The following is a 57671-nucleotide window of genomic DNA, read 5'->3' on the forward strand; positions in this document are numbered from 1 at the left end:
GCTTGGCACCGATTTCCTGAATCGGCTTCTTGTTCGCCTCACGCGCGATTTCGATGTCAGATTTATAGCTCATTGGGCAGGGTCCCTGATTGAATGCCGTGCAAATACGGCGCGGCGCGCCGATGCTGAGCAACCCATACCGTTGTGTACAAATCCAGTGGCTATGGATTCCGACATATTCATGCCGCGAAACGGCGTTAGATCGACTTCACCGTTTCTAATCGGAAACCCTGGCCACCTATGGCGCCCAAATCGGTTGATCGGGAACAAGCAGTTTCATCCGCTCGCCAATGCGTAACTCACCGGGCCGCTCGACCCATGCAGTCACCCCGCGACGCCCTTTCGCAGCAGGCTTGAACCCTGCCCCGTGGCCGGCGTGCTCCGCTTCAATCTCACGCCCCGGCAAGATACAAGGCGCGTTCTCCATATCGACTGTGAGCGTTACATTACCGTCGCCCTTTAATCGGGACGAAGGTGGAATATGCGAAAAGTCAGGGATCCCCTGTAGAACAATCGAAGCGCCGAGATAAGACGGATCCAACTGATCAAGGCTCATCTCGGCGGCGATCTCGTCCAGTTCTTCAACAGACAAAATCGAGAGCTGACGCACATTTCGGATTTCAGTCCCTTTTGGGTAAAGGTTCCCAACCCGGACACAGGATGCGCGATTGAGCCCTTCATGGCGCTCACCCTGAACACCCTCAAATTCAAGCCTCAGCGCTTCGACCGCCTGTGCACGCAATGATGCCCCTGCAGGGACATACCCCAACCAGATCACCTCGGCTGAATACTCTGTTTCGCGCAAAAACGGCATGGGCTATCCTTCTCTATCGTGCCACGCGCGCATAATGCGCATGCATGCAGCGATGGAAAGAAAAAACCCGGAGGCAGGCTCCGGGTTTTCTGATTATGCCGTTGGTTCAGGCTCCATCCCACCTTCGGGTGGGGATTTCTTGGCCTTGGTCTTGGGAATCGCCGTAACGCTCGGCGCGCTGCCCTCATCCGGCTTATCGCCCTCGTCGTCGCTTTCGCTGGGCGGCTCGCCATTCATGACGCGCTTGATCTCGTCCCCGGTTAGGGTTTCGTATTCCAGCAGACCCTGGGCCAGACGCTCCCACGCCTCGTTCTTGTCGGTCAGGATTTTGTAAGCGTGCTCATATCCCTGCTGGATCAGACGCTTCACTTCTTCCTCGATCAGCTCTTTGGTATGCGCGGACACCGAGAATCCGGCTGTATTGCCCGAGTACCCCTCATGCGCTTCGGCATAGTCAATATTGCCGACCTTGTCGGACATACCCCAACGCATCACCATCGCGCGCGCCAATTGGCTGGCCTGCATGATGTCACCGGCGGGGCCGTTCGACACATGATCCTCACCATATTTGATCACCTCGGCGGCCTTGCCTGCCATGGTCATGGCCAACTTTTGCTCACACTCATCCCGGTGATAGTTCAGACGGTCCATCTCGGGCAGTGACACCACCATACCCAGCGCACCACCGCGCGGAATGATCGTCGCCTTGTAGACTGGATCGCACAAGGGCAGTTCCAGACCAACAACCGCGTGACCGGCTTCGTGATACGCGGTCTTTTCCTTTTGGTCCTGGGTCAGCACCATCGAGCGGCGCTCGGCCCCCATCATCACCTTGTCTTTGGCGTTCTCAAAATCTTCCATAGTGACAAAGCGACGGCCCACACGAGCAGCCATCAACGCGGCCTCGTTCACAAGGTTTGCCAGATCGGCACCGGAAAAGCCCGGAGTACCCCGCGCGATGATCCGCAGATCGACATCGGGGCCCAGAGGTGTCTTACGCGCATGTACGCCCAAGATCTTCTCACGGCCTTTGATGTCAGGATTGCCGACGGTCACGTTGCGGTCAAACCGGCCCGGACGCAGCAAGGCAGGGTCCAATACGTCTTTGCGGTTGGTGGCCGCCAGAATGATCACACCTTCATTGGCCTCGAACCCGTCCATTTCGACCAGCAACTGGTTAAGGGTCTGCTCGCGTTCATCGTTACCACCGCCGTAACCCGCGCCGCGATGGCGGCCCACGGCGTCGATCTCGTCGATGAACACGATACACGGCGCGTTCTTCTTGGCCTGCTCGAACATGTCGCGCACACGGGATGCACCGACACCCACGAACATTTCAACAAAGTCAGAGCCTGAGATGGTGAAGAACGGCACCCCCGCCTCTCCCGCAATCGCACGGGCAAGAAGCGTTTTACCGGTGCCCGGAGGGCCGACCAGAAGCGCGCCTTTCGGGATCTTGCCGCCGAGGCGCGAGAATTTCTGCGGGTTGCGCAGGAATTCAACGATCTCTTCCAGCTCTTCCTTGGCCTCATCGATGCCCGCCACGTCATCAAACGTCACGCGGCCATGCTTTTCGGTCAGCATCTTGGCCTTGGACTTGCCAAAACCCATCGCACCGCCTTTGCCGCCGCCCTGCATCCGGTTCATGAAATAGACCCAAACCCCGATCAGCAGCAGGAAGGGCAGCAGAGTGATCAGGAAAGATTGAAAGCCAGACTGCTGCTGTTTCTCAGCGCGCACAGGAATGTTCTCGTCGATCAGCAGCTTTGTGACCTCGGCATCGCCAGGTTTGATCGTCACATAGGTTCCGCCGGTTTCGGTGGTATAGCGAATCTGTTCGCCATCCAGTGTCACATTCTTGACTTCACCGTTCTGCACGGCGCTGACAAAGTCGGAATAGGTTCGTTCATTGCTCTGAAGCGTTCCGCCCGGTCCACTGAACAAATTGAACAGTGCAAGGATCAGCAAGAACAGAACGACCCAGAAGGCGATATTGCGAGCGTTGCCCAAGGAAATTCTCCCAAAAGATTTCGGCAAATAGCAATTTGCCGGGTTGCTTCTTAAAATAGAGAGGATTGGCGCAGGTTCAATGCGATAAAAACGACGCGTGAAACTCGGGCCATTCCGGTGCCCGTTCTGCGGTCCAGCCATTGGGAAAGCCTGCCAAAGGCGCCGCCTGGAGTTCATCGCCGCGCCAGACCGCTGGTGAGGATTGTAGTGCAAGGCGCGGACGCCCCTTTGCGCGCCAATCTGGAACCAAGGCAAGCCCGACCTCACCCAGCGCGCGGATTTCAAATCCGTCGGTCCCCGGCCCAGCTAAAATCCAACGCGCATCCCAGCGCGCGGCGGGGGGCGCTCTCAGGCTGGCAATGGCCTGAAACTCTCTGCAAATCCAAGTGTTCGCGGCTTGAGGCACCAGCAGACACCCGCTTAGCGATCCAGCTTCCCCATTGTCCAGCGCTTCTACGGCTTGGTTCAAAGCAGACTGACGTGGTGGATATCCGGGCCCTGAGATCCAGCTGAGGATACCAACAAGTAGCCGGCGTTTGATCTCGGCTGGCAAGGTTTGATACGCGGCCCGATCCACACAAACATCCCCGTCGACCACAACCGCGGCCTTGCGGGCGGATTCCTGCGTAAACAGGTCCAGCGCCTCACGCGCTTGGGTAAGGTTGCTGGCGACACGCGACAAGGTTTCCGGCGTTATCCCCAGCGGAGATAGGTCAGCAAGTGCCTTTCGGGCTTTGATCCGGTCAAACCTTTTGTCCTGATTCGATGGATCCTCGATCCACTTCAGCCCCTTATCCGATAGATAGTCGCGCAAGCTATGGCGGGTGGTCCCAAGCATCGGGCGCAGAATGGTTACACCCTCTCGGACATGCGCAACTGGCATGGCTGCAAGGCCTGTAACCCCAGCGGAGCGGGCCAGCCGCATCAGCACGGTTTCTGCCTGATCATCCGCAGTATGACCCAAAGCAATCGCAGGGATATTATTGGCATGCGCCCATTGAGCCAGCAATGCATACCGTGCCTGCCGCGCCTGATCCTGCAGATTACCTGAGCCGTCCCAGCCTTGCCACTTAAGGGTATCGTGTTTCAGCCCCAGGTCAGCCGCCTGCCGCGCTACAATTTGGGCCTCTTCGGCCGCTTCTGGTCGCAAGCCGTGGTCAACCGTGGCTACATATAGTTCAGTCCCTTCATGCGCAGTGATTTCAGCGAGAAGGTGCATCAGCGCCACCGAGTCGCCACCGCCCGAGACGGCGATACCCAGTCGTTGCGGCAGCCGTTCAGGCAGCCGGGCGCGAATATCGGATTTCAGGCTGGTCGGGGTCCGGCTCAAGAACACCCCAGTGAGGCCATTTCCTGTGTGGCATTTGACGCGGGACCAGAGGACGGGAACCGAACGCCAACCTCACTGAGGGTGATACAGGCCTGATCGGTTTGACCCAGACGGCCCAGCGCCGCGCCGAGCTCATACAACGCCTCGGGGGCAACCGCCCCTTCGGAATCGCCGGTGAAGCTGGCCAGAAAGGCGCGTGCCGCTTCGCGCGTGTCACCCAGACCTTCCAGTGCCTGCCCACGTTTCAAATGCGCCTCGGGCGCCAAAGGGCTGCCGGGATAGGATGTATCGAACTGCGCAAACTTGGTCGCGGCGGTCTGGAAATCACCATCGGCCAGCGCTTGCGACGCATCGTTAAAATCCGCCTGCTCGCCAACGGCCAGTTCCGCCTGCTCGGTCGCAGGAGGTGTGGCCGGTGTTATGACCGCTGCGCCCGAACCTGTGTCCTCTCCACCCAGTGTACTGGTTGGTTCGCCAGAAATTTCACAATTGGTCTCCAACTCACAAAGGCGGAATTCAAGATCCCCGATCCGGTTGGTCCCATCGGTCACAATGTTCTGCACCCGCTGGTTCAATTGCTCGGTCTGACGCGTCAGACGTTGTAGCTCGGCCTCAATCGCGTCGACGCGTTCAAGCACAGAACTGCCGGACAGGTTCGGCGCCGGAGAGCCGGTGGTCGAAAACTCGCGCTTCAGGCGCTGTATCTCCACATGCAGCACCGTCAGTTCCTGCCGGATATCCGCCAGTGTCTGCTGATCCTGCGCTTGCGCCACGCCCGCCGTTGCGACAACTGCGGCCAAAACCCATCCTGCAAGTCTCATCGTCTTACCCCAAGGTTGAACCGGTCAGCACTGTTACCGCGCGGCGGTTCTTGGAATAGCATTCCTCGGTGCTGCAAATTTCAATCGGGCGCTCTTTGCCATAGCTTACAGTGGTCAGTCGGTTGCCCGCCACACCCCGCGAAATCAGGAACTCACGCGCGGCATTGGCGCGGCGAGCACCCAGCGCAAGGTTATACTCGCGCGTGCCTTGCTCATCGGCATGGCCTTCGATTGTGGCTACATAGTCAGGGTTCGCCATCAACCACTCGGCCTGCCCCTGCAGCACCGTTTGAGCCTGCGGCGAGAGGGTCGACTGATCCACCGCGAACAAGACGCGATCCCCAACCGTTTGCTGGAAATACGCAGGTGAGCGCGGATCACTGGGTGACCCCGCAACAATCGAACCGCTGCCACCAGGACCGCCACCGCCCAAAGCCGAAGGATCATTGTTTGCGCAGGCTGCAACCACGCTCAGCGCGCCCAGTGCCAGGATTTTGCCCAATATGTTCATCTCAAGTGCCTCGTTGTTTTGTTCGTTGCTGCCTGTCTACCACAGGGGCGGTTTCTTGTGAACGTTCCCGCACATCTGCAGCGATCAATTCTGTAACGGACCCCATGACGGGTCGCTGCCACCGTCCGGTGTGCGCACCGGGCGCAGGTTCCGCCCCGAGATATCTACCGAATAAAGCGTCGCCCGACCGCTTGCGCCCTGTGTCTCACGAGTGAACATGATGACCCGCCCGTTCGGGGACCATGTTGGCCCTTCGTCCAGGAAGGACGATGTGAGCAGGCGTTCTTCGTCCCCATTGGTGCGCATCACACCGATATGGAAACGGCCTTTGTTTTGCTTGGTGAACGCGATCAAATCTCCGCGCGGCGACCAGACGGGTGTGCCATAACGACCTTGTCCAAAGCTGATCCGCGTTGCCTCGCCCCCATTTGCGGGCATGACATAGAGTTGTGGCGTACCCGAACGGTCGCTTTCAAAAACGATCTGGCTGCCATCCGGCGAATAGCTGGGCGCGGTTTCAATCGCGGGCGTATTGGTGAGCCGCGTACTTTGTCCCGAGGCCAGATCCATCTTCCAAAGGTCGGTGTTGCCGCCCTGGATCAGCGAATAGACAATAGACCTTCCATCCGGCGAGAAGCGGGGCGAGAAACTCATGGTGCCACCCTGCGTATTCAATTCCTGACGCCGCACGCTGCCGACATCCAGCACGTAGATACGCGGGCTGCCCGTTTCATAGCTGGTATACAGAAGCCGGTCCCCGGTGGGCGAAAAGCGCGGGGCCAGAACGATCGCGGAACTGTCTGTCAGGTACTGAACATTTGCTCCGTCATAATCCATAATCGCCAACCGTTTGAGACGTTGGTTCTTGGGGCCGCTTTCCGAGACAAACGCCAAGCGGCTGTCAAAATAGCCCCCCTCACCCGTGATCCGGCTATAGACCTGATCGGCAACCTTATGCGCCATGCGCCGCCACCCATCGGTGGTTCCGGCCAGCTGCAGCCCGTTGCCCAGTTCTTGACCTGAGAACACATCCCAGACCCGGAACCTGACCGTCAGCCGCTTGCCCGAGACATTGACCGCGCCGGTTATCAGTGCCTGCGCATTGATCGCTTTCCAATCGGCAAATTGCACTGGTGCATCAAAGCTGCTGACGCGGCTGATGAATGCGTCCGAGGAGATTTCGCGGAACAGCCCCGTTCCAGTCAGATCCGCCGCGACAACGCGGGAAAGATCGGCGGCATATTGTGTCGCGGATGGTCCATCCGGCACAAAATTCGGAACCGCAAAGGGCATCGGCTCGATGATCCCTTCGTCGATTTCCAGGCGCAGCGGGCCGCTCTGCGCGTATACCGGGGCCGACATCAGGGTCAGACCAAGGACGAGGCTGGTCAGAAGTTTCATCATTTGATCCGCATCCTCTCGGGATTGAATGTAATCTCAATATCCTGCCACTGATCGTATTTGTCAGCAGGCAGATCGTACCCACGCGCGCCACAGCGCAAAATTGCCCGTCGTGCGGCCTGATAGGCCTGATTTTCAGCACCTGCTGACCCGCCAGAGCTATCCAGCAAGCGAACGCTTCCACCTACAACCGTTCCATCACGATTGAGTGAAAACCCGACCACAACAACAACGTTCAACGCATCGGTCGACAACGAGCCGACATTCCAGCATTGCGACACCGCCACACGCATCGCATCCTTCTCACCGCTGGTCAGCGGCGGGCCAGAGGGTGCGGCTGGTTCGGACAAAGCCTCGGCAAGGGCATCGTTGATGGCATCATCATTGTTCTGCGCTGGCACTTCGGGGGTTGGTTCCGGGGTTTCCGTCACCTCTGTTTCCGGCGCAGGCGCAGGGCGATTTGGGCGCACACGCGGGCGTGGCGATGTCAGCGGTGCTTGCTCGTCGGTCTCCTCGGCCTCGGTCACGATCTCAGGCGCAGCCTCTTCCGGGGCGGTTTGATCCTGTTGTTCCTGCTGGGTTTCGGCACCTTCGTCCAACGAAACGGGGGGCGTTTCCACCTCATCCGGCTTCGCCTCGGGCGGTGGTGGCGCGACGGGTTCAGGTGCAATCCGCTCGGACGGGCTGGGCGTTGCCTCGGGGCCCGGAGGCGCAACCAAGGCCGTCGTTTCCGGTTCCGTCAGTGTCGGGGGCTCTGGCGGCAATTCGGGCTCTGGCGGCACTTCAACCGTCTCGGGCTGAACCTCGGGCTCCGGTTCAGATGGCGTCACAGGTTCGGGTCGCGGTTGTTCTTCCGGTGCCACCTCGGGCGCTTTGGCTTCAGTCTCGGGCTCGGGCGGCTGTTCCAATCTGTCGGGTGAGGTCGGCACTTCGGGCGCATTTGTCTGCGCTGTCATCGCAACAAATTCCTCAGCCGAAATCACGGACACATCCTGCACAGACATCGGCAACGGCTCGGACCGGAAGGTACCGCCGAACACGGCCCAGCCAATCAGGCTTACATGCGCAATCGCCGAGATTTTGGTGCCGGTATCCACCGCGCGACCCCACCTTTACCCGTCATCCAGCGTCGGCCCGCCGGTATCCGTCACCAGACCCACATTCGAAAAACCGCCCGCATTCAACGCGCCCATCACCTGCATCACCTGCGCATAGGGGATCGCCCCATCCGCCCGCAGAAAGACCCGATCACTGCTGCGTTCTGCCGCGATGGCACGTAGCCGTCCGATCAATTCCTCGCGCTGAATATCGGTGGTCTGAATTTGAATACGGCCATCGGCAGTCAGCGTGACGGTCAGCGGTTCTTCACTATCGCCGGGCAAAGCGCTTGCCGCAGTCTTGGGCAGATCGACAGGCACCCCAACCGTCAAAAGAGGCGCCGCAACCATGAAGATGATCAGCAACACCAGCATAACATCGACAAATGGCGTGACATTGATCTCAGCCATCGGCTGAGCGCGACCGCGCCGCCGTCCGCGTCTGCGCCCGTTGTTGCCAGAGCTCTGCTGAACCGCCGCGCCCATCGCTCAGCCGTCCAACTGACGCGACAGGATGGTGGCGAATTCATCGGCAAAGGCCTCATAGCCACCAACGATCCGGTCACTATCCGCGCTGAGCTTGTTGTAGAAAATCACCGCCGGGATCGCGGCCAACAGGCCCAGGCCTGTCGCCAGCAACGCTTCGGCGATCCCCGGCGCCACAACGGCAAGGTTGGTATTTTGCTGCTCGGCGATCTCGATAAAGGCATTCATGATGCCCCAAACGGTTCCGAAAAGGCCGATAAACGGTGCGGTCGAGCCGACAGTGGCCAGAATGGGCAGACCTTTTTGCAAGGTCTCAGCCTCTTTTGCGATGGCCACATCCATCGACCGATCAATGCGCGCCGTTGCCCCGGCAATCAGCCCGCCATCCGTGCGATGCGATCTGCGCCATTCGATCATTCCGGCGGCAAATATCTTCTCGGAGCTGCCATCAGGCTGCGAGCCGATCTGCTCAAACAACTCATCCAACGGGTTGCCAGACCAGAAATGTTCATCAAACACCTGCGCCTCGCGCCGAGCCGCACGATAATTGATGAGTTTCTGGATGATAATGCCCCAGGACCAGATCGATGCCGCGATCAGCATCAGCATCACCAGTTTGACGATAAAGGTCGCGCGGGCATACAGCCCCCACATGGAGAAATCGATCTCCTGCGCCAGCGCCAGCGTTTCAGCTTCCATGAACCTGCTCTTTGTTTTTGCCTGAATGGCCGTTGATTTGGCCTTGTTTTGACAAACGCTATCGCAGTTGGGGCTGAAAAGCCAACAGAACCACCCCTGGTCCACAAATTGTTACATCAATGCGCGAATCTCTGCCGGAAGGCGGACGGGCCTACCCTGCGCATTCATGCACACTGCGGTCACTTCGGCCTGGAAAATCTCGGTCTCGCCTCGTTTCACCAACTGCGACATGGTCAACCGCACACCAGAGAGCGAAACCATCTCGGTTTCCACGACCAGCTCATCCTCGAACCGCGCTGCGGCCAGATAGTCGGCCTCGACGCGTCGCACGACCCAGACAATACCCTGTTCCCGCATCGCATTCTGGTCATTGCCCAGTTTGCGCACCCAATCGGAACGGGCACGCTCTATATATCGCAGGTAATTTGCGTGATAGACGACACCGCCCATATCGGTGTCTTCGTAGTACACACGAACCGGGTAGGTGTGTTTCATTGCAATGTCTCCAACCGGGCAAACAGACGTAAAGCGTGCGAGGCATCCTGCGCCGCGCCCGGCAAAATCGGGTCATACGCGGCGCGGATCAGTGCCGCGATTTCGGGCCTCAGGATCGTTGTCTCGCCTGCTACGGCCAGTGGAGATTGCGCCCGAAACGCGGTGTCCGACCACAAAAGGATCGTCTGCACTACCTGACTAAGCGCTAGGGTTTCTGCCGGCACCTTGGACAATTCCTTATCCATACGAAGGAAAACAAACGCGGCGCGGATCGCGCCATCCTCTTCGAACCGGAATATCCGATATTGATTGGCCTCTGCGGCTAACAGCCGTTCGACCAATGGTCCGAGGTCAGGGATCAGACGATCCAGATCCGGCACCTCAAGCAGTTCCTGCCAATCGCGAAAAAAGAACACCATGCAATTGGCGCCCAGTTCGGGGTCGGTTTCAGCCATCTTGTGATCGGCCAATGCAACAACCGCCTCAAACGCGCCTTTCACGGTTGCAAGCGTTTCGTCCTCGACCCCGAACACGATGGGCACGATGGGCCGCCCCCAGCGCGCAAACAGAAACTCACCGTTTTCGCGGGTAAACAGCGCTTCGATCTCGTCCAGAGTCACATCCAACCCTTCGTCTTTTGAAAATACTCTCGCTGAAGGCTTAAAATCTCCAGCGCGCGGCTTCAACCAAACAGATCGTTCTGGCCGCGTGGCGGGGCTATTCCCAGATGAGTCCACGCTTTTTGCGCCAACATCCGCCCACGCGGCGTGCGCTGAATAAGACCCTGCTGCAACAGATAGGGCTCGATCACCTCTTCCAGCGAATCCCGGCTTTCCGACAACGCTGCAGAGAGGGTTTCTATACCCACAGGTCCACCAGCATAATTCTCAGCGATCAGCTTCAGGTATCGCCTGTCCGCGCCATCAAGCCCGAGATGATCCACACCCAGCCGTGTCAATGCCCCGTCGGCCAAATCACGCGTGATCCGGCCATCACCTTCGACGATGGCAAAATCCACCACCCGGCGCAGCAACCGCCCGGCGATCCGAGGTGTCCCGCGTGACCGGCGCGCAATCTCGCGCGCGCCATCATCATCCGCCGGCGCACCCAGTTTGCGCGCGTTGCGCCTGACGATCTCGTGCAACTCATCCACCGTGTAGAACTGCAAGCGTGTTGGAATACCAAACCGATCGCGCAGCGGCGTCGTCAGCAAACCCATCCGAGTGGTCGCCCCGACAAGCGTGAACGGCTGCAACTCGATCCGTACTGTACGGGCCGCCGGGCCTTCGCCAATGACCAGATCCAATTCAAAATCCTCCATCGCGGGATAGAGAACCTCTTCGACCGCCGGATTCAGGCGGTGAATCTCATCAATGAACAGCACATCCCGCGATTCCAAATTGGTCAGGATCGCCGCAAGATCACCTGCCTTGGCCAGAACCGGGCCCGACGTCATGCGGAAGTTTACACCCAACTCACGCGCCATGATCTGGGCCAGCGTGGTTTTCCCCAGACCCGGAGGACCATGAAACAGCGTGTGATCCATCGCCTCGCCCCGCTGCTTGGCCGATTGGATGAAGATGCGCAGGTTTGCACGGGCTTCAGCCTGACCGATGAATTCGTCCAAACCCTGCGGGCGCAAAGCGCGGTCATTATCCTCGGGCAAAGGATCGGGGCGCAAGGTGGGATCAGCGTCTACCATTCATTCATCCCTTTGGCGCCAACAGTTTCAGAGCAGCACGGATCAGTTCAGCTTCACCCGCTTCCGGCAGGCTTGCCGCCGCTTCGGCCACAGCCGAGGCGGCCTCAGACGGGCCATACCCCAGATTTGACAAGGCAGACAACGCGCCCGCCGATGCCGCCGCCGATCCCGACGCTGGGTTCACCACGCGTTTCGGTGCGGAGGCTGGTTCAGTCAATTCAACCACATCCAACGCAGGGCCATCCATCGCTTCGGTCACCGTGCCGCCCATGGCCATGACGCCTGGCGCTTTGTCTTTCAGGTCCAGTACGATCCTCTGCGCCGTCTTTGGCCCGACACCCTTGGCTGCTTTCACCGCCGCCCAATCGCCCAATGCAATTGCGCGGCTGACACCGTCGGGGCCAAGCGCCGACAGTATAGCTAAGGATACCTTGGCCCCAACGCCCTGAACCGAGCAGAGCAACCGGTGCCACTCCTTCTCGACCAAAGACAGGAACCCGTAAAGCTGCATCAGGTCCTCACGCACGACCATGTCGGTGTAGATCGAGACTGCCTCGCCGACACCTGGCAGAGCCGCCATAGTTCGGTCCGAACAATAGACGATGTAACCAACCCCGCGCACATCAATCAGGATGTGATCCGCTGCACGATAGTCCAGTCGCCCTGTCAGCTTGCCGATCATGCGCCCACCTCTTTCAACCGCGATTGCTGCGTCTTGCCGTAATAGGCATGACAAATCGCAATCGCCAGCGCGTCCGCCGCATCCGCGCCTTTTGGCGAGCAGCCGGGCAGTTGCAGTTTGACCATGTGCAGAACCTGCTCTTTCTCAGCATGGCCGACACCGACCACCGTTTTCTTAACCCGGTTCGGCGCATATTCTCCCACCGGCAGGCCGGCCTGCGCCAAGGTCAAAAGCGCCACACCCCGCGCCTGACCCAGCTTCAGGGTCCCGGCCCCGTCCTTGTTTACGAATGTCTGTTCAATCGCAGCCTGATCTGGTTGATGCTCGGCGATCACTTCGACAATCTGGTTGTGCAGTGACAGCAATCGTTCGCCCAGATCGTCGCCATCCGATTTGCACAAACCGTTCTCAACATGGCTCAGACGGCTGCCATGCGATTCGATGACGCCCCATCCCAGGGTTCTCAACCCCGGATCAATGCCCAAAATTCGCATGTTGTGCCTCGGCCTGCTCGGGTTATGTGATCTTTTTTCAACGCCTAGCACGAAGCGTGAACATTTTCCAAGCGAATTGGTCTATGGACAAAAACCGACAGCTTTGTCCTGCCAACGACACCGCGCGTCGATTGCGACTTCGAATAGTCTGTTTTCGACCAATTTATGAACGCGAATTAACCAATAATTTAAGTGAATTACGGCCTAATCGTGGTGAAGATGAGGCTTGCAAGAATTGCATAGGATATATGCAAAAAATGATCTTGTACGAACATTTTGGCCGCACTAAATGCCCGGCAGATCGCAAGATCAAAATGGAACTCAAACCAGAAGGAAACAGGATATGGCTGCACTGGACACCACCCGCATCGCCACCACTGGCTCGTTCGGCCTCGTTGGCCGTATCGGCGCGCTATTTGTATCGGCATTCAATGTCGTTGCTGAATGGAACGACGCCCGCGCGACACGCAAAGCGCTGACTGGCCTGACGGACCGCGAACTGGAAGATATCGGCCTGTGCCGTGGCGACATCGACATGATCGCCGAAGGCCGCCGGTAACTACGACGACCACATAACTGCCCCTTCTCCTCCCACTGGGGTAAAAAGAAAACACCGCGCGCTGATCAGCACGCGGTGTTTTTCTATTCTGTTGATCAAATACTGGTGGGTATCAGTAGATAACCTTGTTCAACTGAACCGCCAGCGCTTCGGATAAGGGATCAATCTGCATCACCCAAGCGCCGGCTTGTTCGACCGAGGTGCCCTGATACAGGCTATCGATCCGAAACTGGTATCCGGATGGCCCGAGGCTGGAGAGCAGGAACGCTTTGAACCCGAAGAACCCAAGCAGGCAGAACAACAACACTTTGGCCGGAACAGCTGATCGAACGCGCTGTGGTTTCATAACCACCAAGCCATCCTTGCGCATCGTCGCACGATAGCCTCGGCTCATCTTGTGATGCTTCTTGTTCAGGCGATGTACGCGCTGACTGAATTCCAGTTGTTTTGTCGTCATGGCAGCCTCCACAAAACCGCCCCCCATCAAGTTGATCAAAAAACGGTAAGTAGAGAATGCGACAAAACCGTGGCAAAAATCCATAAAACTCCTGCAAATGGTCTAAATTGGGCCCTGTTTGCTTAAGATTAGCGTCGTCCATTCACCAATCTCACTTCTGTCGGTCAGATTAAATCCATTCTGGGAATAAACAGACACGACATCATCAGCCTGTTCATTGAGGATTCCCGACAGAATTGCGTACCCCCCCGTACAGAGATTCGCGGCAATTTCCGGTGACAAGGCCACCAGCGGGCCCTTGAGGATATTTGCGAATATCAGGTCATAAGGCGCCGCAGATCGGAGTTCTGGATGGTCAAACCCCGCCGCCTCGACACAGCGAACAGAACCGGCCATACCATTGGCCTTCAGGTTGGCCTCGGCCACGTCAACAGCAACCTGATCAATATCGCTGGCCAGAATCTCGCCATCCCAAACACGTGCTGCGGCCATAGCCAGAACGGCGGTGCCACATCCGATATCGGCAACTTTCGCGGCGCTGAATCCGTCATCCAGCAAACGATCCAGCGCTTTCAAACACCCAAGCGTGGTGCCGTGATGGCCTGTGCCAAACGCCATCGCGGCCTCGATCAGCAAGGGTATCCGACCCTCGGGCAGCTTGTCTGCATCGTGGCTGCCGTAGACAAAGAACCGGCCTGCCTCAACGGGGGCGAGCTCGCGGCGCACATGGGCAACCCAATCGGTTTCAGGCAGTTCCGAGACGACAAAGGATTTGGCCTCAAACGCAGCAGCCAAAACCGCAAGGGCTGTCTCATCTGGGGCTTCAGTGAAATACCCCCCAACTTCCCAAAGGCCCGAGCCGTCTTCGACCTCGAACACACCAACACCAGTTGGTTCCGGGTCCAAACGCTCCATCGCCTCGCCCAGACCTTCGGCGGCAGTTTTGCCAGTCAGTGTCGTCAACGCGGTAAATGTGGGCATGGGGAGCTCCTGTCTTGGTTGAGACAGCGCCTATGGCGTGGGCCCGCCAAGGTCAAGCGTTGGCGCCTATTCCGCAGGGGCCGGAGCGTATTTAGACAAGATGGTCTCGTTCCCTGGCTCAGGATGGCGCGGGATGAGCAGCGATAGCAGCAGCGAGATCATGGCCATTGCAGCCGCCAGGCCAAAGACGGCTCCGGGCGACACGACCCAAAGCAGGCCCAGCAGCGCAGGCAGGAACACCGCCGCAATATGGTTGATGGTGAAGGCCACGGCCGCAGTTGGAGCGATATCCGCAGGGTCCGCGATCTTTTGGAAATAGGTTTTCAGCGCCAGCGCCAAAGCAAACAGAACGTGGTCGATCACGTAAAGGATCGCCGCCAGCAAAACGCCCCAGCCAAACCAATAGATGCCGCCATAGGCTGCAAAGACGATCGCGAGGCCGGTATATTCGAAGATCAACGTGCGGCGCTCGCCAAACGTGGCCACTGCTTTGCCCAGCATCGGAGCGGCGGCCATGTTGATCACGAGATTGATCAGGTACAGGCTGGTGAGTTCGTGAACTTCGAACCCGAATTTCTCAACCATCATGAAGCCCGCAAAGACGACAAAGATCTGGCGACGCGCTCCGGCCATGAATTGCAGCGCGTAGTATAGCCAGTAGCGTTTGCGCAGGATCAGTTTCTTAGTCTGCGGTGTGGGCGCGTCAAATTGCGGATAAGCAATCAGGCTGAACAGCGCCAGCAGAGCAGTCACCCCTCCGGTGGCCAAAAAAACGGTATTGTAGGACAGATCGAACCGATCCCATGTCAACACGATCAGTCCATAGACCACCGCCGTTGCAGCCGACCCCATGGCCACCAGCCAGCCCAGCACTTGCGGGGCCTTGTCCTTGGGCAACCATTGCAGCTGAAGCGACTGGTTTACCGTTTCGTAGTAGTGAAAGCCGATCGAGCTGAACAAAGTCACGAATAGCAACCCACCCAGGCTGGGGAACCATGCCGTCACCGCTGTTGCCACACCCAGCATCATCAGCGAGATCATGGCCAAGACCTGCTCGCGGACGAAAATGATCACCGCAATCACACCAACCGCCAGAAAGCCCGGGATTTCGCGCACCGTGTGCAGCAGGCCGATATCCGCGCCATCAAAATTCGCCACCTCGATGACGAAATTGTTCAGCAGGGCACTCCAGCCGTTGAACGCAATCGGCATGGTCATCGCCATCACAAAAAGAAGCGTGATCGGGCGGCGCCAGAACGGCAGGCTTTGCGCCTCGGCAAGGGGCATGGGTTTCAGCATGAGAGTCCCTCTACGCCCATTTCCAGGGTTTGGCGAGAGGAAAGCACGGAGCGCACAATGGGTCTGCACAGGTGCAGAGATCAGTAGAAACTCTGCGGGTCGATATCGACCGTCAGACGAATATCGCCTTTCAGGCGCAACGGCGCAATCCAGCGGGCGATGCCGTCTTGTATTGGCGCCCCCTTTGGGGCCTTGACCAACAGACGCACCCGGTGACGCCCGCGAATACGCGCTATTGGGGCGGGCGCCGGGCCAAAGACCTGCGCCCCGATCTCGCGCAGTGGCGCATCATTGCGAGCCATGGCGTTGCCGATATCGAACACCGGCCCAACCTCTGGTCCGGACAAGACGATACCCGCCATGCGCCCATAAGGCGGCACACCAGCTGCTTGTCGCGCAGCGGCTTCGGTTTTCCAGAACCCTTCCTCATCCCCTGACAGGATCGCCCGGATCACCGGATGCTCGGGTTGGAAGGTCTGCAACAGGGCCTGACCGGGTTTGTCCGCACGCCCCGCTCGACCCGCCACTTGCCGCATCAATTGAAAGGTGCGCTCGGCCGCTCGCAGGTCAGCCCCATGCAGGCTAAGATCCGCATCAATGACGCCGACCAATGTCAGCTTGGGGAAGTTATGCCCCTTGGCCACCAACTGCGTGCCGATGATGATATCGGCATCCCCTGCGGCAATTTCCTCGATCTTTGCCTTAAGCGCCCGGGCCGATCCGAAAAGGTCCGAGCTCAGCATGGTGATCTTGGCGTCAGGAAAGGTGGCTTCGGCCTCTTCCGCCAGCCGTTCGATTCCCGGCCCCACCGGCGCCAGTTTGCCTTCGACGCCGCAGGACGGACAGACATCGGGCATCGGCTTGGTCTCACCGCATTGATGGCACATAAGACGTTTGAGAAAGCGATGTTCCACCATCCGTGCGTCGCAATGATCACAGGCGATCTGGGTGCCGCAGGCCCGGCAAAGGGTCACCGGCGCATAGCCGCGGCGGTTGATAAACAGCAAAGATTGCTCACCCTTTTCGGTCCGCTGTTGCACGGCCTGCCGCAGGGACGGAGAGATCCAGCTATTGGGTTGTAATGGTTCGGCCCGCATATCGATTGATTTCATCTCGGGCAGCATGGCCGCGCCAAAGCGGGACGTCAGGTCCAACCTTTCATACTTGCCCGCCTCGGCATTTGCCCAGCTTTCCAGAGAGGGCGTCGCGCTGGCCAGAACCACGCGCGCGCCACAAATGGCGGACCGCAGAACCGCCATGTCGCGCGCGCTATAATGCACCCCGTCTTCCTGTTTGTATGAGGTGTCATGCTCCTCATCGACCACGACCAGACCCAAATCCCGGAACGGCAAAAACAAAGCCGACCGTGCGCCCACCACCAGTTGCGCATCACCCTGCCCAACCATCCGCCAGACCCTGCGGCGTTCGGTCATGGTTGCGCCTGAATGCCATTCGGCTGGTCGCGCGCCAAAACGCGCTTCTACGCGGGTCAGAAACTCGGCGGTTAAGGCAATCTCAGGCAACAGAACCAGCGCCTGACGTCCTACCCGCAACGCCTCGGCTACGGCCTCCAGATACACCTCCGTCTTGCCTGAACCCGTCACGCCCTTCAGCAATGTGGTGCCGTAGTCGCCCGTGCGCTGACCGGCTTGCAACCGGGCGACCGCCGCCGCCTGATCATCGGTCAGATCTTTGCCGGGCAAATCCGGGTTAAGATGCGAATAGGGCAGATCACGGGGGCTGTCCTCCTCCCGCAACGCGCCTTGTTTGACCAGCCCTTTCACTACGGACGAAGTTACGCCCGCCTGTTCTGCCAGCTCCTTCAGGGTGAAGGCCAAACCGCCATATTCTCTTAGCACCTCAAGCACACGGGTCCGCGCATCGGTCATCCGATCCGGCTCAGCAACACCCAGGCGATAAACCTTCCGCATCGACGGCGGATCACCCAGCCCCGGCGCGCGCGTTGCCAAGCGCAACATCGCCGGCATCGGTGTCAGCGTGTAGTCTGCGACTTTTCCCAGAAACACGCGCATCTCTTCACGCATCGGCGCGACTTCCAGCACCCGGATCACCGACCGTGCCTTGGACAGGTCGAAACCGCCCTGCCCCGGCCCCCAAACCACGCCCAACACCTTTCGCGGCCCCAAGGGGACTTCGACAAAAGCCCCAAGAAAGCACCCGCCTTCGGGCGCTTTGTAGTCCAGCGTCCGGTCCAGCGGTTGCGTTGTCAGCACCGCCACCAGTTCACCTTGGTCGAAATACTCCTGCGCGCTCACCGCATATCCTTGGGCCAGGGGGTTTCAGCATGGGTTTCTTTGAGGTAAAGCCATCGGCGACCAAGGCCAACCCATCAAAGGACTGCCCGCATGAAATTCTTCGTAGACACAGCCGAGATCGACGCCATCGCCGAACTGAATGATCTGGGCATGGTGGACGGTGTAACCACCAACCCTTCGCTGATCCTGAAATCGGGCCGCGACATTCTAGAAGTCACCAAAGAGATCTGTGATCTGGTCGACGGTCCCGTGTCCGCTGAAGTGGTCGCCACCGAAGCCGACGACATGATCGCCGAAGGTCGCAAGCTGGCCAAAATCGCTCCGAACATCGCCGTCAAAGTACCGCTGACATGGGCCGGTCTGAAAACCTGCAAAACCCTCAGCGACGAGGGCCAGATGGTCAATGTCACCCTGTGTTTCTCGACCAATCAAGCAATTCTGGCCGCCAAAGCGGGTGCGGCCTTCATTTCGCCCTTCATCGGTCGTCTGGATGACATCAACCTCGACGGCATGGACCTGATCGCCGATATTCGTCAGGTCTATGACAATTATGGGTTCGAAACCGAGATCCTCGCTGCGTCAATCCGCACTGTAAACCACGTCACCGACAGCGCGCGCATCGGGGCTGATGTGATCACCGCCCCGCCCGCCGTGATCAAGAAACTGGCCGACCACCCGCTGACGGATAAAGGCCTTGAAACCTTCTTGGCCGACTGGGCCAAAACCGGTCAGAAAATCCTCTGATCCTTTGCGCGACCGCGCGGTGCCGTCAGGCCCCGCGCCCGGCCCAACTGCCGGTGCCTGATCTGTGATCAGGCTCTTGCAGGCGGGAGCGTCCGCCACACAGGCCGACTATTCCACCGAAAGGTGTATTTTTCCCAAGGCAAAACCGGTCGATCATGTTATAAGCCGCCAAAACAAAAAACACCGACCGGACGGGACATGAGCAGCAACCCAAAACTTGAAGACAGCCTCCGCGCTGCGATTCTGGCCAAACCAGACGTCTTGCTAGACGACAAAGACTTGATGCAGGCATTGGTCAGCGCCAATGAACAGGCGCGCGGTGAAAACGTGATCGACCTGCGCGGCATTGCCATGCAGCGGCTCGAAGCGCGCTTGGACCGGCTGGAAGACACGCATCGTTCGGTAATTGCTGCAGCCTACGAAAACCTGGCCGGCACCAATCAGATCCATCGCGCCGTTTTACGGCTTCTCGAACCGGTCGAGTTCGAGGATTTTCTGCGCATCCTGGGAAATGAAGTTCCCGAAATTCTGCGTGTCGAGCGGATCACGCTGGTTTTGGAAACGGCCATCCTGCAAGACGACCCGGCGATCGACAAGCTGGGCGGTGTTCTGACGGTCGTTGAACCTGGTTATGTCAACAAATACCTCTCGCAGGATCGCGGCAGCACGGTGCGCGATGTCACTCTGCGCGAAATCCGGCAGCCCAACCCACGCATCTTTGGCAGCGACGCCGACCATCTGCGATCCGAGGCGTGCCTCAAGCTGGATCTGGGTGCAGGCCGCCTGCCCGGCATGATCGTGATGGGCGCCACTGACCCGCGCCATTTCACACCACAGCTTGGCACTGATCTTCTGGCCTTCTTCGCTGGCGTATTCGAACGCTCGATGCGCCACTGGCTGTCGTGAACCTGATTTCACCGGCTTGCAGGGATGCCCTGCAACACTGGCTGGAAAGCCTCGGTGCACTAGCCGGACGAACAGACAACACCCAGTCCGCCTATCGCGGCGATGTCACTGATTTTCTATCCTTCATGACACTCCATCACGGGGATCGTCAGGGACTGGCGGCGCTTGAACGCATCTCAATCTCGGATATGCGGGCCTGGATGGCACAGCTGCGCGCAGATGGGGTTGGTGCGCGGTCGCTTGCGCGCAAACTCTCGGCAGTCAAAAGCTTCTACCGTTGGCTGGCTGAACGGGAAGGGTTTGAACCCACGGCCGTCCTGTCCACCCGCGCGCCCAAATTCACCAAAAAGCTACCCCGTCCTCTGGCCGAGGATGCCGCCCGGGCTATGATCGATACGGTCGAACTGCAAGCAACATCAGATTGGATTGCCGCGCGGGATGCGGCCGTTGTTACCCTGCTTTACGGCTGTGGATTGAGGATTTCTGAGGCCCTGTCACTGACCGGGTCAGATGCTCCACTGCCACGAACCCTGCGCATAATGGGTAAGGGCAGCAAGGAGCGCGTCGTGCCGGTGATCCCCGTCGCGCGTGAGGCTGTTGACCGGTATCTGCACCTCTGCCCGCATCCTCAATCATCCGAGGCACCTCTGTTCCGCGGTGTCCGCGGTGGCGCATTGAACCCGCGCGCCATCCAAGGGGTGATGGCCAAAGCCCGAATGCAGCTGGGTCTGCCGTCAACCGCAACACCTCATGCCATGCGGCACAGCTTTGCCACACATCTGTTATCTGCAGGTGGAGATCTGAGGGCCATTCAGGAACTGTTGGGGCACGCCTCACTTTCGACCACCCAAGCCTATACAGCGGTTGATACCGCCCGCTTGATGGAGGTCTATAACCGCGCTCATCCCAAGGCCTGACACTGACCAAAAAGGTTTCTTGGGCAGTAGGCCACGCAACCGGGCTTTTGGTTTGCATCTTGGGCACGCATCGTACATGACAGCTGCATGACACTCAGATTCAAAGCTTTAGCCGTCCATCTTTTTACTGCAACGGGCGCCGTTTTTGCCATGTTGGCCATGCTGGCCGCGGTCGAAGGTGAATGGAGCCTGATGTATCTTTGGCTGGTGGTCTCGTTCATTGTCGATGGGATCGACGGGCCACTGGCACGGCACTACCATGTCAAAAAGAACGCACCAGAATTTGATGGTGTCCTGCTGGATCTGATCATCGACTATCTGACCTATGTGTTCATCCCGGCTTATGCCTTGTTCAAGTCAGGCCTGATGGATGGATGGACAGGCTGGTTTGCGATCATCGTGATCACCTTTGCCAGCGCAATGTATTTTGCCGATACGCGCATGAAGACAAAAGACAATTCGTTCTCGGGTTTTCCAGGATGCTGGAACATGGTTGTGATCGTGATCTTTGCGCTTGAACCCAACTTCTGGGTCAGCCTGGTCCTTGTCACACTGCTGTCGATTGCGATGTTCCTACCACTTAAATTCGTCCACCCAGTACGGACTGAGCGGTGGCGCAGCCTGACACTACCCATTGCTTTTGCCTGGACCTTCTTTGCTGGCTGGGCGGCCTGGGTTGATTTCCACCCCGAAAGCTGGGCGCATTGGGGCCTGGTGATCTCCAGTCTCTATCTGGTCTTTGCCGGGATCGGACAGCAGATCATACCACAGCGCAAGGCTACATAACGTCCTGCACCTCGAACTCAGCTCCGTTATGGGTGAAGACATCACCTGCCTGAAGTCCAACCATGGCAAGGTAGATGGGGCTTTGCGTTGAAATGCCCATATAGGTTTTTCCGTCCACATCGAAACGGGTTGTCGAGACGCAAACAACGAAACGTCGATTGTTGAACTTGATAACCGCCCCGGGCTGAACCGTATCGGTCAAACCAAAGTCAGTGTTTTCGATTACATCAATCTTGGCGTGATGAGCGTGGACAGGTGCGTCAAAAGCGGCGGCCAAATCCGCATTCTCGCGCGAGGCCGCGATGTCATCCTTGTCATGCGCTTCGCGGTCGTCCAGCTGAGCATCTTTCAGAAAGGCGTCATAGTGCGCCTGTGCCGTGGCAAGCTCCTGTGCTTCCAGCGACATCAGCTTATCAGTAATTGCTTTCTTGCGAGCAGCGCGATCTGCCTCGGTCATCATAAGATCCCTTCAACTGCGGTATCTTGTATAAGTTGTGCACCTGCTCGCCGGAATGCAACTGAAATCCGGTTATCAGATCAACAGGCCTGCAGCCTTTTCATGACGTAAAAGCGCGACCTTTGTTTCGACCCCACCATCGCCCGAGAACCCGCCCAGACCCGTTGCCGACAGAACCCGGTGACACGGTATGATCACCGGGATCGGGTTGGCCCCACAGGCCTGCCCGACCGGTTGAGCCGGTTGTCCAAGCTGTTTTGCGATCTCACCATAGGTCACGGTTTCGCCCAAGGGTATGGCATACATCAGATCGCAGACCTGCCGCTGAAACTCTGAGCCATTGATGTGATAGGGCAGATCAAAGCGTGTCAGCTCTCCGGCATCATAGGCACGCAACTGAGCTGCCGCCTCGCGCAGCAAAGGCGTAGCTTCGCCGTCATCCTGGCCGTTCCACACCAACCGAGTGATGGCCCCAGCCACCTCGGCAACACCTAACCTTCCGAATTGTGTTTCAACTGCGATCATGGCCATAGACCAAGGCTTTCAGATCAGAGCAACCAGTGCAAGAGAGTCCGTCAGCGCCTGCTTTGGGATTTCGGCAATTTCATGCTAAGCTTACTCCATTGTTTAAGGAATTGGAGCTACGCGCATGGGACGACATTTGGTCCTGACGGTCCATGGCATCGGCGAACAGAAACCCGGTGAAACCGTGGATCAGGTGGTTGGCGCGGCAACCACATGGCTAGACAAAAAGGCCAAACCGCCTATCGAAGTCGAGCGTGAGATGATCGAGCTGGCCGAAAGCAATTTCGACGGATCACGCCGCAACGCCAAGCTCTTCAAGGTCAATCTGCGCAAAGTGTCCAAACCCAATGACACAAGGGATCAGGCCCTGTTTGCCGAGGTCTTCTGGGCGGATCGTTCCCCTGCCCCGAAAGGCAGCATCAAAACAGCGATTGACCTGATTTGGGTGGTTCTCGCCCTTGGGTATCTGGCGATGGACAATGTCGAACAAACCCACAGGCGTAATGGGGTTGATCCAACCGCTAAGGACGGGCGGCTTACTGTCGCTGCCCTGCTTGTTCACTGGTTTACCTGGGTTTTCTTCGGCGCGGTCGCAACACTGAACACATATCTTCTGATCGGTGCGGCAGCATCGATGATCGATATCGCCACACTCATAAAACTCAAGCCGTTTACCGAGGCGGGGCGCACAGAGGCGCTGTTTGGCGTCCTGCTCATCGCGTATGCGATTGCGACCACAATGGGTCTTTGGCGCTGGAACTCAGCCCCAACCTATCTGCGGCGGGTGTTCTGGCGCGGCATGGCTGTGTTCGGGCTGATCCTGATCGGCGGCTTGATAACCGGACCATTAGGGTTGGGATGCTGGGGCAACAGAGCCAACATCGGGCAATTCGTGGATTTCCAACTGTTCCTGCTCGCCGGCAGCTGGATCATTGCAATATTTACCACCGCAATTCTGTACTTCGTCTCTTTGGCAAAGCTTGAAGTCAATGATGGCCTAACCGAGCATCGGCGCATCTATCCCAGCATCTGCTCGGGCATGCAGGTGTTCTGGATGTTCATCATCTCGGGCTTCTGGCTTGCGATTCAAAAGCTCGTTGGCTCGATTGATGTGCTCAAAAACAGCCGCTTGAACAGGTTGTTCGAAAACCATCTGAATGATGCGATGGAGACCCTCAGCATCACATTTGCAGCGATTGTCGTGTTGGCCGTCGTTGGTTTGATTGTGTATGTTGGTCGACGTTTGGGCAAATCCAATCTGCAAGACCGGCACAGCTTTCTCGGACGCGCGATTCTGAACCGGCCTGCGCAAGCGGTTTTCCTGCTATCTGCCGCGGCCATGTCAGTCGTTGCGTTTCGCGGAATCATCGACAAATGGAAGGGGCAAGATCCCTTTTGTACAATCGTCAAGGTCGACGATCTGAATACTCTGGTCTGTAATGCTGCGGGTGATCTTCTAAACCTGCTCGCCACTTATCAGGCTACAATTGCGCTTGTCGTGCTTGCGATCACGGTCGCCTTGTACCGATATTCCAACTTTGTCGCAGCCGGTTTGGGTGTAGCGCGGGATATCGTCACCTATGCCATCCGCGACACGTGTTCTTTGAGAAAAGACCTGAAAACGCGCCGCCGCAACTATTCCGATCGCAAGGCGATTGATGACCGATTCTATCGCACGCTCTACTACGCAATGGACATCTTCTCCCCAACCCACATCACGGTGATCTCACATTCCCAAGGCACGGTGATCGCCACACAGATGCTGATGGATGGGCGCGTCAAAGAACAGATCGGTGACTGCCCGGTTACGCTAATCACAATGGGCGCGCCGGTAACGCATATCTATCAACGCTATTTCCCGGAAATGTTCACCGTCGATCCGCAAAAGCTGGGCGCTGAATGGTTCAACATCTTCCGTCAGGATGACTTTGTCGGCACGCGGATAGATGGAAACCTGATTCCCGCTGACCGAAATATCGATGTCGATCCGGGTGGACATACCGGATACTTCACGGATTATCAGGTCTGGAAAGAACTGACCGGAGACAAGATCGGGTTTCACCTGTTCAATCCCAAGAGACACTGAACAGGCGTGCCCCCTCTGTTTTCAGAGGGGGCGATAGGTTTATCCAAGCGCCTCGTTGCAGCGTCCGCAAACGCCGGGGTGGGTGTGCAGCCCAACATCCGGCAGGATCTTCCAGCAGCGTTGGCATTTGGCACCTTCGGCCTTTTCGAACACCACAGCGACACCCTCGATCTCTGGCACGCGGAACGCCTCGGCCGGGGACGGGTCGCCTGTGACAGTCAGGCCCGAAGTAATGCACATGTCATCAACATCGAAGGTCGACAGCAAATCGCGGGTTTCGCTGTCTTCCACATGCACGACCGGCGCCGCCTCCAGGCTCGATCCGATCACCTTGTCCTGACGCTGAACCTCCAGCGCGGCAGTAACCGCACGACGCACACGACGGACCTTGGCCATATTGACCTCAAGCTCTTCATTACGCCAATCGGCGGGGGTTTCCGGGAAGTCCACCAGATGGACCGAACTGTCATCGCCCGGGAACCGCTCCAGCCAGACTTCCTCCATGGTGAAGACCAGAACCGGGGCCAGCCACGTGGTCAGGCGGTGGAACAGGATGTCCAGAACAGTCCGCGCAGCGCGGCGGCGGTCACTATCGCCGTCACAATACAGCACGTCCTTGCGAACGTCGAAATAGAAGGATGACAGATCGACGGTCGCAAACGTAAACACGGCGCTGAACACACCCTGGAAATCGAAGGACGCATAGCCCTTGCGCACCTGTTCATCAAGTTCCGACAAACGGCTGAGCACCCAGCGTTCCAGACGCGGCATGTCTTGCGGATCGATCCGGTCGGCTTCGGTGAAGTCGGCCAGAGAGCCCAGCATGAAGCGCATCGTGTTGCGCAGCCGGCGATAGCTGTCGGCGGTGCCTTTCAGGATTTCCGGCCCGATCCGCTGATCGGTTGTGTAGTCGGTCTGAGCCACCCACAGGCGCAGGATATCCGCGCCGTATTGTTTGATCACTTCCTCGGGCACGATGGTATTGCCGATGGACTTCGACATTTTCATGCCCTTTTCGTCCAGCGTCATGCCATGCGTGATCACATTGCGGTAAGGCGCGCGTCCCTTGGTGCCACAGGCCTGCAGCATCGACGAATGAAACCATCCCCGGTGCTGGTCGGTGCCTTCCATGTAGACATCAGCGATGCCGTCCTCGGTTCCGTCCTCCCGGTCGCGCAGAACAAAGGCGTGGGTCGAGCCGGAGTCGAACCAAACGTCCAGAACGTCAAACACCTGATCGTAGTCTTCGGGGTTGGCGATGCCGTCCAACACCTGCTCTTTGAACCCATCAGTGTACCAGATGTCTGCGCCGTCCTTTTCAAACGCCGATTTGATGCGGGCGTTGAGGTCTTCGTTGCGCAAAAGGTAATCCGCGTCGGTGGGCAGAGCACCCTTCTTGGTGAAGCAGGTCAGCGGCACACCCCAGGCGCGCTGACGGGACAGAACCCAGTCGGGGCGCGCTTCGATCATGGAATACAGCCGGTTTCGGCCGGTTTGCGGCGTCCACTTCACCAGCTCGTCGATCGAGCGCAGGGCGCGTTCGCGGATGGTGTCACCCATCTCACCCATTCCATCGTCCAGCTTGCGGTCGACGGATGCAAACCACTGAGGCGTGTTGCGGTAGATGATCGGGGCTTTCGAGCGCCACGAATGCGGATAGCTGTGCTTGATCTTGCCGCGCGCCAGCAGCCCGCCTACCTCGACCAGCTTGTCGATAACGGCCTTGTTCGCGTCACCCTCACCGCCCTTGCGGGACAGGATGTATTTGCCGCCAAAGAACGGCAGATCGGCGCGGAACGAGCCGTCGTCCATCACGTTATAGGTGATGACATGCTCCAACATGCCCAGATCGCGATAGAGTTCAAATTCCTCCATACCGTGCGACGGCGCACAGTGGACGAACCCGGTGCCTTCGGTATCGGTCACAAACTCAGCGGCGCGGAAGTCGCGGATGTCGTCCCATTCTCCATTGCCACCGTCGGCCCCGGCCAGCGGGTGGGTTAGTTGGACACCTTCCAATTCGTCAGCGGTCACGTCACGGACGCGAGCCCACTGGTCATCGCTCAGACGTGCACGGCCCAGAACGTCAGCAGCCAGATTGTCCGCCAGCAGGAACTTGTCGCCGACATTGGCCCAACATTCGTCGGGTGCGCCGGTGACCTCATAGAGGCCGTAGGAGATGTCTTTGCCATACACGACCGCCTTGTTCGACGGCATGGTCCACGGGGTCGTCGTCCAGATCACAACAAAAGCGTCATCCAGATCGCCCGCATTCACGACCTTGAATTTTACCCAGATGGTAAAGCTTTCCTTGTCGTGATATTCGACCTCAGCCTCGGCCAGCGCGGTCTTTTCGACCGGCGACCACATCACGGGCTTGGACCCCTGGTAGAGTGTGCCGTTCATCAGGAACTTCATGAACTCGTCGGCGATCACCGCCTCGGCATGGTAGTCCATGGTGATATAGGGATTGGGCCAGTTGCCAGTTATGCCCAGACGCTTGAATTCTTCGCGCTGGATGTCGATCCAGCCTTCGGCGAACTTGCGGCATTCCTGACGGAAGTCGACGATGTTCACCTCGTCCTTGTTCTTGCCCTTCTTGCGGTACTGCTCTTCGATCTTCCATTCGATGGGCAAGCCGTGGCAGTCCCAACCGGGCACATACCGCGCGTCGAACCCCATCATCTGATGGGACCGCACGATCATATCCTTGATGGTCTTGTTCAGCGCGTGGCCGATATGGAGGTGGCCGTTGGCATAGGGTGGGCCGTCATGCAGGGTAAAGGGCGTGCGGCCCTCTTTTTCACGCAGGCGGTCATAAACACCAATCTGTTCCCAACGCTCCAGCCATGCGGGCTCGCGCTTGGGCAGGCCAGCGCGCATAGGGAATTCAGTCTTGGGCAGGTTCAGCGTGTCTTTGTAATCAGGCGTTTGGGTCGTGTCGGCGCACATTTGGGGCGTCCTCAGGATGGTCTGGTCGTATGTAGATCGAAGCGGTCAGTGCGATAACTCAAGCACCTTTGCCCGGCGTCTCGCGATATCAGAGCGCCGGGGATATAATTCGAATAATGATGGCCAAACGGTCAAACATGGCCGCGCTTATAGGACGCCCGAGCCTAATGGTCCAGAGGGTCCGGGCCTTCCACCCCATGGCGCAGTTTTGCCCAGCGGTTGAGCCATGCCAGACCAGCCAGCGCTAGGCCCAGCGCGAGCAGCGAGAACACCCGGATCAGCCCGCCCAGGCCCGCGATGTCGATTAGGAAAACCTTGGCCACCGCCAGCCCGATCACCACCAGCCCCGCCTTGCGCATCAGGTCAGACCGACGCGCCAGAGATTGGTAGAACAGCGCAGCGCCAATCAACAACAAGGCCATTGTATAAGTATATAGCTCTGGCTGGGTGACCCCGTTGCCCTCATACATGCCATCAGCCCCTTGCCAGACATGACGGATCATCAGACCCAGCCAAACAGCCGTCAATGCGATGCTCAGGCCATAGCAGGAGCGCTGCAACCAGAGAGGCATCGCAGGAATACGCCATGCCGAAAACGCAATTGCCAGTGCGGGCAACAGATAGGCAACGGCCAGCGTATTCAGCACCGGTGGGCCGAGAACCGGCTGGGCAAAAGGGTTCAGCAGCGGGTTGCTGATCTCCAACGCTTCGAACAAACGCATCAGGCCATGACCGGCAAAAAACACCGCTAGCCCATATCGCAGATAGATCAGTTTGCCGCCCAATTCGAACCGTTGCACTTGCGCAAAAGCCAGCAACAACCAGATGACGGCCAGCAGGCCCAGGCCCCAGTGGCTGTTCTGCGCGCCGCCTTCGCCGAAGGTTTCCAGCCAGCGCAGCAAAAGCAGCGACAACAGGATGCCCCCGGTCGCCCAGGCGGCGCTTTCCAGCAGCATCGTGGCAATGGGGCGGTCCAGCGGTTTGATCAGGATCCAGCCCGCGACGAAACCAATCGTTGCTGCGCCGTAAACCAATGTCATCTCCCACACGGGCGCAGTGTCTGCCCAGTGCAAGCCTGGATCCAACACCAGACGCAAGGTCACCGTGAACACTCCGGCCCAGATGAACCAGCTCATCTGTGGCAGGATGAACCGACGATCCAGTGCCGCCGCCACGACAATCGTTGCGACCAACGCGATGGTCAAGGCGGCCGAACTGAGGACGATGACACAGGCAAAGGCCAGGCAAGACAGCGCGGATAAGGTGGCCAGAGCAGGCCGCAATCGGTTATCCGCATCAACCCGCGCGAACCGTTCTGCCAGCCCCACCATCAACGCACCCAAAGCGATAGCGTGCAATGCCCAAGGGTATGGGCCGATCACGGTGGCGGGTTTCCAGCCTATTTCCAATGCTATGGCCATTGCCGGGGCAAACAGCACCGCCGCCACGGCCCAGACAGCAGCATAACGCTGCGCGCCAAAGGATCGCCAGGCGGCAAGGATGGAAATCAACGCGGCCAGAGCGACAAGGCCAGTGACCACCATCGGGGCATCTGCTTCAACGGTTTCGGCATAGGTGGCCGCGAAGGTCTGCGCCACAATCCCTCCGTCCAGCCCATGCATCAACACATAAGCGATCAAACCAATGGCTGGGAACACGGTCACGTCTTGCAGAGCGGGCGCATCTTTGCCCCACAGGATCAGGCCCAGCAGAAGCCCTGTCAGCAGGATGATGCCCAGCCAGAATTCGCCAGACGAATCCGCCCAATGCAGCGACAGGATCGCTGAACTGACCGCGACTGCAGCAAAGGCCACACGGGTCGGAAACTCAGGCCAGGGATCCCCTTTCTTGCGTCGGATCAGTTCAGCCACCATTGGGCCGGTGTGATCGGGCCAAAGGCGCCGTGCGGGGACCGCAATCGCCAGCACCGCCAGTGCCGTGGCGCAGGTCAGATATCCGGGTTCCGTTAACGGCGAAGACAAAACCAGCAGCAGGCTGGACACATAGGCAGCAAACAAGGTCAAAACCGTGATCCATGCCCAGCGGCGTACGGTATCGATACCCAGCCCCAGAAGGGTGAGAATGATGAAGTATCCATACAGCCAGGTTGGATCATCCGAAGATCCGCCGACCGTAAAGGGCGCTGCAAAACCGCCCAGCAAGCCAACGGCGGCCAGCAACGGACCATGAAACCAACCAAGAACCAATCCCAGAAGTGCGATTAACACCATGCCGCCCAGTGCGGTTTCGGGTGAAATTAGGTCGTACAGCTGCCGGGCGGCCAGAACACCTCCGAACAAGGTTACCAGGCCCGCGCCAGAAAAGACGGATGGCAGATAGGCTGTGCTCGCGTCTTCATCATCGCCAAACCTGCGACGGACATATTCACCAGCAGCGATCAGGACCGCGCCAAAGGCCAAAGCGGCGGCAACACGTGCCGATGGCGGCAGCAAACCGTTCTCAACCCCGTATTGAACCAGAAAAATTCCGGCCAGCGCCAAGGACAGGGCTGAGACGGCATAGAACCAGTTTTCACGCAGCCAGCCCCAAAGCGCGGCAAACCGATCCTGCCGAAAGACAACCGCGCCTTGCGTGTCCTCCACTTCGCTTGTCTCAGGTTCGATCTTGACAGCGGGCCAGGGCGATTGAGCAGGCTCCGTTGCAGGTGCAGGCTCCTCCGACTGAACCTCAGGTTCTGGCGGCAGAGCCTCTTTCGGTGTTGGTGGCATGGCCACAAGTTGCTGTTCCAACTGCTCGACCCTGCGGCGCAATCGTGTTTGCCCAACCAACAGCACAATGATCGAGACAGGTATCGCCAAAACAATCAGGCCAAGAAGAACAAGCAGCGATTCCAATTGAAGCTCCGTAGCTGTTATCGGCGCAAGCTACACCGCGTGTGCCCCAGAGCAACAGTCAGGAATTCCGGCCAAAACGGTCAGGGATGAAACAGCGAACCCACCAGATAGGCAATCGCCGCCGCTGCGCCGCCGATCAGCAGCGTCTCAAACCCGGATTTCCACCAACGCACCAACGACCATCGGCTTTTCAACGCGCCAATGGCGAAGAACACACCCATCGTCATCCAAGCCGAGATTACAAAGGCGTTCTCCAGTGCGATCAAAAAGGGTAACAACGGGATCAAACCAGCCACCAGAAAAGCAAAAAACGTCGCCAGCGCTGCCTTGATGGGATGCGGATCGACGCTGCCCAACCCGTATTCGCCCTCGATCATAAGATTGATCCAGCTTTCGTGGTTCGAGGTGATGGCAGCTGTTGCGTCGTCCAACACAGACCCTGACAAACCTTTCTGCGCCAGAATCTCACACACCTCATCCCGTTCCCCTTGCGGGTAGAGCGCAATGTGGCGTTCTTCGATCGCACGAATGCGTTTGATGTTGTCCAATTCAGCCTTGGTGCCCGAGTAGTTCCCTGCCGCCATCGAGAAACCATCGGCCAGAACATTCGCCAGCCCCAGCGCCACGATGACAAACGATGACAGCCCCGCGCCGGCAACCCCAGCCACGATGGCAAATGTGGTGACCGAACCGTCGATACCCCCATAAACCACATCGCGCAGAACGCCGCGGCCCGGTGGTGCGTTGATCCGCTGTGCGATCTCCTGCTGGCTGTGACCGTGTTCTGTCATGGCTGGCCCTCCGTCCCGTTCAGTGTGACGAAGGGCTGTCAGATGCGCTTTGCGTCAGATCAACCCTTGGAAAACAGCCCCTTCAATGCCCGCTTGATCACGGCGCGGGTCGATGGCTTGTGGCGGTCCGAGAAAGGCAAGGGCCTACACACCTCCATCGCGGCGACGCCCACTCGGGCGCTGAGCGCGCCGTTCACCAACCCCTCGCCAAACCGGCGGGACAGTTTGCTGAGTACCGAGCCACCGAGCACCGGTTCCAAAAGGTCATCACCCACCGCAACCGCGCCAGTTGCGACCAGATGCACAAACACCGCACGGGTCAGACGCCAGCTGCCCAGAAATCCGGCGCGTCCGCCATAAATTTCCGCGATCCGCCGGATCATCCGCAACGAGGCTGCAAGGGCGGTCACCACATCCGCCAAAGCCAAGGGCACCAAGGCCGTCACCGTCGCTACCTGACGCGCTGCGGCCTCAACCTCGCGGCTTGCGGCGACGTCTAGCGGGGCCAGTAACTCATCCTCGGCCAAAGCCAACAGGCCTGATGCGTCAAACTGCTCGGGCATCCGCTCGGACAATCGGTCGCGACCCCATTGGGTCTCATTCCGCCCTTTGTAGAAAGCGATCAGCCGGGTCGTGACAGCGCGGGCTTTGGCCAGATCGGCGTCGGTCAGCGCCTCATCGGCAGCGCGGCGCAAACCATCGACGCGGGTCAGGCGACCAATCGCTGCCAACTCCCGGATCGCGATGATCAACGCGACAAAAACCAGCGCCCCGATCAGCCCGGTGACGATCCACCCCAGAACAGGCGCGCGGGCGACCAGTGAGGTGGTGAAATCCCAGGCGGCGATCGAGATCGTGGCCCCAATAACCGCCAGCGCCAGCCCCCAGAACCAACGCGACAGGGCTGAGTGCTTGCGCGCGGCAAAACGCGCCGCGCTTTGCATCGCTTGACCCTGGGGCTGAGCAAGGTCAGGCACCGGTGGGGCCATGGCCACATCGGTGACGGGTTCCTCTGCTTCGAGATCAATTAGAACCGGGCCTTTAGCCATGTGCTGCCCTTTCGCTATGCCAGACATATTTGATGTCCGGCATGTTTTCATCGTTGTCGATCCCATCGCTGCGGGCAACCTCGGCAAAGCCATGACGTTCGTAGAACCTGCACGCGCCGATATTTGCCTGAAAAGCGAACAGGCTGAGTTGCGGGTGCTGCGCCTTGGCATGATCCAGCAGGCGTGTACCGATCCCCTGCCCCCGGGCAGTGGCCCTCAGGTACAACGAATGAATATCCGATCCGTTCAACGCCAGAAACCCAACCACCCCGTCCGGGGTTTCGGCCACCGTGACCCAACCCTGATCAATCATCCAACCGCAAAAGGCGATGGTTTCTGCGCAGCTATGCAGTTCCGGCATCCAGTCGTTTTCGCGGGCAAACCCGTGTAGGATTTCCCCGGTCTTCCCGGCATCGGTGCTGCAGGCAGGGCGCAACGTGACCATCACAGGCGGTCTCCGATCAGGAACTGCGCCGCGCGGTCCAGCCGGATATGTGGCGGGCCATCGCCGGGGCGCAGGGTCAGCTGTGCCGGGGCAAACCTCATAAAACCAAAGTCATCCCCCAACCATGTCTCGGCCCCGTTTCGGGCTGGGCCGAGCAGATGGGCCGGGTCATCCGGCAACTCGCCGGGGTAAAACGCCGCCTGTTTACCACTGTCCTGCAACCTGCCGCGCACGCAGGGCAATTCGGCCCCTTCATGACTGCGCATCTCTTCGGTTGTGGCCCGCAAGGAAGCCAGTGACAGCGCCGCTGTTTCGGCGCCTGCAAAGCTCGCCCGGTCGCGCGCCTCACGTGTTAGCGCCTCCATAATCGCGGTCAGGCGGGGGTGCTGCGTGTGGTGCAGATGGTCCGCCTTGGTGGCCGCAAACAAAATACGTTCGACCCGTTTGCCCAGCAGCAACTGGCTGAGCCACGCGTTGCGCCCCGGACGAAACGCCGACAGGATATCGCCCATGGCGCGGCGCATATCCTCGACCGCTTGCGGGCCTTTGTGGATCGCGCCCAACGCATCGACCAGCACCACCTGGCGGTCGATGCGAGAGAAATGATCGCGGAAAAAGGGCTTTATCACCTGCGCCTTGTAAGCTTCGTAGCGCCGCTCCATCTCGCGCTGCAAGGTACGGCGGCGCGATACTTCCGTCACCGGCAAGGGCGCAAAGGTCAGAACCGGAGAGCCCGTCAGATCGCCCGGCAGCAGGAACCGCCCCGGCGTACAGTCGTAGAACCCGGCGTCCCGCGCCGTGTTCAAGTAAGTCGTGAAGGCGGCAGCCAAGGCTTGCGCAGTGGGTTCATCATGAACAGCCGTCAGATCGGTCGCAAGGGCCTGTTGCAAAAACCCGGCCGCCTCAGGGCGGTTTTCGATGCGCGCCAAGGTCTCCTGCGACCAATCGGCGTAGGATTTGTCCAGCAACGCAAGATCCAGAAGCCACTCGCCGGGATAGTCCACGATATCCAGATGTACGGTGCGCGGCCCCTGAAGCCCTGCCAGCAACCCCGCAGGTCGCGCCTTGAACGACAGGCGCAACTCGGACACCGCGCGCGTGCTTTCGGGCCAGTGCGGCTGTGGGCCTGTCAGGTCGGAGAGGTGAGACTCGTAGTCGAACCGCGGGACCGTATCGTCTGGCTGCGGCTGCAGGTAGGCCGCGTTGATGCGTCCCTCTTGCTGCGCGACCAGGCCGCTCATGCGGCCCCTGTCCAGCAGATTTGCCACCAGCGACGTGATAAATACCGTCTTGCCAGAGCGCGCCAAACCGGTGACGCCCAGTCGGATGACCGGCTCGAAAAACGTCTCGGACACGCTGTCGCCGATGGTTTCGACGCCGCGCACAAGACTGTCTGCCAGGGATGAGATGACCAAATTGTCGCCCCGCAATAATCGTTTCGCCCAAGATAGGTAGCCGCTGCCGGACATGCCAGCGCTTTCGCCCCCTTGCCCGTTCGCGCGCTGCGCGCTACCAGCGGCCCATGCCCAGATATGCTTTGAAAGTCGAATACCAAGGGAAGCCGTTTGCCGGATGGCAGCGCCAGAAAGAGCTGCCCTCGGTTCAGGGGGCCATCGAGCACGCTCTGTCCCGCATTCAACCGGGCGATCACACCATTGCTGCCGCCGGGCGCACGGATGCGGGCGTACATGCATTGGGGCAAGTGGCCCATTGCGATCTGATCAAAGAGTGGGATCCGTTCCGCCTGTCCGAGGCGTTGAACTATCACCTGAAGCCGCAGCCGGTAGCGATTGTTCAGGCAGCGCAGGTTGATGACGACTGGCACGCGCGCTTCACGGCGGTTGAACGTCAATACCTGTTTCGCATCCTGATGCGCCGCGCGACTGCTACCCATGACAAAGGGCAGGTCTGGCAGATCAACCATCAGCTGGATGTCGAAGCCATGCAGGCGGGTGCTGATATGCTGATCGGACGGCATGATTTCACCACCTTCCGATCCTCGATCTGTCAGGCGGCCAGCCCAATGAAAACTCTGGATGAGTTGCGGGTGGAACAGGTGCAGGGTTTCTCGGGCCCCGAGGTTCATTTCCACGTGCGGGCGCGGTCATTCCTGCACAATCAGGTGCGCAGCTTTGTTGGCACGTTGGAACGTGTTGGCGCAGGGTCGTGGTCGCCTGAGGATGTGCGCAACGCGCTGGAAGCCGAAGATCGCTCCGCCTGCGGGCCGGTTTGCCCGCCGCAGGGGCTGTATCTGGCGCGGGTTGGGTATCCCGATCCGGTCTTCTAGATCGCGCGAAGTAAAAGACCGCTGGCAATCACAACAATCACAAGCCCAGCCACCAGTTCGATGGTGGGGGCCAGGATCGACGCGAATCGTGTGGCCGAAGCCGAAGCAAGCAAACCGCCGCGCAGGCCAAAAGACGTCCAACCCACCAATGTGGTTACCAGTGCGGTGCCCAGTGCCATAGCAAACGCCCCGGCGATTCCGACCCAGGCGATGCCCATCTGCCATGTCAGAATCAGGACAAACAGCGCTCCGGTACAAGGTCGTGCAGCGATCCCCGCGATCAGGATGATCGCTTCGCGAACACTACCGACATTGGCGACCTCCTCCGCGCTGGGGCCGTGTCGATGGCCACAATCCGAGCAGACCTCACCCTTGTCGTGATGGTCATGATCGTGGGCATGACCATGAGTATGAGTATGAGCCTGCGCAGGCTCGACAGCATTACGTGATCGCCTTGCAAAACTGCGCGTGCCCCTGAAAACAAGCCAAAGCCCAATTGCGGCAATTGCAGCGTAGCTGATTGGGGCCATAACCTGTTCGGTCGCGCCCACAAGCGCCTCACGCGATGTCTGAAAAACAAGGACCCCCGCATAAACCAGAACCACTGCCGTAACCGCCTGCCCGAGGCTCGACAGCACACTGATGGCTGACAAGCGCCAGAATGCAACGCGCCGGCCCAGGCCATATCCGCCGATCAGAACCTTGCCATGCCCCGGTCCAATCGCGTGAAAGAACCCATAGGCAAAACACACGGTCAGAAGCGTTGCGACGGCCTCGGGCTCTCCGGCGCGAGTGGCACGCAAGGCACGCGCGATTTGGTTCTGGAATTCGCGCTGCTCTCCGGCGGCCCAGGCCGCGAGGCTGTCAAAGCCGCCGCTACCCCAGAACCACAGCAACAGGCCGCATGCAAGCGCAACAGGTACAATCAGGTATTTGGACATGAAATCAGGATTTCGGTGGCAAAGCTTTCCCCGACCAGCGGGATATCATTCTCTTCCAGATCGTATTCTGCATCCAAGGTCAGCAGGAACGCCTGCATCTGCGCCAACTGTCCATCAATATCCGGGTCGATCCGCTCCATCACACATGATACAGGCCCGGTAACGGTTACCGGTCGGTTCACCTCGTAAGCGGTATAGTAGGTCTCATCAAACGGTTTGGCCGACAGGGCAGCCGCCGAAACAGCGCCGCCTTCGACCGCGCGCAGATGCGAGGTGATGATCCGCCCGTTTTCCGCCGTGGCATGAGGCTCCAGCGGACCGGACAACGCAACCGCGACGCCGCCCGCAGTTACAACAAGGTCTCCATTATAGCCTTCGATCCATTCCGCATCAAAACCTGTCAGGATGTCTTCTTCGCGTGCCGTCAGCGCACCATCGCCATCCTGATCCAGCTTCATATCCTCGAGCTGTAGCAACGAGAAAAATTCGTCATAGGCCCAGGTCACGCGGATATGGGTTAACTGGCCTGCCTCATCCACGATAAATTCCAATCCGGTGTCGATGAAGACATGCGGATGGGCCAAGGCCGGTAAGGGCAGGCAACAGGTCAGGAGTGGTATCAGCCAACGCATGCGCGCAAGATAGGGTGCGGGCCTCACAGCGGCAACGCGTTTCGCACGCATCATGCAAAAACCAGCCGATGGGATTAGGTTTGTGGGAACAATATGAGTGTCTGCAGTGCCGTCCCAACAGGACCTTCGGTATCAAACAGTACGGATTGCGACATACCAACACCCGACGGCTGCCAGTGTGACAGCGCCTCGGACGCCAACCAATCCGACGCTGGTTCACGGTGGATGTTCACGGTCAGGTCCGTATTCATGAAGCCCATTTCAGATGTCGGCGCATTCCATGAGATGCCATTGCCACAATCCGCCAGCGCGCAAAGCGACTGAATGGGTGATTGCGCTTCGCCTTCAAGCAATTGAGGCGTGCGCATCCAGACGGTTTTCGGACCGGGCCCATGCTGCGTACCCGCAGGGTGTTTCACATCGCTGAAATGCGCGAAACCGAGTTTTTTGTGACGAACCTCACCGATGGGAAACGGGCCATCAACCGCCGTGTCATAACGCGGCCCGATGATATCGACATTGGGCACAGCTCCAAGATCACGCCGCACCAGATGCATGGTCGAAGCAGTTGCACATAGCGTATCATCCAGATCGTGGACCGTGACACGCGTTGTTGCCAATGTCTTGGTATGTCGTGTCGTCTCTGCCGCCACACGCAACCCGGCCAAGGGTAAGGGGCGCAGCAGATCGACCGTCAGCCGGGTCAGCATCTTCTCGGCACCGACCTCGGTTTCAGCTGCGCGCACGATCAGGCCCGCAACTGGCCCGGCATGACAATGATCTGCTGACCAAGGGCCACGGGCCGGATCGTTTCCGACAAAGGCGCCATCTTCGACCTGATGAAAATAGGCCAAACCTTCGAAATCCAGCGCTGCGGCCATCTGGGATCAGACCTTTTCCTGCGTGTGCTTTTTCAATTCTGCACGTGCGACTTGACGACGGTGAACCGCATCGGGCCCATCGGCCAGCCGCAGGGTCCGAACATGGGTCCAGGCGGTGGCGAGAGGTGTATCCTGACTGACCCCCTGACCGCCAAACATCTGTACCGCCTCATCGATCACCTTGAGTGCCACACGCGGCGCAACAACCTTGATCTGGCTGATCCAAGGGGCCGCCGCCCGCGCATCGCCCTGGTCCATGTACCACGCCGCTTTCAGACACAGCAGGCGGGCCATCTCGATCTCCATCCGGCATTCAGCGATGATGTCGTAGTTGGCCCCCAGCTGCGCCAGTTTCTTGCCAAACGCCTCGCGCTGCATGGAGCGTTTGCACATCTGTTCCAGCGCATTTTCGGCCTGACCTACGGCACGCATGCAATGGTGAATACGTCCCGGCCCCAACCGTCCCTGCGCGATCTCAAATCCCCGGCCTTCGCCCAAAAGAATATTCTCTGCAGGCACACGCACATTGGTAAACCGAATATGCATATGGCCATGCGGTGCGTCATCGTGACCATACACTTGCATGGGCCTCAGAATTTCGATCCCCTCTGCATCTGCTGGCACTACGATCATCGACTGGCGCTGATGCTTTGGCTGATCCTCTCCGGCCGTCTTTACCATCACGATATACACTTTGCAGCGCGGATCGCCAGCGCCCGATGACCACCATTTCTCGCCATTCAGAACATAGTCATCACCGTCCCGCACGCAGGACATCGCCACATTGGTCGCATCGGACGAGGCGACATCCGGTTCGGTCATCAAATAGGCCGAACGGATCTGACCATCGAGCAGTGGTTTCAGCCATTGCTCTTTCATCTTCTCGGTCCCGTAGCGTTCGAACACCTCCATGTTGCCGGTATCCGGCGCGGAACAGTTGAACACCTCAGCGCCCAGCGGCGTTTTTCCCATCTCTTCGGCGAAATAGGCATATTCCACAGTCGTCAGCCCGAACCCCTTGTCGCTGTCTGTCAGCCAGAAATTCCACAACCCAGCCGCCTTGGCCTTGGCCTTCAACCCTTCAAGAATTTCGGCTTGGCGTTCGGTATATTGCCAGCGGTCGCCTTTGTTGATCTCGGCCTGGTATTCCTCTTCCAGCGGCATGATCTCATCGCGGACCATATCGGCAACACGTTGCAAAAGGGCGCGGTTCTCTTCGCGCAGACCAAAAGACATATTCATGAGAATCCCTCCTGCCCCGTGAAATCCGGGCTGTACCTCGCGCCCCGAGGATGGCTTAACTGTCGGGACTCTGTCCAGTTGGGTGACGGAACGTCACCAGTCATTTTCAAACGAAGGGACCACGATGGCGCTGTTGATAGATACCGGGCTCACGAACTGGATCAGTGATGCCGAGATCGCCAATGAGATTCGATCCGCACTACCAGGTGCCGATATTCGCACGCCAGACACAATCGGCAACGCTGATGAAATCACGATGGTTGCTGTTGTCGGCCTGAAAGACGACCACTTGCGCCAGTTGCCGAACCTGAAACTGGTGCAAAAGCTTGGGGCCGGTGTGGAAACTATCGTTGGCAATCCAAACCTGCCCAGCCACATGCGGGTCGCGCGTCTGAAACCCGATGCACCAGCACAGGGCATCGCCGAGTGGTTTCTTGCCTACATCCTGCGCGCCCAGCGCCATATGCCGTTTCACGAGGCCGCACAGGCCCGTGCCGAATGGCTGCCGAAAGAGCCAATCTTTACACCTCATACGACTGTCGGCGTTCTGGGGCTGGGCCATATCGGGGATCGTACCGCGCGGATGCTGCGCGCTGTCGGGTTTCAGGTCTTGGGTTGGAGCCGCTCACCCAAACAGATCGAAGATGTCACCTGCCTGCACGGTGATAATGCCCTGCCCCAGTTGCTGGGTCGGTGCGATCACGTCTGCGCCATCTTACCCTCGACCCCACAAACTGTGGGTCTGTTCGATGCGCAAATGCTGGCCGCGATGAAGCCCGGTAGTCAGTTGCTGAACGCAGGCCGAGGCGATCTGATTGACGAAGTCGCGCTGATCACCGCACTGGATCGGGGCACGCCAGGCCATGCGGTTCTGGACGTTACGTGCCAAGAGCCTTTACCAGCCGACAGCCCGCTTTGGCACCACCCGCGTGTCACGATCACACCACATGTATCGGGCTGGCACTTGGGCGACGCACTATCGGATGTGGCCGAAAATTTCCAAAGACTTAGCTCAGGCGCGCCTTTGTTGAATGAGGTCGACCGCGCGCGCGGCTACTAGCGTATTCAGGGGGCCATCACCCAATTCCCTCCGGCATCCTTGCACTGGCGTGTTCTAACACCGCGAGAGGCTTCCTCGCCTTGCGGCTGAATATCGTGTTCCAAGCGAACACAATTGCCTTCGATCGCAATGATGCGGATCGTTCCCTGTGATCCGGTTTTGCCATTTGCCCACCCCATCTCTTTGCCGACACTGGGAGTGCCATCAGTAAGCAAGGCGCGCGAAGTTTTGCTCGCCACCTCGAAATCCGATGGCGACAGCCCCATTTCGGCAATGATTCGGGAGAGCGGCTTAGCCGATGCGGTCGTGACAAACCCCATCGCACTGACAATTGCCAAAACAAATATGATCCGGGCTTTCATGTATGCCTCGCTGAACTGAGATAAACTACAGCACAAGGATATACCCACGCTAAATCGGGGCCAACCCCCGCTTGGCCGGACCTTCAAATTATCCCGAACAAACCTATCGTCAGCCCGGCGCTAGAGGCTACTCCACGTTCCCCTCATAGTACCAAAAAGACAGCCCGAGGCATTCCATGACCCAACCGACCTATTTTGCGCCCACTGGCGGGCACCCCGGCCAGGATCAGTTGCTGACCGATCGCGCCATGTTCACCGATGCCTATGCGGTGATCCCCAAGGGAACGATGCGCGACATTGTCACCAGCTATCTGCCCTTCTGGGAAGATACACGCCTGTGGGTTCTTTCGCGCCCGCTCAGCGGATTTGCCGAGACATTCTCGCAATATATCATGGAGGTTCAGCCCGGTGGCGGCAGCGACCAGCCGGAAACCGATACTCGGGCTCAGGCGGTTCTGTTTGTCGTCGAAGGCACCGTACAGCTCACCCTGAATAGTGAGCAATATAGCTTAGAAACAGGGGGATATGCCTATATCCCACCGGGTGCGAATTGGACCCTGCACAATCAATCAGATGCTGTGACGCGGTTCCATTGGGTGCGCAAAGCCTATGAGGCTGTACCCGGATTGCCCGCCCCCGATCCCATCATCACGCGCGAGCGCGACGTAGCGCCGGTTGAGATGCCCGGAACCCAAGGTCGCTGGTCCACAACCCGCTTTGCCGACCCGCAAGACCTGCGTCATGACATGCATGTCAACATCGTCAATTTCGAACCCGGCGGCGTGATCCCTTTTGCCGAAACCCATGTAATGGAGCACGGACTTTACGTTCTGGAGGGCAAAGCGGTCTATCGCCTCAATCAGGATTGGGTCGAGGTCGAGGCGGGGGACTACATGTGGCTGCGCGCCTTTTGCCCTCAGGCCTGCTATGCGGGTGGACCGGGGCGTTTCCGGTATCTGCTGTACAAGGATGTGAACCGGCACATGCCACTCTCATTGTCGCGCTAGACCCGGATTCATCGTATTTTATCTTGGCAGGGGTTCACACGGACCTCGGAATTTGCTGAAATCCCAGTATATTCCGTTTTTCGAGTATTGGAGACTGGCCCATGAAACTGCGCACCCCTCTGATGGCCCTGGCCGCAATCGCACTGGTGGCCGCCTCGGTTTCCACACCAGTTGAAGCAAAAGATGAAACCAAATCGGTCTTTGTAATGAGCCGCACCTGGGCCGTGACCAAAGTGTCTGATGAGCCAGTCATCTACCGCGCCACACGCGACAACAACAACCTCAACCCCTTTGGTCCGCCACCGCGCCTGCGTACCCTGCAGGCCATCACAGCGATCCAACAGGCAACCGGCTGCAAACCGATCGTGACCAGCATGTATCAAAACATCTCTGGGCAGTTCTTCTCGCAGGTCAGCTGCGGCTGAAATTGGTACAATACTTTCATTGAGATCGCCTGATCTGGCTGCCATAGCTTGCGCATGAAACTCGCGATCAATGGATTCGGCCGCATCGGCCGCACGATCCTGCGGCAGGTTTTGGCCCGGCCGCAAGGATCAGATATTGAACTGGTGCTGATCAACGATATCGCACCGCTCGACACCTGCGCCTATCTGTTCAAATACGACAGCACCTTTGGCCCTTATGCCGGGGATGTGTCGACTAGCGACGCTGCCCTCGTAGTTGATGGTTGCTCAGTGCCGATGACGCACAGTTCTGATCTGGCAAACATCGATCTGTCGGGTGTGGACGTTCTGCTGGATTGCACCGGGATTGCGCGCACATCCGATGTGGCCCGCCGGGGTCTGGCGGCCGGGGCGCGCAAGGTTCTGATCTCGGGCCCCTCGCCTGCGGCCGAGCTAACGGTGGTTCTGGGCGCAAACGAGGATAAACTGGGCGACGCCAGTATTGTGTCAAACGCATCCTGCACCACAAATGGCCTTGCGCCTCTGGTGCGTCTGCTGGATCAGATCGGCGGCATCGTCTCAGGTCATATGACCACCATTCATTGCTATACCAACAGCCAACCGATGGTCGACGCGCCACGCGGCGATCTTGCGCGGTCGCGGTCGGGGGCACTGTCGATGGTGCCGACCACCTCCAGCGCCACCCATCTGATCGATGTTGTCCTGCCGCATCTGGCCGGGCGCATCTCGGGCGCGGCCGTGCGGGTTCCGACCGCCAGCGTCTCAGCCGTGGATCTTGTTGTGACTCTCGAACACGGGATGAATGCGCAAGCTTTCGATGCGGCCTTCCGCAATGCGGTAGAGGCCTCGGCCGTGCTGGGCTGGACTGATCTGCCGCTGGTCTCTTCCGACCTCAGAACCCGCCCTGAATCGCTGGTCATCGCAGGCCCCGAGACCCGGATGGTGAGCGAGACCCAAGTGCGCGTTTTCGGTTGGTATGACAATGAATGGGGCTTCTCGGCCCGTATGCTGGACGTCGCCCAATTGATGGCAGCGGCCTGATCCAGACCACCCGCAGCGGGCGGCTTGGCCGCACGCTGCCTGGCCCAACGGGTCATGGTGCATCTTTGATGCGTCCTGACCCGGCGGGAGCCTACCGGGATCAGCCTGCGACCACCTTATAAGGTGTTTCGAACCAATGCTCTTCAAGATTCGCGCCCTCACCGATACGATCGACCACAGCAAACAAACCGGGGGCATGTAGCGGGGTCAGCACGCCGTGCCATGTGCCCCGATGGTAGTTCACCGCCTGCCCCGGCCGTGTCAGGAAAGCCTGCGGAGTGCCGGGCTTGCCGTCCTCATCGGGTGCGACGATCACCAGAAAGGGCTGGTGGGTCATCGGGATGAAGGCCTGGCTGCCATCAGGGTGACGCTCAACCATATCCAGCGCGTAGGGCAGCGCGCGCGGATTGGCGTTGAACAAGCTGATCCCGGCGCGCCCGTCGGTGAACTCCAGCAGCGCCCGGTCATGATACCGTCCGCATTGCCCCTGATTGATGATCTTGTCAGGGTCGCCAGACAGCTCAATCACGTCCCCAAACGGCGCGAAAGCTGCGGCGGTTAGCGGCGTGACGACGATCTGGCGGTTCATGAGGGCAATATGTCCCGCAGCCGGAACTCGGCGATACGCTCAACCTGACGGCAGGCTTCAGAAAGCTCCGCATCTCGATCCTGCTCGATGCGCCGCTGAAACGCCGTAAGGATCGAGGCCTTGTCATGATCCCGCACCGCAATGATGAAGGGAAAACCGAATTTTTCGGTGTACCGCGTGTTCAGATCTGTGAAGGCCGCACGCTCCTCATCTGTCAGCGCATCCAACCCGGCTGAGGCTTGCTCGGATGTGCTTTCAACAGTCAGCCGCTTGGCCTGCGCCAGTTTGCCCGCAAGATCGGGGTGCGAAGTCAAAACACCCAGCCGTTCAGCCTCAGATGCAGAGCGGAACATGCGCGCCAGCGCATTGTGCAAACCGCCTGCAGTGTCATGCGCCGGCCCAAGCTCCAGATCATAGGCCCGTTCCGCGATCCAGGCCGAGTGTTCAAAGATACCTCCAAAGGCGTCAACAAACGCCGAGCGGTCCATCTGCGATGGCTTTGGATTGGTAACGGGCGGATGAGTCTCGGCCCAATGTTCGGCAATCTGCAACCGTGTGGCAAACCACACATCCGAGAAGCTGCGCGCATAGTCCAGGAATCGTTTCAGTGCCATGACCCGACCTGGCCGCCCGATCAGACGGCAATGCAGGCCAATCGACAGCATCTTGGGGGCACCGGCCTCACCTTCTGCATGGAGTGCATCGAAACTGTCCTTCAGATAAGCATAGAACTGATCACCCGAATTGAACCCCTGCGGTGTTGCAAACCGCATGTCGTTGCAGTCCAGCGTGTAGGGCACGATCAACTGATCCCGACCACCGATCTGCACCCAGTACGGCAAATCGTCATCATAGGTGTCCGCGACATAGGCGAACCCACCTTCTTCGCCCACCAGACGCATGGTGTTCTCGGAACATCGACCAGTGTACCAACCGCGAGGGCGTTCGCCTACAACTTCGGTATGCAGGTGGATTGCCTCGGCAATCTGGGCGCGTTCCTGCGCCTCAGGCATGTCCTTGTGTTCGACCCACTTCAGACCGTGACTGGCAATCTCCCAACCGGCATCCCTCATGGCCGCCACCTGATCCGGAGACCGTGCCAAAGCGGTCGCCACGCCATAGACCGTGATCGGCAGGTCCTGCATCAGGCGATGCAGCCGCCAGAACCCGGCCCGCGCGCCATATTCGTAAATCGATTCCATGTTCCAATGGCGCTGGCCGGGCCATTGGGCGGCCCCGACGATCTCGGACAAAAACGCCTCGGACGCTGCATCCCCATGCAATACACAGTTCTCACCACCTTCTTCGTAGTTCAAAACGATCTGCACAGCCAGCTTTGCCCCTCCCGGCCATTTGGCATCCGGCGGAGTGGCACCGTATCCGATCATATTCCGTGGGTAACGCGGTGGCTGCATGGGGATTTCCGAGCTCTGAACTGTTTCGACAGGCATATCCTAGAAATCCAGCGATGATTATCAAATCAAACCGAACGCTGTTTCGGCTTCTTTCGGCATTTCCCCTGTTTCGATGTTTGCGCCACACTGTCACAAAGCGAAGTTACGCACCTGAAGGAGGCTAACGTGGCAGGCTATCTGACAACCCATGTACTGGACACCGCCCGGGGTTGCCCCGCCGCTGGTTTGAAAATCGCACTCTACCGGGTCTCCGGCAACTCGCATCGTAAGTTGGTCGAGATGGAGACCAATTCGGATGGACGTACTGACAGCCCGATCCTACCCCCGGAAAAATTCAAGACCGGCACATACGAGCTAATCTTCTTTACTGGGGATTACCTACGTTCAACCGGCCAAGATGGGGATGATCCCTTGTTCCTGGATCAGATCCCAATCCGTTTTGGCATGTCAGATGCCGAGGCGCATTATCACGTGCCGCTGCTTTTGTCGCCTTACGGCTATTCCACCTATCGCGGCAGCTGATCCCTTAGGTTTCAGTGCCGCGCAGGAAGGCACTGATACGCTCGATCATGAAATCCATGAACAAACGGGCCTTTGGGTCCTGATGACGCCGATGTGTGTAAAGGCACGCCATCTGGACCGGAACAGGTGGCGTCTGCTGCGCGACTGGCACCAGGCGACCTGCCGCCAAATGCTCTGCCACCTCAAAAACGGGCTTCATCGCAATGCCTTGGCCTGACACCGCCCAGTCGGTCAGCACATCCCCGTCATCACATTCAAATCGGCCGGACACGGCAAACCGTTTCGGGCCATCGGAGGTTTGCAACATCCACTGAAATTCGGTCGCACCGGGAAAGCGAAGATTCAGGCATTCGTATTGGCCTTTGATCAGGTCTTCACCAGATTGCGGCATGCCCCGCCTCGCGACATAGCCGGGTGCGGCGCATAATACCCTTTGGCAATCCGCGATCTTGCGAATGCGCAAGGTGCTATCTTCCGGCTGGCCGATAAAAAAGGCCAAATCCAGCCCTTCGGTCGTCAGATCAACGGACCGATCCGTCAGGCGCAATCGAACATCAATTTCGGGATAGTCCGCAAGAAAATCAGGCACATGCGGCGCCAGCAACCGCCGCCCTACCCCCAACGGAGCCGCCACGAACAGCGACCCGCGCGGTGCTTCGGTCAAATGCGTCACCTGCGCCTCGGCCTCATCGACCGCATCTAGTACCGCCACCGCACCAGGGTAGAACGCTTTGCCCTGCTCGGTTGGAGACAGGTTGCGCGTTGTACGCTGAAACAGCCGCACGCCCAGATGATCCTCAAGCTGCGAGATTCGCGCCGACGTCACCGCAGGTGAAATGCGCAAATCGCGCCCAGCGGCGGACATACTGCCCAAATCATAGACACGGACGAAGGTACGGATATTGTCGAGATAGGACATCTTATCGTTTTTTTTGATACAGTTTGACAATATACGGGAATACCGAAGAAAAGCCCGTTTGCCTAGTGTGACGGCAACCAATCGGAGACCTCTGAAATGTACGACTTCGCCGTGTTCTGGGACTGGATGGCCTTTGCCGTGCGCTGGCTGCACGTGATCACGGCCATGGCCTGGATCGGATCGTCCTTTTACTTCATCGCACTGGATCTGGGCCTGAACCGGAATATTCCCGGCCCGGCGGATGGCGAGGAATGGCAGGTTCATGGCGGCGGGTTTTATCACATCCAGAAATATCTGGTTGCGCCCGAACGGATGCCTGACCATCTGACCTGGTTCAAATGGGAGAGCTACTCGACCTGGCTGAGCGGCGCGGCGTTGTTGATGATCGTCTACTGGGTCGGCGGAGAGCTATACCTGATCGACGCGGAAAAGGCTGATCTGGCGTTGTGGCAGGGCATTCTGATCTCGGCCGCATCGTTGACCATCGGGTGGCTCGTCTATGATTTCCTGTGCAAATCCGGTCTGGGTGAACGCCCAACCCTGTTGATGGTGCTACTGTTCGTCCTGCTGGTGGCCATGGGCTGGGGGTACAATCAGATTTTCACCGGGCGGGCGATGATGCTGCATCTGGGGGCCTTCACTGCCACAATCATGACGGCCAACGTGTTTTTCATCATCATGCCGAACCAGCGCATCGTTGTGGATGATCTGAAGAACGGGCGCACACCGGATCCGAAATATGGCAAGATTGCCAAGCTGCGGTCGACCCACAACAACTATCTGACGCTGCCGGTTCTATTTCTGATGCTGTCGAACCACTATCCGCTGGCGTTTGCGACCGAATACAATTGGATCATTGCGGCGTTGGTGTTCCTGATGGGCGTCACGATCCGGCACTACTTTAACACCCGCCATGCGCGTGCTGGTAACCCGACATGGACTTGGCTTGCCACAGCCCTGCTGTTCATCGCCATCATGTGGCTGTCGACAGCGCCAATGTACAAGCCCCTGGAAGAGGCCGAAGCCCAGCCACTGACACCATATGAACAGCGCTTTGCCGCAGCAGACGGCTTTGCCGAAGCGCATGATATCGTTCTGGGACGCTGTTCCATGTGCCACGCCCGTGAACCGGTTTGGGAGGGCATCCTCTGGGCCCCCAAAGGTGTGCTGCTTGAGACCGAGGCCGACATTGCCCGGAATGCGAAACAGATCTACCTGCAGGCCGGTGTCAGCCACGCCATGCCCCCGGCCAACATCACCTATATGCAACCCGAAGATCGCGACGCGCTCATTCGCTGGGTCCGCAACGCCGGGCTTTGACGCCCGCGCTGGTTCGCGTTGACGAATGTTCCCCCTTTTCCCGGATCGCTTCAGATGATCTAACTCAAACTCGATCAGCCGCGCCATTTATGCGGCATAAGCGATTTCGAATTTGGGGCAGTTGGAGCCATCTGATGCAGGGACGCAAGCCGCAGCGCGGTCTGACATGCTGGCTATTTGGCGCGCTGATGGTCTTTGCGCCCGCGATTGCCGAAGCATTGGAAACCACGCTGACAGCGCCCGGCGCCCCAAAAAAGGTGGTCGAGCGGCTAAAGGAAACCTCCTCAATCACCACGGCTGAAGAACGGGGTCTGGACACACCGCTTGAAATTCTATCTGCCGCGCTTTCTGATTATCGAACACTGGTTCAAATTCTTTATGACGAGGGGTATTTCAGCCCGGTCGTCAGCATCAAGCTGGATGGGCAGGAAGCGGCAGAGATGAGCTCTCTTTCAGTGCCGACCCAAATCAAACGCGCGGTGATCACGATTGAGCCCGGACCAACCTTTACCTTTGGTACTGCAATCGTGCAGCCACAGGCGCCGGATACCGAACTGCCCGAAGAGTTTGCCACAGGCAAACTGGCTACTACGGGGGCTATTCAGCAAGCCGCCTCAGCTGGCGTGCGCGCCTGGAAGAATGCAGGCCATGCAAAGGCCGATGTCGCAGATCAGCGCGTCATCGCGCGCCATGCGCAGGCGCAGCTGGATGCGGAAATTGACCTTGATCCGGGGCGGCGGCTGACTTTCGGTAATATGTTCATCAAGGGCGATACAGATGTGCGCCACCGGTCGATCGAAAAGATCGCCGGGTTTCCCACGGGCCAGGTCTATTCGCCTGCACAAATGCAAAAGGTTGGAACACGCCTGCGCCGCACGGGCACTTTCAGCACGGTATCACTGCAAGAGCGTGAAACCCCGAACCCAGATGGAACGCTAGATTTCGATGCCACCTTTGAAGACCTGCCCAAACGTCGCCTGACGCTGGGTTTTGAGCTGGCATCGCGAGACGGAATCGACCTGAGCGCGACCTGGACCCATCGTAACGTTTTTCGACGCGCTGAACGGCTGCGATTCGAGGCCACCCTACGAAACATCGGAGGGTCGGAAGATCTGGATGGCCGTATTGGCCTGAGACTGGATCAGCCCGACCGGCTTGGCCCCGATGACAATACGTTCTGGAGCGCGCTCTTGGAACGTCGCAATACCGACAATTACAACGTCTCGGTCGCGTCACTGGCTTATGGTGCGCGGCGTACATTTTCGGATCAACTCTACGCAGAAGCCTCGGCGGGCTTTCAATGGTCTGACGCGGATGACGCCTATGGCGACGGGCGCAAATTTCGTTATTTCATCCTGCCCTTCCGGTCCGAATGGGACCAGCGCGACAGTAAGGTCAGCGCGACGAAAGGCTTTTATCTCGACGCTCAGGCCATGCCGTTCATTGGTCTGTCCGGCACCGATACCGGGCTGCGGCTGTTCTTTGACAGCAGAGCTTATACAAGCCTTGGAACCGGGGGCAGGCTGGTGCTGGCAGGCCGGATTCAACTGGGCTCGGTCATCGGGCCGCCCGCCGATGGGGTAACGCCAGACTTCTTGTTCTTCTCGGGCGGCGCTGGCACTGTGCGCGGCCAACCCTATGAAAGCCTTGGGATTCCGGTTGGCACCGGTGTCGCGGGTGGAAAATCCTTCCTGGGTTTTTCCGGAGAGGTGCGCGGCAAGATCACCGACACCATCTCTCTGGTCGGGTTTTACGATTACGGTATCGTCGATACATCATCCTTCGTGGGCTCAGGCGCCGAAGACCATGCAGGGGCCGGGCTCGGCGTCCGGTACGATCTGGGTGGGTTCGGCCCACTGCGTGTTGACCTGGCTGTGCCGGTGCAAGGCGACACCGGCGATGGCCTGCAATTCTATATCGGAATCGGACAGGCCTTTTGATGCGACGTCTCTCATATCCACTTCTGGTCGGTACCCTGATCGCGGTTCCACTGACCACGGGCGCGCAGGAAGAGGACGGCGGCAGCATGATAGAACGGTTTCTTCAGGACACTTTGTCCGGAGACAGCCAGAACGTCACTGTCAAAGGCCTAGAGGGCGCGCTGAGCTCGCGCGCTACGATTCAGGAAATCTCGGTCGCCGATGATGAAGGGGTGTGGCTGACCATCAAAGGGGCAGAGCTGGACTGGAATCGCCTCGCCCTGATTCGAGGACGGTTTTCAGTCAATGCCCTGACCGCGCAGGAGATCGATGTCGCGCGTGCGCCCGGCACCACGACCACCGAAGACCCACCGCCTTTGGCTGAAACGCAGCCATTTCAATTGCCGGAACTGCCGGTCTCGATTGAAATCGGTGAAATCCGGGTTGATGAATTGGCATTGGGCCAACCCCTGATCGGGGTCGCAGCAGAGCTGAAGGTGACCGGGAACCTGTCTTTGGCAGATGGGACGCTGGATACTGATCTGGATATCACGCGGCTGGATCGCGCAGGGGATGAGATCACGCTGTCAGCCGGGTTCCAGAATTCAAACAGCCAGATCGATCTGGATTTGAACGTGACCGAGGCCTCGGGCGGTCTGATCTCCACCGCTTTGCGCATTCCCGATAGCCCGCCTATTGGGTTGAGCGCCAAGGGCTCGGGCCCACTTACGGATTTCACCGCCGATATCGGCCTGAGCAGTGACAACCAGCAACGTGTTGGCGGACAGGTCAGGCTGCGCGCTGCCCCTGACGTGGATGACACCGCCGTGGACGGTATCGCCTTTACTGCAGATATCAGTGGCGACATGACCCCGTTTGTTGCCGGTGACATGGATATTTTCTTCGGTCAGGACACGCGCTTGCTGGTCGATGGCCAAACGCAGCCCGAAGGCGCTTTGATCGTCAACGATCTGGCCTTTACCTCACAAGCGCTGAAACTAGAGGGTAAGCTTGAGCTGGCAACCGGCGGGACACTGCAGCTGGCCGCGCTGCAGGGGCGCATTACACCGCCAAATGGCGAGACCGTTGTCCTGCCGGCCTCAGGTGGAGAAACTTCAATCGAAGCGGCCCAGATTTCGGCTTTGTTTGATCAGGCAAATGGCAACCTTTGGGATCTGAGCCTAACGGCAGACGCGTTTAAGTCCCCACAGATAGCCTTGGACCGCGCGCAGATTACCGCGCAAGGCTTGTTGGAACAGGGCAATGTGACCAAGGTTGAGGGTGATCTTCAGGCCGCGCTTGACGGCATTGATCTAGAAGACCCTGCGCTGAACAGGGCATTGGGGGACCGGGTCACGCTGGACGGGCTGTTCGACTACGGCACCGATGAATCTTTGAACCTTTCAGGATTTGAACTGGTCGGGACTGACTACAAACTGAGCGTTGACGCGCTGATCAGCGGCTTGACCAGCGGTTTGAACATTGACGGCTCTGCCACGCTGGATGCAACCGATCTGTCCCGATTTTCCGACCTTGCCAAACTGGACCTTGGGGGTCAGGTGTCGGCGCGGCTGACAGGCAGTGGGTCCCCGCTGGAGGGGAGCTTTGATGGCAAACTTGAAGTTCAAGGCGACGATCTGTCCACCGGGCGTGATGACATAGACCCCGTCATTCAAGGCGAAACAACCATAACGGTGGATGCCAAGCGCGGAACAGATGGCATCACGCTGCGCGATTTCACCCTGATCGCGGACGCTGCACGGGCGCAGGCCGACGGGACCGTCACAACACCTGATGGCAACCTGTCGATAGATGGTCAGGTCAAATTATCCGCCCGTGATTTGTCCGTTTTCTCAGGGCTGGCGCAGCGGGACCTAGGTGGATCACTAAAGGCCAGTCTGGATGGCAAGGGAACGGTACAGACCCTTGAATTCGATGGCACCGCAAGCGTCACGGGTCGAGACATCAAAACCGGGATGGACGAGATTGATCCGCTCCTGAGCGGTGAAACCTCGGTCGCGTTCGACGGGGCGCTGTCGCAAGATCAGATCACGATCCGGCAGGCTACGGTGAATGGCCAAGCTGTTTCAGGTCAAGTCGCCGCCACTATCGATGATCCTACCGGAGAGATCGCGGTCGACGGAGAGGCCAGCCTGAACATCCTGGACCTGTCTCTCTTTTCGGGATTGGCCAAGCGAGAATTGGGCGGGTCCGTTGAAGCAAACGTACAAGGAAATGGCACCGTCGGCAGCAAGGCTTTCGATGTTAAGGGCTCAGTTGTGTCTGACAATATCCGAACGGGGATCGACCAGTTGGATGGGCTGGTTCAGGGCCGAACTACCCTGAACGTAGACGCGTTGAACGGTGATGAAGGATTGAACATTCGTACCTTCCGCCTGCAGGGCACGGCCCTGGCTGCGAATGCATCGGGCCAACTGAGCCGCGAGGCTGGTGGGCTCAGCTTTACTGCCGCGCTGGACAATCTCGGACGGCTTTCAAACACACTATCCGGCCCACTGAGCCTGGATGGCAATGTTGCCCCTACCGGTTCGGGATTGGAGGGAAAGTTCAACCTACAAGGACCTGACAGCTCGTATGCAAGTCTGACAGGCACGGTCGACACAGATGGCGCAGCCGATCTGGATTTTGACGCCAAGTTCAACCGGATCGAACGCTTTGCCCCCGATTTCCCCGGAACAGTTGCCGCGACTGGCAATGCAAAGCGGGCCAAGGGTGTTTGGACCATCGATGCCAAAGCCGAAGGGCCGGCAGGGATCAACAGTACCGTGACTGGGACGTTTGACGAGACCGCCGGAACTGCGGATCTAAGGGCTCAGGGCGGGCTCAATCTGGGGATCGCCAACGTCTTCCTCACACCCAACAAAATCGATGGCTCGGCTCGGTTCGACCTTACATTGCAAGGAGAGCCAGCGCTGGAGTCGCTGCGGGGGTCGATCACCACATCCGGGACATCTTTTGCGATTCCCACTGCGGGTCAAACCGTGAGTGGGATCAGCGGATCGGTTAATCTGGCGCAGAGCCGCGCCACGATCTCGCTAAACGGTGGCATGCGTGCCGGTGGTGGATTCTCCGTCACAGGACCGGTCGATCTGAAACCACCCTTCAATGCGCAAATCACCACCCGGTTGGACAACCTCGTATTGACGGATCAATTGCTGTACGAGACCAAGCTAAACGGCCAGATCGCCATGACCGGGGCCTTGGCTGGAAACAGCAGCCTGGCCGGGCAGATCACCTTTGAAGAAACCAATATCAATCTTGCGGCGGCCTCTGGCGCGGTGGGTGCAGCCCCGATCCCCGAGATCACGCATATCGGAGAAAGCCGTGCGCAATACATCACCCGAGAGCGCGCGCAGCTGGTCACAAAAGACCAATCCGGCCAAAGCGCCTCCAGAATTGCGCTGGACATCATCTTATCTGCCCCCAAAGCCGTGTTCGTGCGCGGGCGCGGCGTTAACGCTGAACTGGGCGGTCGCATCGCTATTGGCGGCACCACGCGATCTGTAGTGCCATCAGGTCAAATCGAACTGATCCGAGGGAATTTCGACATATTGGGACGCCGCCTTGCACTGACCAAAGGGATCGTAACGCTGCAGGGCGATCTTACCCCGTATATCGAATTCGCCTCATCAGCCAGTACACCCGATGGAACCGCAACGATCGAGATCGCAGGTCCGCTGGATGCGCCAGAGGTTGATGTCTATTCCGACCCCGAGCGCCCAGCCGAAGAAGCCCTGGCCATGCTTCTGTTTGGGAACCGCTTTTCGGAACTGTCCCCCTTTGTCATCGCACAGATGGCCGCTTCACTGGCACAGCTAAGCGGTGCTGGCGGGGACGCAACCAAAGGGCTGCGTGACTCAACAGGGGTGGATTCAGTCGATATCGGAGCGACCGAAGGCGGTGCTGGCCGTCTTGGCGCTGGTGCCTATCTGGGGGACAATCTGTACACGGATTTCACCGTCAATACCGAAGGCGACACCGAGGTGAATCTGAACCTGGACATAAACGACAACATCACCGTCCGAGGCACGGTTGACGGACGTGGTGAAACCGGGATCGGCCTGTTTTTCGAACGTGACTACTGAAGGTCCACCTGAAGTAAGGCTGCCAACACGAAAAAGGCCGATCCCACGACCGGCCTTTTCCTGCAATATGGGGTTCGATCAGAAATCGAACCGAACACCAAAGTCGGCGATGGTCTGAGCTTCGCCCGCACGGCCAACTTTTTCACGACCAACAGCACCGCGCAGCGTTGCACCGTTGCCCAGATCATAGATCGCGCCAATACCATACTGCTGGGTATCACCTTCGGCCGATCCGTCACCGTAAGCAGCGGTGATTGTGGTGGCGGCACCAAGATTGTAGGCAAGCGACGCACCATAAACAGTACCGTCAGTCTCTTCTCCAAAATCGTTGACAGGTGTGTCGCCATCACGTCCAACGAACAATGTGCCGCTGAAGTCTCCGAGCTCAGCACCCAGAGCCAGGACAATCAGATCCTGTTTGTCACCGCCGGCGACAGCTTCGGTCTGACCGTAGATCACTGTGGCAGAATAGTTGTTGAAGATATATGTCGCGCTGACGTCCCAGCGATCTGCGCCATTGATGGCATCGGTGTCATAGGACGCACCAAAGGCCAAGTCTCCAACCGCATATTGGAAGAACACCGCATTCGATCCTGCGCCGGTCGATGAATACTCCAGGAAGTCATAGTCGACACCCGAGTATTGGCCCAGAAACTCTTCCAGACCCGGCTCGTTACCAAAGTACAGGTCCGAGTTGTCAAACGCGCCTGAGACGTTGCCCGCATCGACACGTAGACCGCCAAAGATGACCGAGAAGCGGGCACCGTTCAAACCCGCTGAGTTGGCCTCACCGGTATCGCTGTCTTCATCGGCCTGCAATCGAACCCGCGCCGAGAATCTGACCCCGGTATCAGTTTCCACATTCCCGTCGATGTTTAGACGAAAGCGGGAAACCAGAATTGTGTCGCTTACATTCGAGTCGGTTGACCGATCTTCCTGATAACCGATACCAAAACGGCCATAGCCGCTGAATTTCACCTCTGCTGCCGCGACACTTGCAGTCGCGATTAGCGCTGTTGTTGCGAAGAGAACATGTTTCATGTCGTTTTCCGTAAATGTGTGAATAGGCGAGCTACGAAATTTCGCTCGAGCCCTAATCGAACAGATCAGTTCAGTTCACAAGATACTCAGAATAGTTTTCTGCCAGCGTCTTCTTTCGCACGCCTTTGTGCAGGTCGGTTTGGTGAGAAAACCCTCACAAAAAGATGCAGTTTTGAGTTTACCAGGAAACATTTGGACAGGGCACGAGAGTCTGATAACCTTTTGTTAATACTAAATATATGTTCCGCTCACTTCTCTCTCAACATTAAGGGGCCCGAAGCAGAAAGGGGTGTTGAGCCTTTTGCGCATATCGTGGGCAAACGTCACAAAAGTCACAGTTCTAGAACTCAAATATTCGTGATCCGGTTCAGCCCTTGCAAAGTTCCTTTCTGATACCTACTGCTCCCAGGGCAAACAGCATGTGATGCCTGCACCAAAGTTGGTGCCACGTTGTGCTGGACGATTTTACCGCCACGTTAGACGGGTAGGGATGATGCCCAACTTCCGGACGAAACGGAGGATACAGGCAAACACCCCCGATCCCGAAGATGTCAAAAAAAACGCGGACTCCACAATGGGAGTTCAGGGATTGATCTGGAGCGGTCTACAGACCTCAAACCATGCGTGATTCAGTGCGGCAAACGAAAAAAGTCGGAACCGTTCCCGCCCCAATCCTCGGGATGCAGGAACCGAACGTTACGCTCATCTTAAAGGGCATCTACGATCAGAAAGAAAATAAATATTTTAAATCAGCATATTACAGAGACTGTCGTGAAATACACTGCTCCTGCAACTCATGAGTCATGAACTGCAGACCCCATTCGTTTCGAATTTTCGACGTTTCGTACCAACTTCGTTGCCTGTTTCAGGCATATGTTCAAAAAGATAGTGTGCTGCGGTTTTGCAGCGCATTTAACCAGTGTGTTTGGTAACGAGTAATACCTGATGAAGGAGGGGGTTAAATCCGAAATCGGGGGAAAACGAAAGTGGTACTAACAAACCGTTTCAGCATTCAAGCATTTGATACGTTCACCTTCCTGCGTGCCACTGTCTCAATTGGCGAGAAACGCGGGAAGGTGTTCTTTTATCAGCGACCATCCGTAGAACCTAACCCGAACAGAGATATGGCCTTCGCGTGATCAGGCTCCGACGCTCTGCAGACTGTCGGAGCAGGCGAGGCTTGCCAGCCAATCGCGTACCGCACCTGTGCGGCTGCGGGCAACGGTCACTTTCTCACCGTTGCACAGAACAACGTGTCCGATCTCATTCAAACTACGTGCGATGTCGACACAGGAGTTGGCAACCCAACAGGAACGATGCACCTGCAACCCTGCCTCCGCAGGCAACTGGGTCAGAATCCCCTTGAAGGTTGAACGCACCAGCACTTCGCGATCTTCAAGCTGCAGGGTCACATAGTGCTGGTTTGCCTGAACGAACTTGATATCTTTGATCAGGAAGCTCTGACCATTTGCTGTCACCACACCCGTCGCACTGTTTTCAAGCGTATCTTCGATTGGGCCCTCTTCTATCTTAAGCCTATCTAGATAGGGCGGTAAAACCCAAACGATAACAATGCTCTCAATCCCGACGATCAGCAGGTATTGCGGCAGTAGCATGGGCATATACATGAAATCCGACGTCTGAAACAGGTTCAACACCCAGTTTGTCGCAAGCTCGGCAAACTCCATCGCACCAAAGGCGATGGGGATACATGTGACAGGAGAGAAGAACCTTTTGACGCCCAAAAAACTGCTGCAGCTTGCCTGAACTATGATCATGAGGAAGGCAGATCCCATGTATCCGATCAACATCGACAACCAGTAAACCGCGCGACCAAAACCACTCAGCCGGTCGTCAAACACAGAAGATGTAGCGCCAATCAGCAAAAGCATCAAAGGCACCAGAAACACGATAAAGTTCCTGGACAGAAAGAAGCCGAGCAGGTTGTTCAAGGTTGCACGAACCGCCACCCGCGGTAACACGACATACGTAATGTCGGCCCTTTTCAATCTGAGAAACACGTCGTTGAGTGTCATATAGCCCTGCTGCTCTGGTCGCGCCCAAGTCATTCCCTTTGGGTAATCCCCTTGGGTTTGGTGCCTTTGCTTCTCGTTGCTCTGCGGCGAATAGCGGCGTTCTTGTGACGATTTGGCATTCGGAGATGTTTAGAAACAGATAATTGTGGCGTAAATGGCGCAAAGAGAGCTCAAAATGGTGCAGCAGCGGCTGACGTAACGGCATTTTGAAAAAAAGGGCGGCCCCATCGGGCCGCCCTTTCAGATTGATCGTTGCTTTAGATCACTCTGCCGCGATGGCGTCTTCGATCTTTTCAACCCGGATCGCCGAGAACTTGAACTCAGGAATTTTACCATAAGGGTCGATGGCAGAATTCGTCAGTATATTCGCGGCAGCCTCGACATAGGCGAACGGGATAAACACCATATCCTCGGCAATCGCCCGGTCGGCGCGCACCATGATCTCAATCGAGCCGCGACGCGTGGTCAGACGGATCATTTCACCCGGCTCGATGCCCATCAGTTTCAGGGTGCGCGGGTTCATCGAGCAGTTCGCCTCGGGCTCAACCGCATCCAGAACCGTGGCGCGGCGGGTCATTGATCCGGTATGCCAATGCTCCAACTGACGGCCTGTAGTGGCGATCATCGGATATTCCTCATCCGGGGCCTCATCCGGCGGGATGATGCTGGCCGGCGTAAACTTGGCTTTGCCATCCGCACGTGGGAAGCCATCGCCGAATACGATGGATTGGCCCGGATCAGTTTCGCTGAGCGACGGATAGGTGATCGACTCGGTCTCAAGCCGTTCCCAGGTGATGTTGTCGAGAGACTCCATCGTCAGCTTCATCTCGTTGAAAACCTGAGACACATCCGTGTATTCCCAATTCAACCCTATCCGCCGCGCCAGTTCGACCGTGATCGCCCAGTCCTCCCGCGCCTCACCCGGAGGTGCCACGGCAGGACGCACCCGCTGGACCTGACGGTTAGTGTTCGACACCGTCCCGTTCTTCTCGTAAAGCGCTGAGGCCGGCAGGATGATGTCGGCATAGTTCGCCGTTTCGGTCAGGAAAATATCCTGCACGATCATCAGGTCCAGCTTTGCCAGCGCCTCACGCGCGTGGCCCACATCCGGGTCGGACATGGCCGGGTTTTCACCCAGAATATACATGCCTTTGATATTACGCGCATAGATCTGGTCGATGATCTCGGTAACCGTCAGGCCCTTTTCATTCGAGAAATCGTCCGAGCCCCAGACATCGGTGAACTGAGCGCGAATGCTGTCATCTGTAACCGTCTTATAGTCCGGCAGGAACATCGGGA

52 protein-coding genes (1 of these 52 running past the window's edge) are annotated in these 57671 nt (G+C 58.2%); 15 read left to right on the plus strand and 37 right to left on the minus strand.

The genetic code is table 11. The annotated features are described in order from the left end of the window. Positions 1–238: 238 nt before the first annotated feature. The 14 genes from AC2FGE_RS14520 to ruvC form a co-directional block, all read right to left on the minus strand. Complete coding sequence (locus AC2FGE_RS14520) at positions 239–814, minus strand: MOSC domain-containing protein (RefSeq protein WP_496819925.1); 576 nt, start codon at positions 812–814, stop codon at positions 239–241. Positions 815–907: 93 nt separating this feature from the next. Next, entirely contained in the window at positions 908–2824 is a 1917-nt protein-coding gene (gene ftsH, locus AC2FGE_RS14525; protein ID WP_353012480.1) for an ATP-dependent zinc metalloprotease FtsH, read from the minus strand. Positions 2825–2900: 76 nt separating this feature from the next. After that, positions 2901–4154, minus strand: a complete 1254-nt coding sequence (tilS, locus tag AC2FGE_RS14530) for a tRNA lysidine(34) synthetase TilS (protein ID WP_496819926.1) — start codon at positions 4152–4154, stop codon at positions 2901–2903. Beyond that, positions 4151–4975: a tol-pal system protein YbgF gene (gene ybgF, locus AC2FGE_RS14535; protein ID WP_496819927.1), complete on the minus strand. Its 825-nt coding sequence runs from the start codon at positions 4973–4975 to the stop codon at positions 4151–4153. The genes tilS and ybgF overlap by 4 nt, the downstream gene beginning before the upstream one ends. A 4-nt stretch (positions 4976–4979) precedes the next feature. Continuing rightward, complete coding sequence (gene pal, locus AC2FGE_RS14540) at positions 4980–5486, minus strand: peptidoglycan-associated lipoprotein Pal (RefSeq protein ID WP_170531039.1); 507 nt, start codon at positions 5484–5486, stop codon at positions 4980–4982. Positions 5487–5570: 84 nt separating this feature from the next. Then, complete coding sequence (gene tolB, locus AC2FGE_RS14545) at positions 5571–6890, minus strand: Tol-Pal system beta propeller repeat protein TolB (RefSeq protein WP_496819928.1); 1320 nt, start codon at positions 6888–6890, stop codon at positions 5571–5573. Beyond that, positions 6887–7984: a cell envelope integrity protein TolA gene (gene tolA, locus AC2FGE_RS14550; protein WP_496819929.1), complete on the minus strand. Its 1098-nt coding sequence runs from the start codon at positions 7982–7984 to the stop codon at positions 6887–6889. The genes tolB and tolA overlap by 4 nt, the downstream gene beginning before the upstream one ends. A gap of 15 nt (positions 7985–7999) precedes the next feature. Then, entirely contained in the window at positions 8000–8470 is a 471-nt protein-coding gene (gene tolR / locus AC2FGE_RS14555; protein ID WP_496819930.1) for a protein TolR, read from the minus strand. 3 nt (positions 8471–8473) lie between these two features. Further along, positions 8474–9169, minus strand: coding sequence for a protein TolQ (gene tolQ / locus AC2FGE_RS14560; RefSeq protein WP_353012465.1), 696 nt, complete (start codon positions 9167–9169; stop codon positions 8474–8476). Between the two features lie 111 nt (positions 9170–9280). Next, the gene (gene ybgC, locus AC2FGE_RS14565) at positions 9281–9664 is read right to left on the minus strand and encodes a tol-pal system-associated acyl-CoA thioesterase (protein WP_496819931.1); all 384 of its coding nucleotides are present in this window, start codon (positions 9662–9664) and stop codon (positions 9281–9283) included. Beyond that, positions 9661–10284: a hypothetical protein gene (locus tag AC2FGE_RS14570; RefSeq protein WP_496820077.1), complete on the minus strand. Its 624-nt coding sequence runs from the start codon at positions 10282–10284 to the stop codon at positions 9661–9663. Before AC2FGE_RS14570 ends, ybgC begins: the two co-directional genes overlap by 4 nt. A gap of 62 nt (positions 10285–10346) precedes the next feature. After that, a complete protein-coding gene (ruvB, locus tag AC2FGE_RS14575; RefSeq protein ID WP_496819932.1) occupies positions 10347–11366 on the minus strand; it encodes a Holliday junction branch migration DNA helicase RuvB in 1020 nt (339 codons plus the stop codon). A gap of 4 nt (positions 11367–11370) precedes the next feature. Then, positions 11371–12048, minus strand: a complete 678-nt coding sequence (gene ruvA, locus AC2FGE_RS14580; protein WP_496819933.1) for a Holliday junction branch migration protein RuvA — start codon at positions 12046–12048, stop codon at positions 11371–11373. Continuing rightward, positions 12045–12542 carry a crossover junction endodeoxyribonuclease RuvC gene (gene ruvC, locus AC2FGE_RS14585; protein WP_496819934.1) on the minus strand — a complete coding sequence of 166 codons (498 nt, stop codon included), beginning with the start codon at positions 12540–12542 and terminating at the stop codon, positions 12045–12047. Before ruvC ends, ruvA begins: the two co-directional genes overlap by 4 nt. 343 nt (positions 12543–12885) lie before the next feature. On the opposite strand from ruvC, the gene AC2FGE_RS14590 reads away from it, so the two are divergent. Further along, complete coding sequence (locus AC2FGE_RS14590) at positions 12886–13101, plus strand: DUF1127 domain-containing protein (RefSeq protein ID WP_170531057.1); 216 nt, start codon at positions 12886–12888, stop codon at positions 13099–13101. A 112-nt stretch (positions 13102–13213) separates the two neighbouring features. Here AC2FGE_RS14590 and AC2FGE_RS14595 read toward each other — a convergent pair whose 3' ends face one another. The 4 genes from AC2FGE_RS14595 to AC2FGE_RS14610 all read right to left on the minus strand — a co-directional run bounded on the left by AC2FGE_RS14595 (position 13214) and on the right by AC2FGE_RS14610 (position 18114). After that, complete coding sequence (locus AC2FGE_RS14595; RefSeq protein WP_496819935.1) at positions 13214–13558, minus strand: hypothetical protein; 345 nt, start codon at positions 13556–13558, stop codon at positions 13214–13216. A 102-nt stretch (positions 13559–13660) separates the two neighbouring features. Then, positions 13661–14539 carry a 50S ribosomal protein L11 methyltransferase gene (locus AC2FGE_RS14600; RefSeq protein WP_496819936.1) on the minus strand — a complete coding sequence of 293 codons (879 nt, stop codon included), beginning with the start codon at positions 14537–14539 and terminating at the stop codon, positions 13661–13663. Between the two features lie 66 nt (positions 14540–14605). Continuing rightward, on the minus strand, positions 14606–15838 hold the full coding sequence (locus tag AC2FGE_RS14605) for an MFS transporter (RefSeq protein ID WP_496819937.1): 1233 nt from the start codon (positions 15836–15838) through the stop codon (positions 14606–14608). An 80-nt stretch (positions 15839–15918) separates the two neighbouring features. Beyond that, a complete protein-coding gene (locus tag AC2FGE_RS14610) occupies positions 15919–18114 on the minus strand; it encodes a primosomal protein N' (RefSeq protein ID WP_496819938.1) in 2196 nt (731 codons plus the stop codon). Between the two features lie 90 nt (positions 18115–18204). On the opposite strand from AC2FGE_RS14610, the gene fsa reads away from it, so the two are divergent. The 4 genes from fsa to AC2FGE_RS14630 all read left to right on the plus strand — a co-directional run bounded on the left by fsa (position 18205) and on the right by AC2FGE_RS14630 (position 21467). Beyond that, positions 18205–18858, plus strand: a complete 654-nt coding sequence (gene fsa, locus AC2FGE_RS14615; protein ID WP_496819940.1) for a fructose-6-phosphate aldolase — start codon at positions 18205–18207, stop codon at positions 18856–18858. A 198-nt stretch (positions 18859–19056) separates the two neighbouring features. Next, a complete protein-coding gene (locus AC2FGE_RS14620; protein ID WP_496819941.1) occupies positions 19057–19764 on the plus strand; it encodes a DUF484 family protein in 708 nt (235 codons plus the stop codon). Beyond that, the gene (locus tag AC2FGE_RS14625; RefSeq protein WP_496819942.1) at positions 19761–20681 is read left to right on the plus strand and encodes a tyrosine recombinase XerC; all 921 of its coding nucleotides are present in this window, start codon (positions 19761–19763) and stop codon (positions 20679–20681) included. Before AC2FGE_RS14620 ends, AC2FGE_RS14625 begins: the two co-directional genes overlap by 4 nt. A gap of 87 nt (positions 20682–20768) precedes the next feature. Beyond that, the gene (locus AC2FGE_RS14630; RefSeq protein ID WP_496819943.1) at positions 20769–21467 is read left to right on the plus strand and encodes a CDP-alcohol phosphatidyltransferase family protein; all 699 of its coding nucleotides are present in this window, start codon (positions 20769–20771) and stop codon (positions 21465–21467) included. Here the strand turns inward: AC2FGE_RS14630 and AC2FGE_RS14635 are convergent. Next, positions 21460–21924, minus strand: a complete 465-nt coding sequence (locus tag AC2FGE_RS14635; RefSeq protein ID WP_496819944.1) for a hypothetical protein — start codon at positions 21922–21924, stop codon at positions 21460–21462. The two genes, AC2FGE_RS14630 and AC2FGE_RS14635, sit on opposite strands and share 8 nt — an antisense overlap. A gap of 75 nt (positions 21925–21999) precedes the next feature. Continuing rightward, positions 22000–22455 (minus strand): methylated-DNA--[protein]-cysteine S-methyltransferase, encoded by a 456-nt coding sequence (locus AC2FGE_RS14640; protein ID WP_496819945.1) that lies wholly within the window; start codon positions 22453–22455, stop codon positions 22000–22002. 118 nt (positions 22456–22573) lie between these two features. On the opposite strand from AC2FGE_RS14640, the gene AC2FGE_RS14645 reads away from it, so the two are divergent. Continuing rightward, positions 22574–24535, plus strand: coding sequence for a hypothetical protein (locus AC2FGE_RS14645; protein WP_496819947.1), 1962 nt, complete (start codon positions 22574–22576; stop codon positions 24533–24535). A gap of 39 nt (positions 24536–24574) precedes the next feature. Here the strand turns inward: AC2FGE_RS14645 and ileS are convergent, their stop codons facing one another. The 6 genes from ileS to AC2FGE_RS14675 form a co-directional block, all read right to left on the minus strand. Further along, positions 24575–27487, minus strand: coding sequence for an isoleucine--tRNA ligase (gene ileS / locus AC2FGE_RS14650; protein WP_496819948.1), 2913 nt, complete (start codon positions 27485–27487; stop codon positions 24575–24577). Between the two features lie 164 nt (positions 27488–27651). Beyond that, positions 27652–30342, minus strand: a complete 2691-nt coding sequence (locus AC2FGE_RS14655) for a DUF2339 domain-containing protein (protein ID WP_496819949.1) — start codon at positions 30340–30342, stop codon at positions 27652–27654. An 80-nt stretch (positions 30343–30422) separates the two neighbouring features. Then, on the minus strand, positions 30423–31133 hold the full coding sequence (locus AC2FGE_RS14660) for a VIT1/CCC1 transporter family protein (protein ID WP_496819950.1): 711 nt from the start codon (positions 31131–31133) through the stop codon (positions 30423–30425). A gap of 59 nt (positions 31134–31192) precedes the next feature. After that, positions 31193–32182 (minus strand): YcjF family protein, encoded by a 990-nt coding sequence (locus tag AC2FGE_RS14665; RefSeq protein ID WP_496819951.1) that lies wholly within the window; start codon positions 32180–32182, stop codon positions 31193–31195. Continuing rightward, positions 32175–32627 (minus strand): GNAT family N-acetyltransferase, encoded by a 453-nt coding sequence (locus AC2FGE_RS14670; RefSeq protein WP_496820078.1) that lies wholly within the window; start codon positions 32625–32627, stop codon positions 32175–32177. Before AC2FGE_RS14670 ends, AC2FGE_RS14665 begins: the two co-directional genes overlap by 8 nt. Then, complete coding sequence (locus AC2FGE_RS14675; protein ID WP_496819952.1) at positions 32627–34042, minus strand: YcjX family GTP-binding protein; 1416 nt, start codon at positions 34040–34042, stop codon at positions 32627–32629. The genes AC2FGE_RS14670 and AC2FGE_RS14675 overlap by 1 nt, the downstream gene beginning before the upstream one ends. A 107-nt stretch (positions 34043–34149) precedes the next feature. Between AC2FGE_RS14675 and truA the strand changes: the two genes are divergently transcribed. Next, a complete protein-coding gene (truA, locus tag AC2FGE_RS14680) occupies positions 34150–34914 on the plus strand; it encodes a tRNA pseudouridine(38-40) synthase TruA (protein ID WP_496819953.1) in 765 nt (254 codons plus the stop codon). On the opposite strand, the gene AC2FGE_RS14685 is transcribed toward truA, so the two are convergent. The 4 genes from AC2FGE_RS14685 to AC2FGE_RS14700 are packed head-to-tail and all read right to left on the minus strand — an operon-like array spanning position 34911 to position 38610. After that, a complete protein-coding gene (locus AC2FGE_RS14685; protein ID WP_496819955.1) occupies positions 34911–35855 on the minus strand; it encodes a nickel/cobalt transporter in 945 nt (314 codons plus the stop codon). The two genes, truA and AC2FGE_RS14685, sit on opposite strands and share 4 nt — an antisense overlap. Next, positions 35840–36541 carry a DUF1007 family protein gene (locus AC2FGE_RS14690; protein WP_496819957.1) on the minus strand — a complete coding sequence of 234 codons (702 nt, stop codon included), beginning with the start codon at positions 36539–36541 and terminating at the stop codon, positions 35840–35842. Before AC2FGE_RS14690 ends, AC2FGE_RS14685 begins: the two co-directional genes overlap by 16 nt. Before the next feature lie 20 nt (positions 36542–36561). Then, complete coding sequence (locus tag AC2FGE_RS14695; RefSeq protein ID WP_496819959.1) at positions 36562–37368, minus strand: thioesterase family protein; 807 nt, start codon at positions 37366–37368, stop codon at positions 36562–36564. A 6-nt stretch (positions 37369–37374) separates the two neighbouring features. Then, positions 37375–38610, minus strand: coding sequence for an acyl-CoA dehydrogenase family protein (locus tag AC2FGE_RS14700; RefSeq protein WP_496819961.1), 1236 nt, complete (start codon positions 38608–38610; stop codon positions 37375–37377). Positions 38611–38734: 124 nt separating this feature from the next. On the opposite strand from AC2FGE_RS14700, the gene AC2FGE_RS14705 reads away from it, so the two are divergent. Then, entirely contained in the window at positions 38735–39670 is a 936-nt protein-coding gene (locus AC2FGE_RS14705) for a 2-hydroxyacid dehydrogenase (protein WP_496819963.1), read from the plus strand. A 5-nt stretch (positions 39671–39675) separates the two neighbouring features. On the opposite strand, the gene AC2FGE_RS14710 is transcribed toward AC2FGE_RS14705, so the two are convergent. Beyond that, a complete protein-coding gene (locus AC2FGE_RS14710) occupies positions 39676–40032 on the minus strand; it encodes a hypothetical protein (protein ID WP_496819964.1) in 357 nt (118 codons plus the stop codon). 176 nt (positions 40033–40208) lie between these two features. Between AC2FGE_RS14710 and AC2FGE_RS14715 the strand changes: the two genes are divergently transcribed. The 3 genes from AC2FGE_RS14715 to AC2FGE_RS14725 all read left to right on the plus strand — a co-directional run bounded on the left by AC2FGE_RS14715 (position 40209) and on the right by AC2FGE_RS14725 (position 42505). After that, positions 40209–41039 carry a bifunctional allantoicase/(S)-ureidoglycine aminohydrolase gene (locus AC2FGE_RS14715; RefSeq protein ID WP_496819965.1) on the plus strand — a complete coding sequence of 277 codons (831 nt, stop codon included), beginning with the start codon at positions 40209–40211 and terminating at the stop codon, positions 41037–41039. Between the two features lie 101 nt (positions 41040–41140). Continuing rightward, complete coding sequence (locus AC2FGE_RS14720) at positions 41141–41464, plus strand: hypothetical protein (RefSeq protein WP_496819966.1); 324 nt, start codon at positions 41141–41143, stop codon at positions 41462–41464. A gap of 54 nt (positions 41465–41518) precedes the next feature. After that, on the plus strand, positions 41519–42505 hold the full coding sequence (locus AC2FGE_RS14725; RefSeq protein ID WP_496819967.1) for a type I glyceraldehyde-3-phosphate dehydrogenase: 987 nt from the start codon (positions 41519–41521) through the stop codon (positions 42503–42505). A 100-nt stretch (positions 42506–42605) separates the two neighbouring features. Here AC2FGE_RS14725 and AC2FGE_RS14730 read toward each other — a convergent pair whose 3' ends face one another. Beyond that, on the minus strand, positions 42606–43094 hold the full coding sequence (locus AC2FGE_RS14730) for an ureidoglycolate lyase (protein WP_496819968.1): 489 nt from the start codon (positions 43092–43094) through the stop codon (positions 42606–42608). Further along, the gene (gene puuE / locus AC2FGE_RS14735) at positions 43091–44509 is read right to left on the minus strand and encodes an allantoinase PuuE (RefSeq protein ID WP_496820080.1); all 1419 of its coding nucleotides are present in this window, start codon (positions 44507–44509) and stop codon (positions 43091–43093) included. Before puuE ends, AC2FGE_RS14730 begins: the two co-directional genes overlap by 4 nt. Positions 44510–44674: 165 nt before the next feature. On the opposite strand from puuE, the gene uraH reads away from it, so the two are divergent. Then, a complete protein-coding gene (gene uraH / locus AC2FGE_RS14740; protein WP_496819969.1) occupies positions 44675–45031 on the plus strand; it encodes a hydroxyisourate hydrolase in 357 nt (118 codons plus the stop codon). Positions 45032–45035: 4 nt separating this feature from the next. On the opposite strand, the gene AC2FGE_RS14745 is transcribed toward uraH, so the two are convergent. Beyond that, complete coding sequence (locus tag AC2FGE_RS14745; protein WP_496819970.1) at positions 45036–45950, minus strand: LysR family transcriptional regulator; 915 nt, start codon at positions 45948–45950, stop codon at positions 45036–45038. A gap of 96 nt (positions 45951–46046) precedes the next feature. Here AC2FGE_RS14745 and AC2FGE_RS14750 point away from each other — a divergent pair, with 96 nt between their 5' ends. From AC2FGE_RS14750 to AC2FGE_RS14760, 3 genes are all read left to right on the plus strand, one after another. After that, on the plus strand, positions 46047–47270 hold the full coding sequence (locus AC2FGE_RS14750) for a urate hydroxylase PuuD (protein ID WP_496819971.1): 1224 nt from the start codon (positions 46047–46049) through the stop codon (positions 47268–47270). Between the two features lie 134 nt (positions 47271–47404). Then, positions 47405–49210 carry an autotransporter assembly complex protein TamA gene (locus AC2FGE_RS14755; RefSeq protein WP_496819973.1) on the plus strand — a complete coding sequence of 602 codons (1806 nt, stop codon included), beginning with the start codon at positions 47405–47407 and terminating at the stop codon, positions 49208–49210. Then, positions 49210–53295 carry a translocation/assembly module TamB domain-containing protein gene (locus AC2FGE_RS14760; RefSeq protein WP_496819974.1) on the plus strand — a complete coding sequence of 1362 codons (4086 nt, stop codon included), beginning with the start codon at positions 49210–49212 and terminating at the stop codon, positions 53293–53295. The genes AC2FGE_RS14755 and AC2FGE_RS14760 overlap by 1 nt, the downstream gene beginning before the upstream one ends. Before the next feature lie 78 nt (positions 53296–53373). Here AC2FGE_RS14760 and AC2FGE_RS14765 read toward each other — a convergent pair whose 3' ends face one another. From AC2FGE_RS14765 to fdhF, 3 genes are all read right to left on the minus strand, one after another. Further along, positions 53374–54336 (minus strand): porin, encoded by a 963-nt coding sequence (locus tag AC2FGE_RS14765; RefSeq protein WP_496819975.1) that lies wholly within the window; start codon positions 54334–54336, stop codon positions 53374–53376. 1139 nt (positions 54337–55475) lie between these two features. Continuing rightward, positions 55476–56306: a LytTR family DNA-binding domain-containing protein gene (locus AC2FGE_RS14770; RefSeq protein WP_496819976.1), complete on the minus strand. Its 831-nt coding sequence runs from the start codon at positions 56304–56306 to the stop codon at positions 55476–55478. Positions 56307–56634: 328 nt separating this feature from the next. After that, positions 56635–57671: the end of a formate dehydrogenase subunit alpha gene (gene fdhF / locus AC2FGE_RS14775; protein WP_496819977.1), read on the minus strand. It continues 1747 nt past the right edge of the window; 1037 of the gene's 2784 nt are visible here — the last part of the coding sequence; its start codon lies off the right edge, out of view; its stop codon occupies positions 56635–56637.

The organism is Ruegeria sp. YTSA075, assembly GCF_059610245.1.

Excerpts from the sequence above, each read along its gene's own strand:
- ileS (WP_496819948.1), bottom strand. The coding sequence starts at position 27,487 with ATGTGCGCCGACACGACCCAAACGCCTGATTACAAAGACACGCTGAAC.
- AC2FGE_RS14605 (WP_496819937.1), bottom strand. The coding sequence starts at position 15,838 with ATGCTGAAACCCATGCCCCTTGCCGAGGCGCAAAGCCTGCCGTTCTGG.
- tolB (WP_496819928.1), bottom strand. The coding sequence starts at position 6,890 with ATGATGAAACTTCTGACCAGCCTCGTCCTTGGTCTGACCCTGATGTCG.
- ruvA (WP_496819933.1), bottom strand. The coding sequence starts at position 12,048 with ATGATCGGCAAGCTGACAGGGCGACTGGACTATCGTGCAGCGGATCAC.
- AC2FGE_RS14600 (WP_496819936.1), bottom strand. The coding sequence starts at position 14,539 with ATGCCCACATTTACCGCGTTGACGACACTGACTGGCAAAACTGCCGCC.
- AC2FGE_RS14720 (WP_496819966.1), top strand. The coding sequence starts at position 41,141 with ATGAAACTGCGCACCCCTCTGATGGCCCTGGCCGCAATCGCACTGGTG.
- AC2FGE_RS14670 (WP_496820078.1), bottom strand. The coding sequence starts at position 32,627 with ATGGTCACGTTGCGCCCTGCCTGCAGCACCGATGCCGGGAAGACCGGG.
- AC2FGE_RS14640 (WP_496819945.1), bottom strand. The coding sequence starts at position 22,455 with ATGGCCATGATCGCAGTTGAAACACAATTCGGAAGGTTAGGTGTTGCC.
- AC2FGE_RS14765 (WP_496819975.1), bottom strand. The coding sequence starts at position 54,336 with ATGAAACATGTTCTCTTCGCAACAACAGCGCTAATCGCGACTGCAAGT.
- AC2FGE_RS14685 (WP_496819955.1), bottom strand. The coding sequence starts at position 35,855 with ATGTCCAAATACCTGATTGTACCTGTTGCGCTTGCATGCGGCCTGTTG.
- puuE (WP_496820080.1), bottom strand. The coding sequence starts at position 44,509 with ATGCAGCCACCGCGTTACCCACGGAATATGATCGGATACGGTGCCACT.
- AC2FGE_RS14695 (WP_496819959.1), bottom strand. The coding sequence starts at position 37,368 with ATGGCCGCAGCGCTGGATTTCGAAGGTTTGGCCTATTTTCATCAGGTC.
- fsa (WP_496819940.1), top strand. The coding sequence starts at position 18,205 with ATGAAATTCTTCGTAGACACAGCCGAGATCGACGCCATCGCCGAACTG.
- ybgF (WP_496819927.1), bottom strand. The coding sequence starts at position 4,975 with ATGAGACTTGCAGGATGGGTTTTGGCCGCAGTTGTCGCAACGGCGGGC.
- AC2FGE_RS14665 (WP_496819951.1), bottom strand. The coding sequence starts at position 32,182 with ATGGCTAAAGGCCCGGTTCTAATTGATCTCGAAGCAGAGGAACCCGTC.
- AC2FGE_RS14660 (WP_496819950.1), bottom strand. The coding sequence starts at position 31,133 with ATGACAGAACACGGTCACAGCCAGCAGGAGATCGCACAGCGGATCAAC.
- AC2FGE_RS14750 (WP_496819971.1), top strand. The coding sequence starts at position 46,047 with ATGTACGACTTCGCCGTGTTCTGGGACTGGATGGCCTTTGCCGTGCGC.
- pal (WP_170531039.1), bottom strand. The coding sequence starts at position 5,486 with ATGAACATATTGGGCAAAATCCTGGCACTGGGCGCGCTGAGCGTGGTT.
- tolQ (WP_353012465.1), bottom strand. The coding sequence starts at position 9,169 with ATGGAAGCTGAAACGCTGGCGCTGGCGCAGGAGATCGATTTCTCCATG.
- ruvC (WP_496819934.1), bottom strand. The coding sequence starts at position 12,542 with ATGCGAATTTTGGGCATTGATCCGGGGTTGAGAACCCTGGGATGGGGC.
- truA (WP_496819953.1), top strand. The coding sequence starts at position 34,150 with ATGCCCAGATATGCTTTGAAAGTCGAATACCAAGGGAAGCCGTTTGCC.
- AC2FGE_RS14700 (WP_496819961.1), bottom strand. The coding sequence starts at position 38,610 with ATGAATATGTCTTTTGGTCTGCGCGAAGAGAACCGCGCCCTTTTGCAA.
- ruvB (WP_496819932.1), bottom strand. The coding sequence starts at position 11,366 with ATGGTAGACGCTGATCCCACCTTGCGCCCCGATCCTTTGCCCGAGGAT.
- ybgC (WP_496819931.1), bottom strand. The coding sequence starts at position 9,664 with ATGAAACACACCTACCCGGTTCGTGTGTACTACGAAGACACCGATATG.
- AC2FGE_RS14705 (WP_496819963.1), top strand. The coding sequence starts at position 38,735 with ATGGCGCTGTTGATAGATACCGGGCTCACGAACTGGATCAGTGATGCC.
- AC2FGE_RS14590 (WP_170531057.1), top strand. The coding sequence starts at position 12,886 with ATGGCTGCACTGGACACCACCCGCATCGCCACCACTGGCTCGTTCGGC.
- AC2FGE_RS14595 (WP_496819935.1), bottom strand. The coding sequence starts at position 13,558 with ATGACGACAAAACAACTGGAATTCAGTCAGCGCGTACATCGCCTGAAC.
- AC2FGE_RS14745 (WP_496819970.1), bottom strand. The coding sequence starts at position 45,950 with ATGTCCTATCTCGACAATATCCGTACCTTCGTCCGTGTCTATGATTTG.
- AC2FGE_RS14755 (WP_496819973.1), top strand. The coding sequence starts at position 47,405 with ATGCAGGGACGCAAGCCGCAGCGCGGTCTGACATGCTGGCTATTTGGC.
- AC2FGE_RS14635 (WP_496819944.1), bottom strand. The coding sequence starts at position 21,924 with ATGACCGAGGCAGATCGCGCTGCTCGCAAGAAAGCAATTACTGATAAG.
- AC2FGE_RS14620 (WP_496819941.1), top strand. The coding sequence starts at position 19,057 with ATGAGCAGCAACCCAAAACTTGAAGACAGCCTCCGCGCTGCGATTCTG.
- AC2FGE_RS14725 (WP_496819967.1), top strand. The coding sequence starts at position 41,519 with ATGAAACTCGCGATCAATGGATTCGGCCGCATCGGCCGCACGATCCTG.
- AC2FGE_RS14715 (WP_496819965.1), top strand. The coding sequence starts at position 40,209 with ATGACCCAACCGACCTATTTTGCGCCCACTGGCGGGCACCCCGGCCAG.
- AC2FGE_RS14645 (WP_496819947.1), top strand. The coding sequence starts at position 22,574 with ATGGGACGACATTTGGTCCTGACGGTCCATGGCATCGGCGAACAGAAA.
- AC2FGE_RS14760 (WP_496819974.1), top strand. The coding sequence starts at position 49,210 with ATGCGACGTCTCTCATATCCACTTCTGGTCGGTACCCTGATCGCGGTT.
- AC2FGE_RS14520 (WP_496819925.1), bottom strand. The coding sequence starts at position 814 with ATGCCGTTTTTGCGCGAAACAGAGTATTCAGCCGAGGTGATCTGGTTG.
- AC2FGE_RS14730 (WP_496819968.1), bottom strand. The coding sequence starts at position 43,094 with ATGAACCGCCAGATCGTCGTCACGCCGCTAACCGCCGCAGCTTTCGCG.
- tolR (WP_496819930.1), bottom strand. The coding sequence starts at position 8,470 with ATGGGCGCGGCGGTTCAGCAGAGCTCTGGCAACAACGGGCGCAGACGC.
- AC2FGE_RS14690 (WP_496819957.1), bottom strand. The coding sequence starts at position 36,541 with ATGATGCGTGCGAAACGCGTTGCCGCTGTGAGGCCCGCACCCTATCTT.
- AC2FGE_RS14630 (WP_496819943.1), top strand. The coding sequence starts at position 20,769 with ATGACACTCAGATTCAAAGCTTTAGCCGTCCATCTTTTTACTGCAACG.
- AC2FGE_RS14710 (WP_496819964.1), bottom strand. The coding sequence starts at position 40,032 with ATGAAAGCCCGGATCATATTTGTTTTGGCAATTGTCAGTGCGATGGGG.